54 protein-coding genes are annotated in these 55,175 nt (G+C 69.6%); 31 read left to right on the top strand and 23 right to left on the bottom strand.

Going from position 1 to position 55,175, the window contains the following annotated elements; genetic code table 11:
* Positions 1 to 346 precede the first annotated feature (346 nt).
* A complete protein-coding gene (locus ACFQ9V_RS17540) occupies positions 347 to 766 on the bottom strand; it encodes a hypothetical protein (RefSeq protein ID WP_382460403.1) in 420 nt (139 codons plus the stop codon).
* A 165-nt stretch (positions 767 to 931) separates the two neighbouring features.
* On the opposite strand from ACFQ9V_RS17540, the gene ACFQ9V_RS17535 reads away from it, so the two are divergent.
* On the top strand, positions 932 to 1,690 hold the full coding sequence (locus tag ACFQ9V_RS17535) for a PASTA domain-containing protein (protein ID WP_382460402.1): 759 nt from the start codon (positions 932 to 934) through the stop codon (positions 1,688 to 1,690).
* Positions 1,691 to 1,785: 95 nt separating this feature from the next.
* Here ACFQ9V_RS17535 and ACFQ9V_RS17530 read toward each other — a convergent pair whose 3' ends face one another.
* Together ACFQ9V_RS17530 and ACFQ9V_RS17525 are read right to left on the bottom strand one after the other, a co-directional pair.
* Positions 1,786 to 2,451, bottom strand: a complete 666-nt coding sequence (locus ACFQ9V_RS17530; protein ID WP_382460401.1) for a DUF1269 domain-containing protein — start codon at positions 2,449 to 2,451, stop codon at positions 1,786 to 1,788.
* A gap of 152 nt (positions 2,452 to 2,603) precedes the next feature.
* On the bottom strand, positions 2,604 to 3,044 hold the full coding sequence (locus ACFQ9V_RS17525; protein ID WP_382460400.1) for a CGNR zinc finger domain-containing protein: 441 nt from the start codon (positions 3,042 to 3,044) through the stop codon (positions 2,604 to 2,606).
* 86 nt (positions 3,045 to 3,130) lie between these two features.
* Here ACFQ9V_RS17525 and ACFQ9V_RS17520 point away from each other — a divergent pair, with 86 nt between their 5' ends.
* From ACFQ9V_RS17520 to ACFQ9V_RS17510, 3 genes are read left to right on the top strand one after another with little or no spacing between them, the layout of a single operon-like run.
* Positions 3,131 to 4,003, top strand: a complete 873-nt coding sequence (locus tag ACFQ9V_RS17520) for an alpha/beta fold hydrolase (RefSeq protein ID WP_382460399.1) — start codon at positions 3,131 to 3,133, stop codon at positions 4,001 to 4,003.
* Positions 4,000 to 4,611 carry an NAD(P)H-dependent oxidoreductase gene (locus ACFQ9V_RS17515; protein WP_382460398.1) on the top strand — a complete coding sequence of 204 codons (612 nt, stop codon included), beginning with the start codon at positions 4,000 to 4,002 and terminating at the stop codon, positions 4,609 to 4,611. The genes ACFQ9V_RS17520 and ACFQ9V_RS17515 overlap by 4 nt, the downstream gene beginning before the upstream one ends.
* Positions 4,608 to 5,627, top strand: a complete 1,020-nt coding sequence (locus tag ACFQ9V_RS17510; RefSeq protein WP_382460397.1) for a transporter — start codon at positions 4,608 to 4,610, stop codon at positions 5,625 to 5,627. Before ACFQ9V_RS17515 ends, ACFQ9V_RS17510 begins: the two co-directional genes overlap by 4 nt.
* A gap of 34 nt (positions 5,628 to 5,661) precedes the next feature.
* Here the strand turns inward: ACFQ9V_RS17510 and ACFQ9V_RS17505 are convergent, their stop codons facing one another.
* The 3 genes from ACFQ9V_RS17505 to ACFQ9V_RS17495 all read right to left on the bottom strand — a co-directional run bounded on the left by ACFQ9V_RS17505 (position 5,662) and on the right by ACFQ9V_RS17495 (position 8,465).
* A complete protein-coding gene (locus tag ACFQ9V_RS17505) occupies positions 5,662 to 6,294 on the bottom strand; it encodes an NADPH-dependent F420 reductase (RefSeq protein ID WP_382460396.1) in 633 nt (210 codons plus the stop codon).
* A 14-nt stretch (positions 6,295 to 6,308) separates the two neighbouring features.
* Positions 6,309 to 7,607: an alpha-galactosidase gene (gene melA, locus ACFQ9V_RS17500; RefSeq protein ID WP_382460395.1), complete on the bottom strand. Its 1,299-nt coding sequence runs from the start codon at positions 7,605 to 7,607 to the stop codon at positions 6,309 to 6,311.
* A gap of 99 nt (positions 7,608 to 7,706) precedes the next feature.
* The gene (locus ACFQ9V_RS17495; RefSeq protein WP_382460394.1) at positions 7,707 to 8,465 is read right to left on the bottom strand and encodes a DeoR/GlpR family DNA-binding transcription regulator; all 759 of its coding nucleotides are present in this window, start codon (positions 8,463 to 8,465) and stop codon (positions 7,707 to 7,709) included.
* A gap of 195 nt (positions 8,466 to 8,660) precedes the next feature.
* On the opposite strand from ACFQ9V_RS17495, the gene ACFQ9V_RS17490 reads away from it, so the two are divergent.
* From ACFQ9V_RS17490 to ACFQ9V_RS17445, 10 genes are read left to right on the top strand one after another with little or no spacing between them, the layout of a single operon-like run.
* Positions 8,661 to 9,986, top strand: a complete 1,326-nt coding sequence (locus ACFQ9V_RS17490; RefSeq protein WP_382460393.1) for an ABC transporter substrate-binding protein — start codon at positions 8,661 to 8,663, stop codon at positions 9,984 to 9,986.
* A gap of 43 nt (positions 9,987 to 10,029) precedes the next feature.
* Entirely contained in the window at positions 10,030 to 10,980 is a 951-nt protein-coding gene (locus ACFQ9V_RS17485) for a carbohydrate ABC transporter permease (protein ID WP_382460392.1), read from the top strand.
* Positions 10,980 to 11,813 carry a carbohydrate ABC transporter permease gene (locus ACFQ9V_RS17480; RefSeq protein ID WP_382460391.1) on the top strand — a complete coding sequence of 278 codons (834 nt, stop codon included), beginning with the start codon at positions 10,980 to 10,982 and terminating at the stop codon, positions 11,811 to 11,813. The genes ACFQ9V_RS17485 and ACFQ9V_RS17480 overlap by 1 nt, the downstream gene beginning before the upstream one ends.
* Entirely contained in the window at positions 11,810 to 13,165 is a 1,356-nt protein-coding gene (locus tag ACFQ9V_RS17475) for a hypothetical protein (RefSeq protein WP_382460390.1), read from the top strand. Before ACFQ9V_RS17480 ends, ACFQ9V_RS17475 begins: the two co-directional genes overlap by 4 nt.
* The gene (locus ACFQ9V_RS17470; protein WP_382460389.1) at positions 13,162 to 14,040 is read left to right on the top strand and encodes a class II fructose-bisphosphate aldolase; all 879 of its coding nucleotides are present in this window, start codon (positions 13,162 to 13,164) and stop codon (positions 14,038 to 14,040) included. The genes ACFQ9V_RS17475 and ACFQ9V_RS17470 overlap by 4 nt, the downstream gene beginning before the upstream one ends.
* Positions 14,037 to 15,368 (top strand): D-tagatose-bisphosphate aldolase, class II, non-catalytic subunit, encoded by a 1,332-nt coding sequence (locus tag ACFQ9V_RS17465; protein WP_382460388.1) that lies wholly within the window; start codon positions 14,037 to 14,039, stop codon positions 15,366 to 15,368. The genes ACFQ9V_RS17470 and ACFQ9V_RS17465 overlap by 4 nt, the downstream gene beginning before the upstream one ends.
* The gene (locus ACFQ9V_RS17460; protein ID WP_382460387.1) at positions 15,361 to 16,533 is read left to right on the top strand and encodes an SIS domain-containing protein; all 1,173 of its coding nucleotides are present in this window, start codon (positions 15,361 to 15,363) and stop codon (positions 16,531 to 16,533) included. Before ACFQ9V_RS17465 ends, ACFQ9V_RS17460 begins: the two co-directional genes overlap by 8 nt.
* Positions 16,530 to 17,501, top strand: coding sequence for a BadF/BadG/BcrA/BcrD ATPase family protein (locus ACFQ9V_RS17455; RefSeq protein WP_382460386.1), 972 nt, complete (start codon positions 16,530 to 16,532; stop codon positions 17,499 to 17,501). The genes ACFQ9V_RS17460 and ACFQ9V_RS17455 overlap by 4 nt, the downstream gene beginning before the upstream one ends.
* Before the next feature lie 12 nt (positions 17,502 to 17,513).
* Positions 17,514 to 18,686: a Gfo/Idh/MocA family protein gene (locus ACFQ9V_RS17450; protein WP_382460385.1), complete on the top strand. Its 1,173-nt coding sequence runs from the start codon at positions 17,514 to 17,516 to the stop codon at positions 18,684 to 18,686.
* Entirely contained in the window at positions 18,683 to 19,369 is a 687-nt protein-coding gene (locus ACFQ9V_RS17445) for a hypothetical protein (RefSeq protein ID WP_382460384.1), read from the top strand. Before ACFQ9V_RS17450 ends, ACFQ9V_RS17445 begins: the two co-directional genes overlap by 4 nt.
* Before the next feature lie 35 nt (positions 19,370 to 19,404).
* On the opposite strand, the gene ACFQ9V_RS17440 is transcribed toward ACFQ9V_RS17445, so the two are convergent.
* On the bottom strand, positions 19,405 to 21,480 hold the full coding sequence (locus ACFQ9V_RS17440) for an acyltransferase family protein (RefSeq protein WP_382460383.1): 2,076 nt from the start codon (positions 21,478 to 21,480) through the stop codon (positions 19,405 to 19,407).
* Between the two features lie 249 nt (positions 21,481 to 21,729).
* Positions 21,730 to 22,761 (bottom strand): LacI family DNA-binding transcriptional regulator, encoded by a 1,032-nt coding sequence (locus ACFQ9V_RS17435; protein ID WP_382460382.1) that lies wholly within the window; start codon positions 22,759 to 22,761, stop codon positions 21,730 to 21,732.
* Between the two features lie 378 nt (positions 22,762 to 23,139).
* On the opposite strand from ACFQ9V_RS17435, the gene ACFQ9V_RS17430 reads away from it, so the two are divergent.
* The 4 genes from ACFQ9V_RS17430 to ACFQ9V_RS17415 all read left to right on the top strand — a co-directional run bounded on the left by ACFQ9V_RS17430 (position 23,140) and on the right by ACFQ9V_RS17415 (position 28,198).
* Positions 23,140 to 24,426 (top strand): ABC transporter substrate-binding protein, encoded by a 1,287-nt coding sequence (locus ACFQ9V_RS17430; RefSeq protein WP_382460381.1) that lies wholly within the window; start codon positions 23,140 to 23,142, stop codon positions 24,424 to 24,426.
* A 78-nt stretch (positions 24,427 to 24,504) separates the two neighbouring features.
* The gene (locus ACFQ9V_RS17425; RefSeq protein ID WP_382460380.1) at positions 24,505 to 25,491 is read left to right on the top strand and encodes a carbohydrate ABC transporter permease; all 987 of its coding nucleotides are present in this window, start codon (positions 24,505 to 24,507) and stop codon (positions 25,489 to 25,491) included.
* Positions 25,488 to 26,384, top strand: a complete 897-nt coding sequence (locus tag ACFQ9V_RS17420; RefSeq protein WP_382460379.1) for a carbohydrate ABC transporter permease — start codon at positions 25,488 to 25,490, stop codon at positions 26,382 to 26,384. The genes ACFQ9V_RS17425 and ACFQ9V_RS17420 overlap by 4 nt, the downstream gene beginning before the upstream one ends.
* A complete protein-coding gene (locus tag ACFQ9V_RS17415; RefSeq protein ID WP_382460378.1) occupies positions 26,381 to 28,198 on the top strand; it encodes a glycoside hydrolase family 35 protein in 1,818 nt (605 codons plus the stop codon). Before ACFQ9V_RS17420 ends, ACFQ9V_RS17415 begins: the two co-directional genes overlap by 4 nt.
* A gap of 81 nt (positions 28,199 to 28,279) precedes the next feature.
* On the opposite strand, the gene ACFQ9V_RS17410 is transcribed toward ACFQ9V_RS17415, so the two are convergent.
* A complete protein-coding gene (locus ACFQ9V_RS17410) occupies positions 28,280 to 31,120 on the bottom strand; it encodes a discoidin domain-containing protein (RefSeq protein ID WP_382460377.1) in 2,841 nt (946 codons plus the stop codon).
* A 214-nt stretch (positions 31,121 to 31,334) separates the two neighbouring features.
* Between ACFQ9V_RS17410 and ACFQ9V_RS17405 the strand changes: the two genes are divergently transcribed.
* Complete coding sequence (locus ACFQ9V_RS17405; protein ID WP_382460376.1) at positions 31,335 to 32,408, top strand: alkene reductase; 1,074 nt, start codon at positions 31,335 to 31,337, stop codon at positions 32,406 to 32,408.
* Positions 32,409 to 32,414: 6 nt separating this feature from the next.
* Here ACFQ9V_RS17405 and ACFQ9V_RS17400 read toward each other — a convergent pair whose 3' ends face one another.
* The 4 genes from ACFQ9V_RS17400 to ACFQ9V_RS17385 form a co-directional block, all read right to left on the bottom strand.
* Positions 32,415 to 32,669, bottom strand: a complete 255-nt coding sequence (locus ACFQ9V_RS17400) for a Smr/MutS family protein (protein ID WP_382460375.1) — start codon at positions 32,667 to 32,669, stop codon at positions 32,415 to 32,417.
* Positions 32,670 to 32,705: 36 nt separating this feature from the next.
* On the bottom strand, positions 32,706 to 32,933 hold the full coding sequence (locus ACFQ9V_RS17395) for an RNA-binding S4 domain-containing protein (RefSeq protein WP_382460374.1): 228 nt from the start codon (positions 32,931 to 32,933) through the stop codon (positions 32,706 to 32,708).
* A 47-nt stretch (positions 32,934 to 32,980) separates the two neighbouring features.
* On the bottom strand, positions 32,981 to 33,355 hold the full coding sequence (locus tag ACFQ9V_RS17390; RefSeq protein WP_382460373.1) for a hypothetical protein: 375 nt from the start codon (positions 33,353 to 33,355) through the stop codon (positions 32,981 to 32,983).
* A 198-nt stretch (positions 33,356 to 33,553) separates the two neighbouring features.
* Positions 33,554 to 34,666: a hypothetical protein gene (locus ACFQ9V_RS17385; RefSeq protein ID WP_382460372.1), complete on the bottom strand. Its 1,113-nt coding sequence runs from the start codon at positions 34,664 to 34,666 to the stop codon at positions 33,554 to 33,556.
* A 322-nt stretch (positions 34,667 to 34,988) separates the two neighbouring features.
* Between ACFQ9V_RS17385 and ACFQ9V_RS17380 the strand changes: the two genes are divergently transcribed.
* The gene (locus ACFQ9V_RS17380) at positions 34,989 to 35,198 is read left to right on the top strand and encodes a hypothetical protein (RefSeq protein WP_382460371.1); all 210 of its coding nucleotides are present in this window, start codon (positions 34,989 to 34,991) and stop codon (positions 35,196 to 35,198) included.
* Between the two features lie 44 nt (positions 35,199 to 35,242).
* Here ACFQ9V_RS17380 and ACFQ9V_RS17375 read toward each other — a convergent pair whose 3' ends face one another.
* Together ACFQ9V_RS17375 and ACFQ9V_RS17370 are read right to left on the bottom strand one after the other, a co-directional pair.
* The gene (locus tag ACFQ9V_RS17375; RefSeq protein ID WP_382460370.1) at positions 35,243 to 36,874 is read right to left on the bottom strand and encodes a glucoamylase family protein; all 1,632 of its coding nucleotides are present in this window, start codon (positions 36,872 to 36,874) and stop codon (positions 35,243 to 35,245) included.
* 147 nt (positions 36,875 to 37,021) lie between these two features.
* Positions 37,022 to 37,573, bottom strand: a complete 552-nt coding sequence (locus tag ACFQ9V_RS17370; protein WP_382460369.1) for an RNA polymerase sigma factor — start codon at positions 37,571 to 37,573, stop codon at positions 37,022 to 37,024.
* Positions 37,574 to 37,986: 413 nt separating this feature from the next.
* On the opposite strand from ACFQ9V_RS17370, the gene ACFQ9V_RS17365 reads away from it, so the two are divergent.
* The gene (locus tag ACFQ9V_RS17365) at positions 37,987 to 38,265 is read left to right on the top strand and encodes a hypothetical protein (protein WP_382460368.1); all 279 of its coding nucleotides are present in this window, start codon (positions 37,987 to 37,989) and stop codon (positions 38,263 to 38,265) included.
* On the top strand, positions 38,262 to 38,489 hold the full coding sequence (locus ACFQ9V_RS17360) for a hypothetical protein (RefSeq protein WP_382460367.1): 228 nt from the start codon (positions 38,262 to 38,264) through the stop codon (positions 38,487 to 38,489). The genes ACFQ9V_RS17365 and ACFQ9V_RS17360 overlap by 4 nt, the downstream gene beginning before the upstream one ends.
* A 142-nt stretch (positions 38,490 to 38,631) precedes the next feature.
* Here ACFQ9V_RS17360 and ACFQ9V_RS17355 read toward each other — a convergent pair whose 3' ends face one another.
* Positions 38,632 to 39,654 carry a LacI family DNA-binding transcriptional regulator gene (locus ACFQ9V_RS17355; RefSeq protein WP_382460366.1) on the bottom strand — a complete coding sequence of 341 codons (1,023 nt, stop codon included), beginning with the start codon at positions 39,652 to 39,654 and terminating at the stop codon, positions 38,632 to 38,634.
* Positions 39,655 to 39,754: 100 nt separating this feature from the next.
* On the opposite strand from ACFQ9V_RS17355, the gene ACFQ9V_RS17350 reads away from it, so the two are divergent.
* From ACFQ9V_RS17350 to ACFQ9V_RS17340, 3 genes are read left to right on the top strand one after another with little or no spacing between them, the layout of a single operon-like run.
* The gene (locus ACFQ9V_RS17350; protein WP_382460365.1) at positions 39,755 to 40,705 is read left to right on the top strand and encodes a nucleoside hydrolase; all 951 of its coding nucleotides are present in this window, start codon (positions 39,755 to 39,757) and stop codon (positions 40,703 to 40,705) included.
* Positions 40,702 to 42,135: an MFS transporter gene (locus ACFQ9V_RS17345; RefSeq protein WP_382460364.1), complete on the top strand. Its 1,434-nt coding sequence runs from the start codon at positions 40,702 to 40,704 to the stop codon at positions 42,133 to 42,135. Before ACFQ9V_RS17350 ends, ACFQ9V_RS17345 begins: the two co-directional genes overlap by 4 nt.
* The gene (locus ACFQ9V_RS17340; protein WP_382460363.1) at positions 42,132 to 43,067 is read left to right on the top strand and encodes a ribokinase; all 936 of its coding nucleotides are present in this window, start codon (positions 42,132 to 42,134) and stop codon (positions 43,065 to 43,067) included. Before ACFQ9V_RS17345 ends, ACFQ9V_RS17340 begins: the two co-directional genes overlap by 4 nt.
* A gap of 84 nt (positions 43,068 to 43,151) precedes the next feature.
* Here the strand turns inward: ACFQ9V_RS17340 and ACFQ9V_RS17335 are convergent, their stop codons facing one another.
* Positions 43,152 to 43,772, bottom strand: a complete 621-nt coding sequence (locus ACFQ9V_RS17335) for a trimeric intracellular cation channel family protein (RefSeq protein ID WP_382460362.1) — start codon at positions 43,770 to 43,772, stop codon at positions 43,152 to 43,154.
* Between the two features lie 75 nt (positions 43,773 to 43,847).
* Between ACFQ9V_RS17335 and ACFQ9V_RS17330 the strand changes: the two genes are divergently transcribed.
* Complete coding sequence (locus ACFQ9V_RS17330) at positions 43,848 to 44,792, top strand: nucleoside hydrolase (protein ID WP_382460361.1); 945 nt, start codon at positions 43,848 to 43,850, stop codon at positions 44,790 to 44,792.
* A gap of 13 nt (positions 44,793 to 44,805) precedes the next feature.
* On the opposite strand, the gene ACFQ9V_RS17325 is transcribed toward ACFQ9V_RS17330, so the two are convergent.
* Positions 44,806 to 45,378, bottom strand: a complete 573-nt coding sequence (locus tag ACFQ9V_RS17325; RefSeq protein WP_382460360.1) for a TetR/AcrR family transcriptional regulator — start codon at positions 45,376 to 45,378, stop codon at positions 44,806 to 44,808.
* 90 nt (positions 45,379 to 45,468) lie between these two features.
* On the opposite strand from ACFQ9V_RS17325, the gene ACFQ9V_RS17320 reads away from it, so the two are divergent.
* A complete protein-coding gene (locus tag ACFQ9V_RS17320) occupies positions 45,469 to 45,903 on the top strand; it encodes a hypothetical protein (protein WP_382460359.1) in 435 nt (144 codons plus the stop codon).
* Between the two features lie 52 nt (positions 45,904 to 45,955).
* Here the strand turns inward: ACFQ9V_RS17320 and ACFQ9V_RS17315 are convergent, their stop codons facing one another.
* Positions 45,956 to 46,399: a VOC family protein gene (locus tag ACFQ9V_RS17315; protein ID WP_382460358.1), complete on the bottom strand. Its 444-nt coding sequence runs from the start codon at positions 46,397 to 46,399 to the stop codon at positions 45,956 to 45,958.
* Positions 46,400 to 46,705: 306 nt separating this feature from the next.
* Here ACFQ9V_RS17315 and ACFQ9V_RS17310 point away from each other — a divergent pair, with 306 nt between their 5' ends.
* Positions 46,706 to 47,098 carry an SHOCT domain-containing protein gene (locus tag ACFQ9V_RS17310; RefSeq protein ID WP_382460357.1) on the top strand — a complete coding sequence of 131 codons (393 nt, stop codon included), beginning with the start codon at positions 46,706 to 46,708 and terminating at the stop codon, positions 47,096 to 47,098.
* A 139-nt stretch (positions 47,099 to 47,237) separates the two neighbouring features.
* On the opposite strand, the gene ACFQ9V_RS17305 is transcribed toward ACFQ9V_RS17310, so the two are convergent.
* Complete coding sequence (locus tag ACFQ9V_RS17305; protein WP_382460356.1) at positions 47,238 to 48,197, bottom strand: diacylglycerol/lipid kinase family protein; 960 nt, start codon at positions 48,195 to 48,197, stop codon at positions 47,238 to 47,240.
* Between the two features lie 93 nt (positions 48,198 to 48,290).
* Here ACFQ9V_RS17305 and ACFQ9V_RS17300 point away from each other — a divergent pair, with 93 nt between their 5' ends.
* On the top strand, positions 48,291 to 48,971 hold the full coding sequence (locus tag ACFQ9V_RS17300) for a GNAT family N-acetyltransferase (protein ID WP_382460355.1): 681 nt from the start codon (positions 48,291 to 48,293) through the stop codon (positions 48,969 to 48,971).
* A 4-nt stretch (positions 48,972 to 48,975) separates the two neighbouring features.
* Positions 48,976 to 49,575: an N-acetyltransferase gene (locus ACFQ9V_RS17295; RefSeq protein WP_382460354.1), complete on the top strand. Its 600-nt coding sequence runs from the start codon at positions 48,976 to 48,978 to the stop codon at positions 49,573 to 49,575.
* A gap of 338 nt (positions 49,576 to 49,913) precedes the next feature.
* Here ACFQ9V_RS17295 and ACFQ9V_RS17290 read toward each other — a convergent pair whose 3' ends face one another.
* From ACFQ9V_RS17290 to ACFQ9V_RS17280, 3 genes are all read right to left on the bottom strand, one after another.
* Positions 49,914 to 51,101, bottom strand: coding sequence for an alkaline phosphatase family protein (locus tag ACFQ9V_RS17290; RefSeq protein WP_382460353.1), 1,188 nt, complete (start codon positions 51,099 to 51,101; stop codon positions 49,914 to 49,916).
* Between the two features lie 129 nt (positions 51,102 to 51,230).
* Positions 51,231 to 52,178, bottom strand: coding sequence for an alkaline phosphatase family protein (locus ACFQ9V_RS17285; RefSeq protein ID WP_382460352.1), 948 nt, complete (start codon positions 52,176 to 52,178; stop codon positions 51,231 to 51,233).
* Between the two features lie 55 nt (positions 52,179 to 52,233).
* Complete coding sequence (locus ACFQ9V_RS17280; protein WP_382460351.1) at positions 52,234 to 53,322, bottom strand: LacI family DNA-binding transcriptional regulator; 1,089 nt, start codon at positions 53,320 to 53,322, stop codon at positions 52,234 to 52,236.
* Positions 53,323 to 53,487: 165 nt separating this feature from the next.
* Between ACFQ9V_RS17280 and ACFQ9V_RS17275 the strand changes: the two genes are divergently transcribed.
* Entirely contained in the window at positions 53,488 to 55,143 is a 1,656-nt protein-coding gene (locus ACFQ9V_RS17275) for an ABC transporter substrate-binding protein (protein ID WP_382460350.1), read from the top strand.
* Positions 55,144 to 55,175: the final 32 nt, after the last annotated feature.

Genomic DNA, 55,175 nt, shown 5'->3' with positions numbered 1-55,175 from the left:
ATCGACCACACGGAGCCCTCGCAGGCCAAACCCCCTACGAGCGACTCAAGCAGAAAACACAGGACCCGCTGTCATAGGCCTCCGTCAGTTGCACACATCACATTGGGCGCGGGTTCTTTCGTTTGCCCACGTTTTGCCCACAACCGTACGTGACTCTAAGTGACTCTACGTGATCATGCGTGACCCAAATCAATCGACTGACCAGCGATTTAACCCGCGTGCCCTGAGATTTCAAGGGTGGGGATCGGGTTCAAATCCCACCGGTACCACCACGTGCAAGCCCCCGCGATCCCCGTGTTTACAAGGGATGCGGGGGTTTTCGCTTTCCCGGAACGCGCTCGAAGCGCTATGCGCCGCTGGCCCTCGACGTCTGCCTGACCCACTCCGAGATCTGTTTCTCTCCCGCCGGAGGCGCGTCGGTGAAGCCGTTCAGCTGGACTTCGAACTCTGCGTGATCCGGCAGCGTCGTCTTCACCCACGTTCCACCGGAGCATGCCGCCCCGGAGCCTTCTTTCGTCCCGTCGGTGTACGCCAGGCAGAACTGAAGATCGCCGGTCGTCGCCTTCACCAAATAGAAGCTGTGACCGTCGGCTTGACCCTGGTACCGGGACGTGGACGTGTCGCCGCTGATCGGGATGTCGGAGAACACGGCAGGAAGCTCGTCCCCGGCCTTTCGTTCTCCGTCGAACGGCGACGGCGGGGAGACGCAACCGCTCAACGTGAACACAGCCAATGCGAGCACACCAACTGCCGCGAACCGCTTCATCCGTTCCCCCTTCGCAGGATCGTAACAGCCGGGATGTCAGTGACACAGATCTCCGTTTCTCCGAGCCTCCTGGGCATCCCTCCCGAATACTGCGCGCGAGGCGTACTGTCTCCGCGGACGGCTGGCGATACGCCCGTCGCGTCGATCATCGGCAGAGAAGAGAGAATGGTGGGCAGGCACATCGCGCGGGGCGGCGGACTGCGCCGAGTCGGCGATGTGGTCGTCGGACACCCCTTCCGGGCCGGCGCGGTCGTGACCGGCGCGCTGGTGGCGGCGCTGGTCGTCACGCCCCTGGTGACGGCGGACCTGGTGCCGGCGCCCGCCCGATCACAGTCGTCAGCGCCTGGTGCGACTGCCGTCGTCGCCCTGTCCGTGCCGAACGTGATCGGCCTCTCGGAGCCCCGCGCCACGGATACCTTGCGTGCGCGCGGGTTCTCGACACAGTCCCGCACCGAGCCGGGAGCGTCCGCGACGGGCGGGACGGACTACGTCGTGACGCGGCAGTCTCCGGGCGCGGGATCGCATGTGGCGAAGGGAACGACGATCGCCCTGACCGTCGCCCCGGCAGGGACCATTGTCTCGACGCCTCCCCAGAATGCGAGCGCCCCGACGGGCCCGGGAACCGTCTCGGCGCCGGCCGCGTCGGGTATCACGCCCGCGACGGGCGGAGCCGGGGGCACCGGCGGGGCCGGAAATGCAGGCGGAGCCGGAGGTACCGGCGGGGCCGGTAGTGGTGGCGCCGCGCCTGCCTCACCGGCGCCGGCACCCGCTACGCAGCCGCCGGCGGTCCCGCAGCCGGCGCCGCCGGTCACACCACCGCCGGTCGTCCACGCGCCGACGCCGCCGTTGCCTTCCTTGCCGCTTCCGAAGCTTCCGGTCTTGCCTCTCGGTGTCGTCACCGGCTTCCTCCGCGGGATCGTCTAGTCGCCGCGTCGAACTGATCTGACCGCTGCTCATCAGAACGGCACGGCGGGAACCGTGCCGTTCTGGGAGCCCGAATGCGGCTCCGCGCTGCCGGTCTACTTCTTGTCGGGGGAGTCGCTCTCTGTGGCAGACGGTGCATCGGCCGCGGCACCGGCGTCGGCCGCGGCACCGGCGTCGGCCGCGCTGTCCCCATCTTTGCCCGCTGCCTTGATGTCCGCCGCGGCGGCGTCGTCGACGGCTTTCTCCACGATGCGGTCGGCCTTCTCGAGCGCCTTGCGGATCTTCACCTCGCCGGGGTCGGAGACGAGTGCGATGATGCCGGAGTGGCCGGGCTGGATCGCATCCTCGAGCTCCTTCGCCAGCTCCTTCTTGTGGTGACGCTCACGCAGCTTGCCGAAGAGGCCGCCGCCTGCGCCCACGACGAGGGCGCTGCCGATGATCGAAGGCGGGAACAGGACACCCAGGACGGCGCCGCCGACAGCGCCCCACGCGAGGCCCTCGCGGGTGCTGTGGTCGGTGGCCTTGTGCACTTCGAGCTTGCCGTCCACGTTCCGTCTGACGACGACGACTCCGTCGATCTTGACCGTCGCGCCGTCCTCGACCGTCTTGAGTGCTTCGTACGCCTCCAGTGCGACGTCGGTGTCCGCGAAATCGGCGGCGATCAGCGTGTAGGCGCCGTCGCTGATGCCCGCAGCCTGCACGCTGACGGCCCCGTCGTCCGCGCCGGTGTCGTCGGCGGGAGTGGATGTTGCATCGGTCATGTCGGGTCTCCTTAAAGGGCGGTATCTGCCGTTCGGCCGCCAGTATAGGAGGGCGCTTCGGTCGCGGCTATGCCTGATCCAGGGCCTTCAGCGGTGCCGTCGCAGGTGAACCGGCTCAGCTCGGCGGGGCGCAGGTCGCGGCGGCCGGGAGGCTACAGCGAGGCCCCCGAGTGGCGCGCCTGGAAGCGGCGGGCCTTCATGCGGTTTCCGCACGAGGCCATCGAGCACCACCTGGCCGTGTTGGGCTTGCTGTGGTCGATCAGGAACTTGTTGCACTCGGGGTTGCCGCACGGGCGCAGCCGGCCCGGCATCTCCGTGGTCACTCGCGACCATTCGAGAACGATCTCGGCCAGGGGCATGCGGTCGGCCGGTCCGGTGAGGGTCCAGTGGACTCCCTCCGCGTCGATCGATGGACGCTTGCTGAAGCCCGTGAGGTAGGGCGCCAGGACGGACGGCTCCGCCTCTTCGAGAATGACGCGTCGAAGGTCCTCACGCAGTCGGCGGAGGCCCACGTCGGTCAGCGTCTCGGTGACGACGCCGTCGATGACGGGGGCGCTGTTCAGCAGCATCAAGAACTCATCTTCGCGAATCACCTAACCACTATACCGCAGTTGACAAGTTAGTCTCAACGCCGTAACCTGACGCACGAAACCAACTAAATAATCTTTAGGAGTTAGTCATGGTTCGCACGCATCACCGTTACGCCGAGGTCGAGGGGCGCACCGTCTTCTATCGCGAGGCCGGTGACCCTGGGCTCCCCGCATTCGTGCTCTTGCATGGAGCCCCCGCCTCGTCGTACATGTTCCGCGAACTCATTCCCCTGCTCGCCGAGCGCTTCCACGTCATCGCTCCCGACTACATCGGCTTCGGGCTGTCCGATGCTCCGGGCGTCGCCGAGTTCAGCTACACCTTCGACCGCCTCACCGACATCACCGAGGGCCTCTTGTCGACGCTCGGCGTGAGCAGCTTCGCGCTGTACGTGCAGGACTACGGAGCCCCGGTCGGCTGGAGGCTCTTCCTGCGCGACCCCGAGCGCATCACTGCGATCGTCTCCCAGAACGGCAACGGCTACGAGGAGGGGTTCGTCGACAGCTTCTGGGCGCCGCTCTGGCGCTACGCGGCCGACCGGAACCCGGCCGATGAGGCTCTTCTGCGCGACTCGCTGACCCTGGAGAAGATCCACTGGCAGTACACTCACGGCCTGGCCGACCCGAGCGTCGTGGCGCCCGATTCGTGGCTCCACGATGTCGCCCAGGTCAACCGCCCCGGAAACGCCGAGGTGCAGCTCGCGCTCTACGCCGACTACCCCACCAACCGCGATCTCTACCCGCTCCTGCACGAAGCGTTGCGCGCGAGCGCGGTGCCGCTCCTGGCCGTGTGGGGTGGGAACGACGAGATCTTCGGTCCCGCGGGCGCCCGCGCGTTCACCACCGATCTGCCGGATGCGCGCGTCGAGCTGCTCGACGGCGGCCACTTCCTCCTCGAGTCGCACCTCGAACAGGTCGCCGCTCACATTCTGAGCTTCGTCGACAGTCGGGCGGTGAACGCGTGAGCGATCGACACGAATCGACCAGGAGGACTGCCCTGATCGTCGGGCACCCCGACCTGGCCGCCTCACGTCTCAGCGCTGCCCTGACGGCGGAGGCTGCGGACATCCCCTCCGTGGACGTCCGCATCCTGGCCGACCTCTATCCCGGAGGCGTCGCCGAGGCCATCGCCGAGCAGGCCGCCCTCTCGCGGGTGGACGACGTGGTCCTTCTCTATCCCACGTACTGGTACTCGATGCCCGGGCTGCTGAAGAATTGGCTGGACACCGTCATGATGCGCGGCTGGGCCTACGGCACGGGCGCACCTGGCGCGTTGGCGGGGAAGACGCTGCGCGTCGTCACGACGACCGGAGGGAGTGAGACCGGATACCGTCCGGGAGAGTTGCACAGCTACGAATACGACACCATCCTCGCCCCGCTCCGGGCCACGGCGCACCGGCTCGGGATGCGCTCGCGTGCTCCGTTGGTCGTCCACGGAGTGCGCGACATCGACGACGAGATGCTCACCGAACTGAGTCACCACTTCGGCGAGGTCCTCAGCGGTCGGGCCGAACCTGACGTGAGACCCGCGAACGAGGCAGCCGTCGAGCTCGAGACGATGGTGCTCCGATGAGCTCCGCACAGCGCATCCCGCTCAACACCCTGGCGATCGCTTTCGGCCTCGCCGGGCTGGCCGCGGTCTGGACGGTCGCCGGCCAGCTCCTTGGCGTGCCGGAATTCATCGGGCAGGGGCTCTGGGTGGTGGCCGCGATCGCCTGGATCTGGCTGATCGTCGCGCACCTGCGGCGCGGAGCGCGCAGCGACGAGTCGCTGGGCCAGCAACTGCAGCATCCTGCGCAGGGCCCCATCGCGGCGTTAGTGCCCGTGGTCGGGATGCTGCTCGGAGCCGACCTGTACCGGTTCGTTCCGCTCGCCGGCGAGATCCTCGTGATCGCCTCGATCGCGGTCGCAGCGATCTTCGCCGGGTGGATACTGGCCTACTGGCACCGCGGAAGCCTCCCGCCGGAGGCCTTCCACGGCGGCTACCTGCTGCCCACTGTGGCGGCCGGACTCATCGCGGCCACCACGTCGTCCAAGATCGGTTTGCCCGCCCTGGCGATCGGGGCGTTCGCCGTCGGAGTGTTCTTCTGGATCGTCGTCTCCACCGTGCTGCTCGCCCGGCTGGCGTTCTTCGCGCCGCTGCCGGACGCGCTCACCCCGACATGCGCCATCCTGCTCGCCCCTCCCGCCGTCGCCGGCACGGCGTGGTTCACCATCAACGGCGAGCACGCGGACGTCGTCTCGATGGCACTGCTCGGTCTGCTCGTTCTGATGGCACTCCAGCAGGTGGCCCTCATTCCGCGGTACCGACGCCTCACCTTCACCCTGGGATTCTGGTCGTTCACATTCCCGGTCGCGGCCGCGGGCGGATACGGGGCGGAGTGGGCGGCGGTCGCTGCCTTCCCCGGCTGGCAACTCGTCGCGTGGCTGCTGGTGGCTCTCGTCACGGGCGTCATCCTCGCCGTGGCGGCGCGCTCCGTCGTGCTCGTCACGAGCGTGCGTCGCGGCGCCCGTCGAGCTGAAATCGCCTTGCGCCATGCCGACAACGCGGTGGAGACCGGAGCGCTTCACGCAGGAAGAACACCATGACGACGTCTCCGATAGTCGAACGGTGCAGCCGCCCTCACTCCTCGCCCTGGACCACGATCCGGAACCCGACCACGCGCGCGAACCCGCGCTCCACGAGGTCGACCTCGAACCCGGCCAGTGCCTCCAGGTGACGGGAGACCCGGAGCGGCCCCACGTCGACCGGCTCCGCGTCGAGCTGCCGGACCAGACCGGCGACCACTTCCTTGGCGATCCGGTCGTCGGAGGCCAGGAACACCTGGACCGGGCCCGACGGCTCGTGCGAGCTTTCGGTGAGCCGCTCGGCGTAGACGGTGTTGAACGCCTTGACGACCCTGGCTCCGGGCGCAGCGGCGGCCACGCGCTCGCCGAGGGAGGCGGTGCCCGCGTACCTGCTCTCGTAGGCGGGCGGGTCGATCGGGTTGTTGAGGTCGATCACGACGACACCGTCGAGCGCGTCGGCGAGGGACGCCACGATCGGAAACACTTCGGTGTCGTGGAGGGCGATCACGACGACGTCGGACCGGGCTGCCTCCTCGTAGTCCGTCCCTCCGGCCGCGCCGAGGCGCTCGCTGAGCCGCCGCGCGCGGTCCGGGTCCCTGGAGCCGATGACCACGTCGTGCCCGGCGCGCGTCCACCCGGCGCCGAGAGCCGCGGTCATCGACCCGGTGCCCAGGATGCCGATTCTCACGCGTGCACTCTCCTTCAGGACAGGCGGAGAGCCTCGGGGATGAGGTCGCCGTGCGCCACCAGCAGCTCGTCGCACATGCTCCGGATGTCGTCGAGCCCGAGCGTCGCCGCGGTGTTGGGGTCGAGCATCGCGGCGTGGTAGACGTGCTCGCGGTCGCCCTCGAGCACAGCCTTGACGGTCAGCTCGACGACGTTGAGGAAGGTGCGGTTCAGCGCGACCAGCTGAGGCGGCAGGGCGCCGACGGCCTGCGGGTGCAGGCCGTCGGCGTCGACGATCGCGGGGACCTCCACGCAGCACTCGGCAGGGAGGTCGTCGATCAGTCCGTCGTTCATCACGTTCACGTACAGGCCGGCCGGAGCGCCGGTGACGTGCGCCCGGATGAACTCGGACGCCATCTCCGAGGTCGGCTGCAGGTCGAGGGCGCCCTCCGCCTGCAGCGTCGCGAGCGTCTCGTCGAACTCCTCGATGTTCTGCTCGGAGCGGGTGAGGTATTCGCCGACCGGGATGCGGAAGCGCTCGATGTCCTGGTCGCGGCGCATCAGCCACGGCACGTACTCCGCGCTGTGCTCGCTCGACTCGGTCGGGAAGTAGCCGAAGCGCCGGAAGAGCTCCACCCGGACGCGACGCTGAAGCTCCGGGTCGCCGTCGACCACCTCGCGCAGCCGCGGGTAGAGGTCCTGTCCGTCGCGCTCGAAGCGGAGGACGAACGCCTGGTGGTTGAAGCCGGCGGTCTCGAAGACGATCTCGTCCTCCGGCACCCCGACGAGCTCGGCGAGCTGGCGGTGGGTGTCGCGGACGGAGTGGCAGAGGCCGACGACGCGCGAGAACGCGGTGCCGGCGGTGACGGCCCAGGGCAGCATGGCCATCGGGTTGCTGTAGTTGAGCAGGTACGCGTCCGGGGCGACCTCCGCGAGGTCGTCCCCGATGCCGGTGAGCACGGGGATGGTGCGCAGCCCGCGGAAGATGCCGCCGATGCCGATGGTGTCGCCGATGGTCTGGCGGAGGCCGTAGCGCGCCGGGATGTCGAAGTCCGTGCGGGTGGCGCGGTAGCCGCCGACCTGGATCTCGTTGACGACGTAGTCGGCGTCGGCCACGGCGGTGCGGCGGTCGAGGCTGGAGGTGACACGCGCGTCCGCGCCGAGCTGGGCGCTGATGCGCTTCGCCAGGGCGTCGGCGTAGCCGAGCCGTTCAGCGTCGATGTCGTGGAGGGACAGCTCGAACTGGCCCTGCAACTCGGGGAAGCTGCAGAGATCGGTGACGACGTTACGCGTGAACTCGACGCTTCCCGCGCCGATGAAGGCTACTTTGACCATTCGGCCAATATTGCACGAACTGCGCATTTCGCACAATTCATGCGCACGAATACCGCGCAGAACTGCGCGTTTCTGAAGTTCGGACAGACTGGCCCGCATTCAGGCGCAGATCACGCGGCAGCCGAGGCGCTGGATCGCGTCGACGGCGGACTGCGGCGCCCTGGTGTCCGTGATCAGCACGTCCACCTCCGACATCGAGCACACGCTCGCCAGCGCGACGCGGCCGATCTTCGTGGCGTCCGCGAGCACGACGGTCATGCGCGAGCGGTTGCACATCACGCCGTTGACGCGTGCGCCGATCGGGTCGTAATTGGTGCAGCCGGCCTGGGTGTCGACGCCGTCGACGCCGAGGAACGACACGTCGATGTTGTACTCCATGAGGAACGACTCCGCGCTCGGGCCGACGACCTCCTGGCTGCTGCTGCGCACCTCCCCGCCCGCCGCGAACACGCGCAGACCCGGGTTGCTCACCAGGCTGCTCGCGATGTTCAAGGCGTTCGTGACGACGGTGAGCCCGCGGCGTCCCATCAGCTGCCGGGCGAACTCGTTGGTCGTGGTCCCCCCGGTCAGGCCGACGACGCGCGCCCCGTCGAGGAAGGTGAGGGCGCTGCGGGCGATGCGCTGCTTCTCCGCCGAGTCCTGGGAGGTCTTGAAGCCGAGCGGGAGGTCGTTGAAGGCCACGTGGGTCGTCGCCCCGCCGCGTGTGCGGCTCACCAGCTGCTGCTCCTCGAGGTATTCGAGGTCGCGCCGGATGGTCGCCTCCGAGACGTCGAACTGCACAGCGAGGTCGGGCACCTCCATCGAGACGTTGTCGACGATGGAGGACACGATGTGGTGGAGTCTCTCTTTGCGCTGCACACTCGAACTATATCGAATGAGCAAGAACGATGTGCGCAAAATCACTTTTAATCGCGATTCTTGTTCATTTGGGCAAATCAGCCGATTTTTTGCACGAGTTTTTTGCAATTGCGCGCATCGCGTGTAATGGTTGCCCGAATCGCGTGTCGCTCAGCACCGCCGCTGACACGCTCCCATCGCCCTAGGAGGAGCACCATGACGCTCAAGCCCAGACGCCACACACGAAACGCAGTCCTCGCCGGCGCCGTCGCCCTCGGACTCGCGTTGACCGGATGCACCGGCGGCACTGCCGGTGGATCGCCCCAGACCAAGGGCGCGACCATCACCGTCGCGTGGATGAACCCGGCGCCGCCCAAGGCCGCGCTCGACGCCTTCACCAAGAGCACTGGCATCACGGTCAAGTGGACCAGCATCGACTGGGACAGCCTGCAGACCAAGATCGCCGCCGCCGCGACCTCGAAGACGTACTTCGCCGACGTCACCGACGTCGACTGGTCCCGCGTCGGTCAGCTGAGCAAGCTCGACTGGTTCTACCCGATCGACAACTACATCGACACGAAGAAGCTGAAGGCCGACATGCCTCAGCTCAGTTCGTTCCAGTCGGGCGGCAAGGTCATCGGCCTCCCGTTCGACTCCTCCTACATGGTGACCACGGTCAACAAGGAGCAGTTCGCGCAGGCGGGCATCACGACGATGCCGACCACGATGAGCGAGTACACCGACGACCTCAAGCAGATCAAGGCGAAGGGCGTCTCGAGCACGCCGCTCAACATCCCGTTCGCCGCCGCCGAAGGACTCTCGACCTACTGGTACGAGGCGACTGAGGCGTTCGGGGGCACCGTCCTCGACTCCCAGGGCAAGCCGCAGTTCACGAGCCCCGGCTCCGGCGGCTACAAGGCGGCGCAGTGGATGGTCGACAGCCTGAAGAACGGACTGGTCCCTGACGGCAACATCAACGTCACCGACTCGCAGGGCATGCAGAACCTGATGGCCAAGGGCGTGGTGTCCTCCACGTTCTCGGACTACTCGGGCAACGTGGGCAGCCTGTACGACGTGCCGGCCACGTCCACCGTCACCGGCAAGACGGTGTACATCCCGACCCCGGGTGTGGACGGCGTCACCAGCAACCTCGGAAACCCCGACGGCATCGGCATCCCCAAGGCGGCCAAGTACCCTGCGGCGGCGGCCAAGTTCATCGAGTGGATCACGGCCTCGCAGAACCAGGCCGACTTCGCCGGCGCGAGCGGCCCGTCCAAGGTGATGCCCAACTACCCGACGCCGTCGCGGCTCTCGGCCATGAAGATCCTCACCCAGAACGGTCAGCTCGCGCAGGGCGCCGTGCTCAGCGACCTCCTCGCGAAGTCCAAGCCGGTGTTCGCCGCCGGAGCGCCGTCCTGGTACCCGGAGTTCTCGCGCTCGGCGAGCACCAACCTGCACGCCGCCGCGGTCGGCAGCATGAGCGTGGAGGCGGCCATCAAGGCGATCGCGGCACAGGCCACGAAGCTGTCGAACGGTTCGTGAGAGAAGGCACCATGAAAGCACCGATCATGAGCGACGAGCGCCGATGAGCGTCGACGTCGCATCCCCCAGCCGGCCGGGCACCACCCGGCCGGCGCCGGGGCCGGGCGGAGGGCGCTCCCGGCTCGTCCGCCGGCTCGACTTCCTGCCCTACGTCCTGGTGGCGCCGCTGGCGGTGTTCATCATCGGCCTGGCGCTCGTGCCCGCGGGCATCACCCTGGTCGAGGCGTTCTTCAAGATCCAGCCGCTGAACCCGCCGGACCGCTTCACCGGGCTGGGCAACTTCTTCGCCCTGTTCTCCGACCCGGGGATCATCGCGAGCATGGGCAACACCGTGCTCTACGTGATCATCGGCGTCGCACTCTCGACGGTGCTCGGCATCGTCTTCGCGGTGACGCTGCAGAAGCCGTTCCGCGGCCGTTCCGTGCTCGTCGCGATCCTGATCCTGCCCTGGGCTCTGCCCGGCGTGGTGGAGGGCATCGTCTGGACCGGTATCTGGGACAGCAACAACGGGCTCCTGAACAGCGTGCTGTCGTCGCTGCACCTGATCGACCACTACCAGGTGTTCCTCGGCCAGAACCAGTTCGTCACGATCCTGGCGATCGAGCTGGTGCAGGTCTGGCAGATCACGCCGCTGTCGGCGCTCCTGGTGCTCGCCTCGCTGCAGAACATCCCCGGTGAGCTCTACGAGGCAGCGTCGCTCGACGGCGCCACCGGCTGGAAGATGTTCACGCGGATCACGCTGCCGCTGGCCCGGCCGGGCATCGCCATCGCCATGGTGCAGGCCGTGATCGCGACGCTCAACGTGTTCGACCAGCCGTACGTGCTCAACGGCGCGGCGGCCACCGGTTCGTCGGTCACGATGCAGACCTACTTCATCAGCTTCCAGAACCTCGACTTCGGTCAGGGCTATGCGCTGTCCCTGCTCATCACGCTGGCCACGCTGATCGTCTCGCTCGGCGTCGTGAGGCTCGTCTACCGTCCCGTGGAGTTCTGATGCGCCGACGCTCAATCGCACGCCCGCTCGGCGTCGCCTTCATCCTGGTCTGGACCCTGCTGCCGCTGTACTGGGTGCTCAACACGAGCCTGCAGACCGACGCGCAGATCAGCGCGAAGCCGGCCAACTACCTCCCGCCGACGCCGTCGATCCAGAACTACATCACCTTGCTCGGCGGCAGCGGCGACCTGTCGGACTCCATCCGCCAGTCGATGCTGAACATCTTCATCGAGTGCACGGCGGCGACCATCGTGACGGTCGTGCTGGCCACGCTCGCGGCCTACGCCTTCGCCCGCATGAAGTTCCGCGGACGCACCGTGCTGTTCTACGCGGTGCTCGCGACCATGGCCTTCCCGGCCTACGCGACCCTGATCCCGCTGTACCAGATGATGACCGGCCTCGGCCTGGTCAACACCTACACGGGGATCGTGCTGGTCTACGTCTCCGGCTTCCTGCCGCTCGCGACCTGGATCCTCTACAACTACATGAGCAGCCTGCCGATCGCGCTCGAGGAGGCCGGCCAGGTCGACGGCGCGAGCCGGATGCGGGTTCTCTGGCACGTGGTGCTTCCGCTGGCCCGGCCCGGCATCGTGTCGGTCGCCATCATCACCTTCCTGTCGGCGTGGGCGCAGTTCCTCTTTCCCCTCGTGCTCTCCAGCGACCTCTCCACCCAGCCGCTGACGGTCGTCATCGCAGCGCTGCAGGGGCGCCACACCGTGCCCTACTCGCTGATGAGCGCGGCCGGCGTCATCGCCGTGGCGGTGCCCGCCGCCATCGCCGTGCTGCTCAACCGGTACATCGTGAGCGGACTCCTCACCGGGAGCGTCAAATGAGCACGGAGCGACCACGGGAGGCGTTCGTCCTCATCGGCGCAGGGAGCACCGTGTTCACGCCGGGACTGCTCAGCGACCTCGCGAGCTCGCGCACGTTCGACGACGTCGAGGTGCGTCTGGTCGACGTGGTTCCGGAGGCCGCCGAGACGATGGCCCGCCTGGGTCGCCGCATCGCGGAGGCGGCCGGCTCGACCATGCGGGTGGAGGCCGCGACCGACCGCCGCGAGGCGCTGAAGGACGCGCGCTTCGTCGCGACGACCATCGCCGTCGGCTCGGCCGACGGGTGGCGAGCGGACCTCGACATCCCCGAGGCGCACGGCATCCACCAGACCGTCGGCGACAGCGTCGGCCCCGGCGGCGTGCTGCGCGCGCTGCGCCACGTGCCTGAGCTGGTCGCGATCGCGACCGACATCGCCGACGTGGCCCCAGCGGCGCAACTCATCAACTACAGCAACCCGCTCACGGCCAACGTGCGCGCCGTCAGCAAGCACACCGCCGTCAACGCGGTCGGGCTCTGCCACGGCACCATGCACACCCGGGCGGCGCTCGCCGCCGACCTCGCCGGTCTCGGCATCGACCCGGACACGGTGAGCGCCCGCTTCGCGGGGCTGAACCACCTCGGCTGGCTGCTCGACATCCGCTCGGGGTCGCGCGACCTGTACCCGCAGCTCCGGGAGCTGGTGGAGGCGCGCGCCGGCGGCCGCGAGGCCCCGGCCTCCCGCCGCGAAGGCGTGCAGTCCGCCGTCTCGGCCGACCTGATGAGCACCTTCGGCCTGTACCCCGCGCCGGGCGACCGGCACGTGTCCGAGTTCTTCCCCGGCTATCTGGCCTTCAGCCAGGACGGCGAGCTCGGTTGGGGTCTGCAGGGCGGTCAGGATATGACAAGGGAGTACATCGACGAGAAGGGCCGGCTCTGGGACTCGCTGCGGGCCCAGGCCGACGGCAGCGAGCCGCTCGCGCCCTCCCGCAACCAGGAGGCGGAGCGCCTGGTGGCGATCGCCGAGGCCCTTCGCACGGGGAGCGAGCACGTCGAGCTCGCGGTGAACGTGCCGAACCGCGGCGCGATCGGGAACCTTCCCCCCGAGGCGGTCGTCGAGGTGCCCGCCGTCGTCGGCGCGCACGGCATCCAGCCGGTCTCGGTCGGACGCCTCCCCGAGGCGATCGCCGCGGTGCTCACCGCTCGGGCGCACCAGCAGGAGCTGACCGTCGAAGCCGCCGTCACCGGCGCGCGGGACGTCGCGCTGCAGGCGCTGACGCTCGACCCGCTGGTGCCCGACGCCGGGACCGCCCGCCGGATCCTCGACGACGCGGTCGCCGCCGATCCGTCGCACTACGATCGGTTCGCCGCATGAGCCGGGCGACCACCCGCGAGCTCGTCGACGACGCGGTCTCCCGCAGCGGCGCAGTGCTCGCGTTCAACGTGATCACGCTCGAGCACGCGGAGGGCATCGTCACGGGGGCGGAGGCGGCAGGCGCCCCGGTGCTCCTGCAGTTCAGCGAGAACGCGATTCGATTCCACGGCGGCCGGTTCGCCCCGCTGCTGGCAGCGTGCGACCGGCTGGCGGACGAGAGCGCCGTTCCGGTGAGCCTCCACCTCGACCACATCCAGGATGCCGAGCTCGCCGAGCAGCTCATCCTGCGAGCGGGGGATGTCGGTGCGACCTCCATCATGGTCGACGAGGCCCACCACGACTACGCGCAGAACGTCGCACGCACGCGCGCCTCGACCGAGCACGCGCACAGGCGCGGGCTGTGGGTGGAGGCCGAGCTCGGCGCGATCGGCGGCAAGGACGGCGCTCACGCGCGCGGCGTGAGGACCGACCCAGCCGAGGCCGCCTCGTTCGTGGCGGCGACCGGGGTCGACGCGCTCGCCGTGGCGGTCGGCTCGTCGCACGCGATGACGACGGCCGATGCCCAGCTGGACCTCGGGCTCATCTCCGAGCTGGCACGGGCGGTGCCGGTGCCGCTGGTGCTGCACGGCTCCTCCGGCGTCCCCGTGGAGATGCTCGCCGAGGCGATCTCTGCCGGCATCCGCAAGATCAATGTCGGTACAGCGCTGAACGTGGCTTTCACCGGCCGGGTCCGCTCGTTCCTCGACGCGGACTCCGCCGCGACCGACCCGCGCCGCTACCTGGCGCACGGCCGCGACGGCATCGCCGAGACCGTTGCCGCGCTCTGCGAACAGCTGATCGCGCCGATTCCGACCACCTTCGAGGGAGCACGATGACAGACCACCTGTGGGAGACGATCCGGCGGCACAAAGCCGGAGAACCGGCCGGCATCTACTCGATCTGCTCCGCGCATCCCGTCGTGCTGGAGGCGGCGATCGCCCAGGCCGCGGCCGACTCCAGCTATGTGCTGATCGAGGCGACCTCCAACCAGGTCGACCAGTTCGGCGGCTACACCGGGATGCGCCCCGCCGACTTCCGCGAGCTCGTCCACTCGATCGCCGACCAGCAGGGCTTCCCGCGCGAGCGCATCGTGCTCGGCGGCGACCACCTCGGACCCAACCGGTGGCAGAAGCTGCCCGCCGAGCAGGCCATGGCGAACGCCGACGCGCTCGTCGCCGCCTACGTCGAGGCCGGGTACACCAAGATCCACCTCGACTGCAGCATGTCGTGTGCGGGCGACCCGGTGCCGCTCGGCGACGACCTCGTCGCGTCCCGCAGCGCCCGGCTGCTCCGTGTCGCGGAGGACACGGCACGCAGCATCGGCCAGGAGGGCCGGCAACTCTACGTGATCGGCACCGAGGTGCCCGTCCCCGGCGGCGCGCACGAGACGCTCGGCGAGCTCACCCCGACCTCGCCGGAGGCCGCGCGCGAGACGCTCCGTCGCCACCGCGAGGCGTTCGAGGCGGTCGGCGTGCTCGACGTGTGGCCGCGGATCGTTGCGTTGGTCGTGCAGCCCGGGGTCGAGTTCGACCACCTCCAGGTCATCGACTACCGGCGCTCCCGCACCGAGGCGTTGCGCGGGGTCCTCGCCGACGAGCCGGGGATGGTCTTCGAGGCGCACTCGACCGACTACCAGCTGGAGTCACGGCTCAGCGAGCTGGTGGAGGACCACTGGGCGATCCTCAAGGTCGGCCCCGGTCTCACGTTCGCGATGAGGGAGGCGCTGTTCGCGCTCGCCGCCATCGAGGACGAGCTGGTCCCGTCCGCGGAGCGCTCGCACCTCGTCGAGGTGATCGAGCGGCGGATGCTCGCCGAGCCCGGCTACTGGCAGGGCTACTACGAGGGCGACGCCGACGAGCAGCGCATCGCCCGCCGCTACAGCTACAGCGACCGTCTGCGGTACTACTGGCCCGATCCCGAGATCGAGGAGGCCGAGGCGACGCTCTACGCGAACCTCTCCCGCCGGGCCGTGCCGCTCCCGCTGATCGGGCAGTTCCTGCCGGACCAGTACGTCCGGGTGCGCGCGGGCGAGCTCGAGCCGACGCCGCGCGCGCTGGTGCTCGACAAGATCCGCGACGCCCTCCGCCCGTATGCGGCCGCCACCATTCCCGTGCTCCGCACTCTGTCAACAACCGCAACGAACCAGGGGGAACTCCTTGTCTGAAACACGCTCTCTCACCACCGAACGCGTCGAGCGCGAAGGCGCACGGTTCACCATCGGCGAGATCAGCCACCAGCCCGAGGTGTGGCGCCAGGCCGCGGCGAACATCGCGGCCGACCGCAGCCGGCTGGACGAGTTCCTCGCGCCGCTGCTGGCGCGGCCCGACCTGCGCGTCGTCCTGACCGGCGCCGGCACGTCGGCGTTCGTCGGGGGCGTCGCGGCTCCCGAGCTGTCCCGCCTCCTCTCGCGGCGCATCGACGCGGTCGCGACGACGGACCTCGTGTCGAACCCGCGGGAGTTCCTTGCCGAGGACGTCCCCACCCTCCTGGTCTCGTTCGCCCGTTCGGGCAACAGCCCCGAGAGCGTCGCCGCGACCCGCCTGGCGGACGAGTGCCTCACCGACGTGAGCCACCTGATCGTCACCTGCGACCCCGAGGGACGGCTCAACCAGGAGCACCAGGGCCGCGAGCACTCGTACGTGCTGCTCATGCCGGCCGGGGCGAACGACCAGGGCTTCGCCATGACCTCCAGCTTCACCTCGATGCTGCTCTCCGTGCTGCTGGTGCTCGGCGGCGGCGACGCGCAGACGGTGCGGCCGCTGATCGGAGCGGCCGAGGGTGTGGTCGACGCAGGCTGGGACGCCATCGGCGACCTCGCCACGCTCGACTGCAACCGCGTCGTCTACCTGGGCAGCGGACCGCTGACGGCGCTCGCCCGGGAGTCGGCGCTCAAGCTACTGGAACTGACGGCCGGGCAGGTGATCAGCTACTACGACTCGGCGCTGGGCTTCCGGCACGGACCGAAGTCGGTGCTGGACGAGCGGACCCTCGTCGTCGTCTTCATCTCCTCCGACGAGTACACGCGCAAGTACGACCTCGACATCATCGCCGAGCTCCGCACCGCGCTCGACCCGGCGCGCGTCGTCGCGGTCGGCCCGGACGGCGTCGTCGCCGACGGCGACCGGCTGGTCGCGTTCGAGGGGCTCGACGGGCTGAACGACGCGTTCCTGGCGAGCGTGTACGTCGTCGTCGCGCAGATCCTGGGCCTGTCGTTCGCCCTCCGGGTCGGCACCACTCCCGACAACCCGTTCCCGGACGGCAACGTCAACCGCGTGGTGAAGGGCGTGCGGCTGCACCCGCTCGGCGAGGGCGGAAGCGGGGCCGCGTGAGCCGCTTCCTCGGCATCGACGGAGGCGGCACCAAGACCGCCTTCGTCCTGCTCGACTCCGCCGGCACCGTGGTCGCCCGCTCCCAGCAGCCGAGCAGCGACTACTACCGACTCGGGGTGGAGGCCGTGACGCGCACGCTTCAGGAGGGCGTCGACGACATCTGCAGGCAGGCCGGCATCGCCGCCGATCAGCTCGACTTCACCGTCGTGGGGATGCCGGGCTACGGGGAGGTCAGTGCCGACGTGCCGGTGCTCGACGGAGTCCCGCTGTCGGTGCTCGCCAGCGACCGCTACCTGTGCGTCAACGACATGGTGTGCGGCTGGGCCGGATCGCTGTGCGCGAGCGACGGCATCAACGTCGTCGGCGGCACCGGGTCGATGACCTACGGCGAGCGGAACGGCGCCGCCGTGCGCGTCGGCGGTTGGGGCGAGCTGTTCGGGGACGAAGGGTCGGGCTACTGGATCGCGACGCGCGGTCTCAACGCCTTCACGCGGATGAGCGACGGCCGCCTCCCGCGCGGGCCGCTGCACGAGCTGCTCCGGCAGCGGCTCGGCGTGCGGAACGACCTGGACACGATCGGCCTGGTGCTCACCGACTGGCAGAAGGAGCGCACCAGGATCGCCGCGCTGTCGACCACGGTCGCCGAGGCCGCCGCTGCCGGCGACGCCGTCGCCGCGCGCATCCTCGAGGACGCGGGCGCGGAGTTCGCCGAGCTGGTCGACAGCACCCGTCTCGCGCTCGGGTACCAGGACGGGGAGACGGTCGCCGTCTCCTACTCGGGAGGCGTGTTCCGCTCGGAGGCGGTGCTCGCGGCGTTCGGCCGTTCGCTCGACGGGCTGCACGACGGCTACGACCTCCGCGTCCCGATCTTCGAGCCGGACGTCGGCGCCGCGCTCTACGCCGCGAAGGTGTCGGGGAGCCCGCTGAGCGACGACGCGCTCGGCCGGATCCCGACCTCGACCTCCTGAAGGGATGAACACGTGACCGACCTGAGAATCGGCGTGATCGGCTACGGCAACCGCGGCGAGGTGGGCCGTGAGGCGCACCGCCCGGGCTCCGGCTCGGTCGTCGCCGCCGTGTGCGAACGCGATGCGGGTGCTCGCACCCGTGCCCGCGAGGACTTCCCGGATGCGCTGGTGACCGACAGCCTCGACGAGCTCCTGGGCCTCGGGCTGGACGCGGTCATGGTGCTGACGCCGGACGACCGGCATGCCGAGGTCGCGATCCCCGCGCTGGAGGCGGGGCTGACGGTCTTCTGCGAGAAGCCGCTGGCGATCTCCATCGACGACTGCGACCGCATCCTGGAGACCGCGCACCGGACCGGTTCGCGCCTGTACGTGGGGCACAACATGCGCCACATGCCGGTGATCACGCTGATGCGCCGGCTGATCCTGGAGGGCCGCATCGGCGAGGTCAAGGCTGTCTGGTGCCGGCACTTCGTCGGCAACGGCGGCGACTACTACTTCAAGGACTGGCACGCCGACCGGTCGAAATCGCTGGGTCTCCTCCTGCAGAAGGGCGCCCACGACCTCGACGTGATCCACTGGCTGGCCGGCGGCTTCTCGAGCCGGGTGCAGGCGATCGGCGCGCTCGCCGTGTACGGCGATTTGGATGACCGCAGGGACCGGTCAGGCGAGCGGGTGGACGACTGGTTCAGCCTCGACAACTGGCCGCCCACCTCGGCGGAGGGCCTCAACCCGGTGATCGACGTCGAGGACATCTCGCAGGTCAACCTCGTGCTCGACAATGGAGCCCTCGCCTCCTATCAGCAGTGCCACTTCACCCCGGACTACTGGCGCAACTACACCGTCATCGGAACCGAGGGTCGCATCGAGAACTTCGGCGACACGACCGGTTCGGAGGTGCGGCTGTGGAATCGGCGGCACGATGGCGCGGCGCCGGCCGACGAGACCTTCGTCGTCGATGGCGGGATCGACGGTCATGGAGGCGCGGACGCGCTCATGATCTCGGAGTTCCTCGACTTCGCGCGCCGGGGAGGCGTCACCGACACGTCGCCGGTGGCCGCGAGGAACGCGGTGGCTGCGGGCGTGACGGCAACGGCCTCCCTGCGGGGCGACGGCCGCACCCTCGCGGTGCCCGCGCTGGGGGACGAACTGGTCGCCTACTTCGACGCGGGGCAGCCGGCGCGATGAGCGGGGCACCGGCGGCTGACACGACGGCAGCGCTGCGGTCGATGCTGGCCTCCGGGCGCTCGCAGCCGGTCCCCGGTGTCGAGAGGGACGAGCTCGTCGAGGCGATGATGGAGCTGCACGACGAGGCCGTCGCCGCGCTCGTGACGCGAGGCTTCCCCGCATCGGTCGGCGAGGCGACGCTGGCGGACATTCCGCGCAAGGTCGAGACCTACGGCGACCTGGCCGACGACGACTGGCTGCTCACCGTGTTCAGCGGCGAGGTGGTGACCCTGGGCCGGCTGCAGTTCGAACGAGGAGCCGAGCCGCAGGGACGAAACCTGCACATCCCGGAAAACGGACCGCTGGACCCCGAGGCAGTGGACGAGTCGCTCGCGTGGGCGGCGCGCACGTTCGACGACGGCGCTCCACTCATCTGCGAGAGCTGGATCTTCGACGACCGGCTCGGCGGGCTGTCCGCCTCCAGCAACCTTCGGCGCTTCGTCGAGCGCTTCGACCGGACCCAGGCTGCGCCGAGCCTCGACGGTGCGCGCGATCTCGCCAAGTTCGTCTTCCGCTCGACGCCGGAGCGCGTCGTGGCCGAGCCGCTGCGGGCGCAGGCGTCGTCGGTCGAGCGCATCGCGTACGCGGCACTTGCGGGCGACGGGGTGTGGAGCAAGGGGTTCGGTCGGCTGCTGTCGGCGTAGGGGTCACTCGGGCGTTGGGGCGGGAGCCCTGACGTTCACATCCCCGCGCTGAGCGGCCTCGCGTTCCGGAGCGCCCGGACCAGCCAGGGGCCGAGGGACGCCGAGTAGGTGTTGCTGAGGTGAGAGGTGTCGAAGTAGACCGAGACGCCTCCGATCGCGTAGTAGCAGGTTCCGGAGTGGCAGAACCTGTCGGCGGTGGGCACGTAACGGAGGGTGTTGCCGTACCCGCGAGCGAGGAGCGACTTCTCGACGGCGTTCGTCGCGAGCGCGTGGGTCGCCGGGTTCGTGCAGTTGCCGGCGTGGGCGTTGAGGCAGGCCGGTCCGTCGCGTTGGAGGGCCGGGGTGGCGCCGGTGAGCGGGAGGTCCTGCAGCATGGCGACAGGGCGCTTCAGTTTCGCCAGTCCGTCGAGGGTCGCCGCGTAGCCGTCGGCCTGGTGGCTGGAGCCTCCCGGAAAGGTGTAGTGGGTCGACATGTTGGCGAGGACGACCTGGTCGGCCCTGGGTGCGACGCTCCTGAGCACCCACTGGTTGCGCTCGAGGCAGTTCGCCTGTTGCGCGGGATCGATGGCGTGCTCGGTGGTCGCGATCGGTGCTACCTGCGTCGAGGGGCAGGCGTATCTCATCGCGACGATGACTTTGAAGTGCCCGAGCTTGCCCGCCGTGTCGAAGGCGGGCGCCCAGGCTCCCGAGTGCGAGTCGCCCCACAGCAGGACGGTGGAGCTCGCCGTGGTGTCTCCGTAGACGCACAGGCTGTGCGAGGCCGCACCTTCGCTGTTGGCGCAGTCGTCCTTCCACGGCAACGGCTCGTCCTTCGACGCTCCGGCGATCAGGGAGGCGTTCGCGCTGCCCCAGGGGTTGCCGCACGCGGGGTGGTCGAGTGCCGCCGCGCCGAGGCAGGAGGTGGAGGACGCAGCAGTCGACTCCAACGCCTCCACGGATTGCGCCATCGCCGCCGCTGACGTGTCCATGACCATCACGCTGGGGGTGATGATCAGGGCGAGCGCCGCGACTCCCACCGCGAAGCTGCGCAGGGGCCGGCTCGCGAGGAACGCGTTGCGGCGCACCGAGTTCTCGATCCATTCGTAGGATCCCCACGCCAGGAGGAGGGTCAGGGCGACGATCGCCAGCTTCAGCACGCTCCCGAGCTGGACGCTGAGGATCGCCGGAAGCAGCACGATCAGGGGCCAGTGCCAGAGGTAGATCGAATAGGACGTGTCGCCGAGCCACTGGATGGGGCGGAACCGTGTGACGCGGTCGACGCTGAGGCGGGATCCGCTGCCGCCGCCGCCGACGATGACGAGCGCAGCACCCACCACCGGCACCAGAGCGAGCTCGCCGGGGTATGGCATGGCCGCCGACAGGGCGAACGATCCGACGGCGATCACGGCCACTCCGACCCACGGGAGGATGAGGCGGAGCCGGGGCGGCCGGACCGTCACGAAGGCGAGGATGCCGCCCGCGGCGAGCTGCCAGATCCGTGTCGGCGTGACGAAGTACGCGGCGGCGGGGTCGTTGATCGTCTCGTACATGGACCAGGCGAGGCTCAACACGATGACCGCGCCGATGACGACGGGCACGACCGCTCTCCGGGAGCGCAGCCTCACCGCGATCACCGTGGCGATGAGGATGAGGAGGGGCCAGAAGATGTAGAACTGCTCCTCCACGGACAGCGACCAGAAATGCTGCACAGCCGACGGGGCGTTGTCGGAGGCGAGGTAGTCCACGGAGTCGCCGGCGAGCACCCAGTTCTCGACGAAGAGGGCACTGGCGATCACCTGTCTGGCGGTGTTGAGCCACGTGGTGACCGGGAGGAACGCGACGGTGGCGGCCAGAACGAACGCAAGCACCGTGGCAGCCGCGGGCGCAAGGCGGCGGATCCGGCGAGCGTAGAAGCCGGCGAGGAAGCGCAGCGGCCGCTCCTGGCCGACGCTGCGCAGGAGGTGGCTCGTGATGAGGAACCCGGAGATGACGAAGAACACGTCCACGCCGATGAACCCGCCGGGGAGCTTGTCGGGCCACAGGTGGTAGAGGACCACGATGCCGACCGCGAGCGCCCGCATCGCCTGGATGTCGGCGCGTTTGGTCGTGCTCATCCGTGGTGCGAGCTGCATGATCTCTCCGTCGGGATCGGGCGATGCAAGAACTGACTTCGGGTGTCGGATCCTGGCGGGCACACAGGTGTCGTCGGTGTTCGGGCATGCGTCATCGCAACGCGGGCTGCGTGCGGTGGTGCGTGAAAGACCTGCTGAGCGCTCGTAAATCTGAGAACAACTCAGCGATGGGGAGGGTGGCCCGTTCTGTCTGCTCAATCAAGGTGCTCGGGCGAAATAGCCCCCGAAGTGGGGTGGTTCTGGGGCGAGTCAGCCGCCCACAGGTCCCGTCGACGACCGGACGATCAAGTGCGGTTCGACGGACGCCGGTGCCAGCGTGACCTCCGGGTCGGCCATGTAACGGAGCAAGTGCTGGACGGCGAGTTCGCCCATCTCAGCGAAGGGCTGCGCCACCGTCGTGAGCGAAGGCGAGCAGTACTCGGCGAGGGCGATGTCATCGACACCGACGACGGAGATGTCCTCGGGGATGCGGCGGCCGAGTTCATGGAATGCCCGGATCACCCCGAACGCCATCTCATCACTCGCCACGAACACCGCCGTCACCTCGGGGATGCGGCCGAGGATGAGGCCGTTCCGGTATCCCGACGCCGGCGACCAGTCTCCCTCCAGCGCGGGAGGCGGCGTGATTCCGGCATCTTCGAGCGTTCGGCGCCAGCCTTCCGCGCGACTGAGCGCGTCGAGCCATCCGGAGGGGCCGGATACGTGCCAGACCGTCTTGTGACCGAGCTCGAGGAGATGCTGCGTCGCTATCCGCGCAGCCTGCGATTGGTCGATGGCGACGATCTCCGTCGCGGATGTACGTGACCCGTCGATCGTGATCGTCGGCGTCGCCTTGGTGATCTCCTCGATCGCCTTCGTCGAGTGGACCAGCGGCAGTGCGAGGATGATTCCCTCCACGCCTTGATCAGCCAATCGCGACATCGCCTCTTCGATGGAGGATGCGTCGAGCGACGGGCTCGTCGCCGCACTCACCGAATAGCCGGCCGCGCGGGCCGCCTGCTCGATGCCGACGGCGATGGCGGTGCGCGAGTAGAAACTGGTCTGCAGCTGCACCACGCCGATGGTGCGACTCCGGCCCGACGACAGGACCCGTGCGGCATTGTTCTTGCGATAACCGAGCTGTTCGACCGCCGCGAGGACTTTCGCCCGCGTCTTCTGCTGCACATTCGGATGGCCGCTGAGTACGCGAGAGACGGTCTGCGCGGATACACCGGCGACCCTCGCGACGTCGGTCATCCCGGGCGGCCGCTGCGTGGAGCTTCGGGGCGCAGTCGTGGTCATCCGTCAATGATACCGACGACAAATGCCCTGCGGGCCTGCCTTGCGGCGAGTCCCGCGCTGTGGGAAAGCCCGGATGATAGCGATAACCTTGAGGTTCAGGCCGATTTCGTCCGGTGCGCCGGTGGTTTGAGCAGCCGGGCCCGGCGATCGCCGCCCTGAGCCTGGCGTTGGCCTGACCGATTGGCATCGATATCTATTGCCTCGAACCCCATCGAGCCGTTCCGGGAGAAGATGATTGAGATTCCGGCCCACGCAGACGGACTAGATCAACTTGTTATCGGTATCATTTTGTGCGATAGTCGTCCGACAAGAGGCGTAGCGGATGCGTGGCTGTCCACGTCGGCCGGAGCGCGAAGTCCTGTGATCAAAGGAGAGGCAGTGAAGAAATCAGCTTTTCGCCTGGCTGGTGTGGCCGGAGCGGTCGCGCTGGGTCTGGTGCTGGCAGGGTGTTCGTCCAGCGGGACGGGCGCCGAGAAGTCGACCGTCACGTTCTGGGGCTGGGCCCCCGGATACGCCGATGCGGTGAAGGCTTTCAACGCGTCGCACACGGATGTGAGCGTCACGTATCAAGAGGTGCAGCCGGGGGCCAAGGGCGGCTACCAGAAGATGCTCAATGCGGTCACTGCGAAGAACGCGCCGTGTCTCGCCCAGGTCGGCTACGAGACGTTGCCGAGCTTCGCCGCGCAGGGTGCGCTCGACGACGTCTCCCAGTACGCGAACGGGGACAAGGGGAAGTATCAGCCCGCGGCCTGGAAGTCCGTCTCGATCGGCGACGCGGTCTACGGGGCGCCCGTCGACACCGGCCCGATGGCGCTGTTCTACAACAAGCAGCTTTTCGACTCGCTCGGGCTCGCCGCACCGACCACCTGGGATGAGTACCAGGCGGACGCGGTGAAGATCCACGCGTCCGACCCGAACAAGTTCATTTCGTCCCCCTACATGGACTACGACTACGCGGGCCTCGCCTGGCAGCCTGGTGCGACGTGGTTCGGTGTGAGCGGCGACTCCTGGAAGGTGACGATGGCGTCCGCCGAGAACAAGAAGGTCGCCGACTACTGGCAGGGCCTGGTGAAGGACGGGGTCATCAGCAGCGCTCCGATGTACGACCAGGCCTGGTACACGGGCCTCGGCAACGGCGACATCGCCACCGTTGTGGGCGCGGTGTGGCAGGCCGGAGTCATCAAGGGAGGTGCGGCGGACGGTTCCGGCAAGTGGGCGGTCGCGCCGATGCCGCAGTGGAAGGCCGGTGAGGATCAGGTCGGAAACGCCGGCGGCTCCGCGACGGCGGTGCTGAAGGGCTGCAGCGACCCGAAGGGCGCCTGGGAGTTCGCCAACTGGATGAGCACCGACAAGACGACCTTCAACACCCTCGTGCAGAAGGCGGGTCTCTACCCGGCCGCCACGGCCTTGACGAGTCTTCCCGCGCTCACCTCGGGCGACCCCTACTTCGGCGGTCAGAAGATCTACGACGTCTTCAGCGCTGCGGCGGCCACGGTGAACCCGTCGTGGACCTGGGGTCCGGTCATGACGAAGACGGCGGCCGACCTCAACGACGGCCTCGGCAAGGCGTGGTCGGGGCAGGGCACCATCGCCGATGCCCTGCAGACCGCGCAGGACAAGACAGTGGCAGAGCTCAAGACGCAGGGGCTGAAGGTCAGCCAGTAGGTACGGCACGACAGGTGCGGCGGGTGCGCGATTCCAGATCGGCGCCCGCCGCATCAGCAAGACGGAAGGAAAGGTTTCGTGAGCGATCTGGCTCTTGCCCGTAAGCCCTCATCGTCGGCGGCCGCGAAGCCGGCGCGGATACGAGGGCGAGGGACGCTCGGCTGGCGGGCGCCCCTGCTGTTTCTCGGCCCGTTCTTCCTGCTCTTCGCGGCGATGTACGTCGCACCGATCGTCTACGCCGCGATCGCCAGCCTGTTCGTCGTCAAGCGTTCCGGGCTGGGGCTCGCCGCACCGACTCAGGTCTTCGCTCCGTCGGCGAACTACGCGCGAGCCTTCTCCGACCCCGACTTCGTCCACTCGCTCGGTCGGGTCGCCTTGTTCGGCGTCGTCCAGGTGCCCGTGATGCTCGGGCTCGCCCTCGCGCTCGCCCTCCTCATCGACTCGAAGTCCGCCCGTGGCAAAGGGTTCTTCCGGCTGTCCAACTTCCTTCCGTATGCGATCCCGGGTGTGAGCGCCGCACTGGTCTGGTCGTTCATGTACTCGACGCAGTCGAGTCCGATCAACCACCTCTTGAAGCCGCTCGGCCTCCAGGTGCCCTTCTTCGCCGACGGGACGGTGCTGTGGTCCGTGGCCAACATCGTCACGTGGAGCTGGACCGGGTACAACATGATCATCATCTACGCGGCTCTGCAGTCCATCCCCGCGGAAGTGCTGGAGGCGGCGAAGATCGACGGCGCATCCCCGCTGCGGATCGCCTGGAGCGTCAAGATCCCGATAGTGAGAAGCGCCATCATCCTCACGGCTGTGTTCTCCATCATCGGATCCGCCCAGCTCTTCAACGAGCCGACCGTGTTGCAGCCGATCTCCGGAGGGGCGATCTCGTCGACGTTCACCCCGATCATGTCCGCCCAGGCGGCTGTCTCGGCGGGCGACTATCCCTACGCGGCCGCGCAGTCGGTCATCCTCGCGGTGCTCGTCGGCATGATCTCCTTCGTCTTCTTCCGGCTGACGAACCGTCCAGAGCGCGAGCGACCACGAGTGGCACAGAGGAAGGCACGCGCATGACCGCGACCATTGACAAGATCTCGCCGGCGCGCCCGCGGAGTCGTGCGGTGAGACCGCGCCGCGACACGAGCCCGCTGAGCCGTTCGGTCGTGATGGTCCTGCTCTCCCTCTCGAGCATCTACTTCCTGTTCCCGCTGTGGTGGCTCGTCGTATCGGCGACCAAACCGTTCGGACAGCAGTTCAGCGGCAGCGGCCTCTGGTTCGACGGGTTCGGCCTGTTCGACAACCTCGCACGGCTCACCGCGCAGAACGGCGGCATCTTCTGGCAGTGGATGCTGAACAGCCTCCTCTACTGCGGCGTCGGCGCGCTCGTCGGCACGCTGCTGTCCGCGATGGCCGGGTATGCGCTGGCCAAGTACGAGTTCCGGGGCCGCGGCGCGTTGTTCGGCGCGATCCTCGCGGCCGTGCTGGTGCCGAAGATCCTCTTCACGCTGCCCCTCTATCTGATGTTCTCGGGCGTCGGACTCATCAACAATCCGCTCGCCGTGCTGCTGCCCAGCGTCGTCAGCCCGTTCGGGGTCTACCTGTCCCGGGTGTTCGCGGCGCAGTCGGTGCCCGATGAAGTCGTCGAGGCGGGTCGCCTGGACGGCGCGAGCGAGTTCCGCATCTTCCGCTCGATCTCCACGAAGATGATGCTGCCGGCTCTGGTCACGATCTTCCTGTTCCAGTTCGTGGACATCTGGAACAACTACCTCCTGCCGGCCATGGTGCTCAGCGACGATCACCTGCAGCCGGTCACGGTCGGGCTGGCGGGCTGGAACGCCAGCCATGTCGCCGTTCCGCCGCCGCTGGTCGTGATCGGCTCGCTCGTCTCGATCGTCCCGCTGGTCGTCGCCTTCCTCGCCCTGCAGCGGTTCTGGCGCGCCGGGATGACGGCGGGAGCCGTCAAGTGACGGTGGCGACGAGCGCCGCCATCCTGAACTACTCGAACGGAGCCCTGCTGCGCGACGGGGTCGAGCACCGGGTGCTCTCCGGTTCGCTGCACTACTTCCGGGTTCACCCCGCACTGTGGCGCGATCGCCTCGAACGGCTCGCGGCGCTCGGGCTCAACACCGTCGACACGTACGTCGCCTGGAACTTTCATCAGCGACGGGCGGAGCAGCCGGCGGACTTCAGCGCTTGGCGGGATCTGGAGCGATTCGTGCGGCTGGCCGGCGAGCTCGGACTCGACGTCATCCTGCGACCCGGGCCGTACATCTGTGCCGAGTGGGACAACGGAGGATTCCCCGCGTGGCTCACAGCTCGCGTGGGAACAGGGCTGCGCTCGTCCGATCCGCTCTTCCTTGACGCTGTCGCGGAATGGTTCGACGACCTCATTCCGCGCCTCGTCCCGCTCCAGGCCTCGCACGGGGGACCGATCGTCGCGATGCAGGTCGAGAACGAGTACGGCAGCTACGGCGACGACGGCGGGTATCTGACCTGGTTGCGGGACGCTCTCGTCGAGCGCGGTGTCACCGAGTTGCTCTACACCGCGGACGGACCGACCGACCTCATGCTCGATGGCGGAACCCTCCCCGGTGTTCTCGCCACGGCGACGTTCGGCTCGCGCGCCAGTCAGGCGATCGGCCTGCTCCGGTCCCGGCGGGACGGAGAACCCTTCATCTGCGCCGAGTACTGGAACGGCTGGTTCGATCACTGGGGAGAGCGGCATCATGTGCGCTCCGTCCCGAGTGCCGATGCCACCCTCGCGGAGATCCTCGAACTCGGTGGCTCGGTGAGCCTCTACATGGCGCATGGCGGAACCAACTTCGGCTTGTGGGCGGGCGCGAACCACGACGGTGCGCTGCAGCCGACCATCACCAGCTACGACTCCGACGCGCCGGTCGCCGAGCACGGCGCCATCACGCCCAAGTTCATGGCGTTGCGTGAGCGCCTGACCGAATTCACCGGCGTTCTTCCGCCGGCGCCGCCTGCCGGCCCGTCCGTGCTCGCGCCGCGAGCGGTCGCCGTGGAACACGGCGGAGCGCTGCTGGAGTCCCTCGGGTCCGCGGCGGCCGGCATCCCTTCGACGCGTCCGATGAGTTTCGAGCAACTCGGACTGCCGTCCGGGCTCGTCCTCTACAGCGCCCGGCCGCGGTTGCCGCGGGGGAGCACGACCCTGACGATCACGGGGCTGCATGACCGCGCCCAGGTCTTCGTCGACGGGGTGCCGACGGGAGTGATCTCGGAGGAGACCGGATCCCTCGAGCTCTCGGGAGTGGGTGCGCCCGTGGAACTGCAGATTCTCGTGGAGAACCAGGGACGCATCAACTACGGGCCGTTGCTCGGACAGGGCAAAGGAATTCTCGGCGGTGTGCAGATCGGGCGTCGGCTCGTCCACGGCTGGACGATGCGCGCGCTGCCGCTGGACGAGTGGTCGCCCGCACTGCTGAGGCAGCTGTCCTCCACTCCGGAGTCCGTCGGCGCGAGGTCTTCCGGTTCGGCAGGTTTTGCCACAGCTCGCGTCGAGATCACCGAGCCCGCCGACACCTTCCTCGCGCTCCCCGGCTTCCGCAAGGGCTTCGTCTGGGTCAACGGCTTTCTCCTGGGCAGGTATTGGGACGTGGGGCCGCAACTCACGCTCTACGTTCCCGCCCCGCTGCTGACCTCCGGAGTCAACACGATCACCGTGCTGGAGCTGGAGCAGTCCGGGGACCGCATCGAATTCCGTGGTGCACCGGAACTCGGACCCGCAGAGGAGTACGTCGAGACCTTCGACGACGAGTAAGCGGCGCTCCGAGAACGCCGCCGGACATGCGACTGGCCCCGGGCTGCTGACAGCGAGCCCGGGGCCAGTCCTTCGTTGTCCCTAGTGCGTGGACGGGTTGGTGGTCCCGCCGCCTGCGTATTCGGTGAGGACCAGAGTCTGGTCGGAGGCCGACGACAGCCCCTTCGCTGCGGCCTGGTCCCAGGAGCGCTGCGGGGTGGTCTGCACGCTCGAGTTGTCGAATCCGAGCACCAGACCGCTGTAGCGGTTCACGAGGCGCACGCCGCCCGTGGCGTCGCCCGTCGTCGCCGAGGTGTTCGGCACGACGAACCACTGCTGTCCGACATCCGGAGCGCCCTTCGGCGAGAGCGCGAGCTTCGCACCCCAGGCGCGGCCGGCCGTGGACGACGAGTCGACGCCGAGGAGATCGCCGGCGTGGTCGGCCAGGGTGTAGGCGCCATCACCCGTGGGGGCGAACGTCCACGTCCCCGACGCCTGATTGACAGCTGCGGCGCTTCTCAGCTTCCCGCTCTTCCCGTCGACGCCCAGCAGCCGTCCGTCGCCGTTCGCGATGGTGTACTGCTTGGCGGTGTCGACGGCGGCGGCCGGCTTGTCGACGTCGATCGTGACGTTCGCGTACTGCGCCGCGGAACCGTTCATGCAGCCGAACGAGCAGTACGAACGGAACGACTTGCCGACGACGGCCGAACCGGTCTTGTTGGCCGGGTCGATGAACCAGCGGTACCAGGACGCGGTCGTGTAGCTCTTTCCGGTATCGCCGAGCTTGAACCACTGCTGGGTCGCGAGGCTCTTCGTCGCGTAGAACTCCTGAGGCGCGGCGCCCGATTGGTCCGGGTTCTGCGGCTCGCCGATGTAGAGGCCGAGATAGGCGTCGTAGGTGACGTCCATGACGAACAGCGGCGATGTCGGGGGCATCTGGCCGTTCTTGATCTGCTGCTGGGCGCTTCCCGGGGTCGTCGGGTTGTACTCCTTGTCCGGCGCGGTATAGCCCGTGGTGCTGCTGGCCGTGACCGGAGTCATGTTGCTCTCCTTGCCGCCGACCCCCGGCTGCGTCCAGGCGCCGTCGTACCACTTCTGCCAGGATCCCGTGGCCATCTTGCCGGAGATCGGAGCGCGGGCGACATGCTCGTAGAACGCGACCCACCCTCCGCCCTTGTTGACCACGCGGGATCCGTAGAAGGAGTAGAAGTATCCCGAGGCGTAGTCGACATACAGTCGCGGGTCGCCGTCACCGTAGTAGTACGTCTGCTGCGGGAACGCGGCGGTGTCTCCGCGCACAGTGCTGTACGGCGAGGTGATCGCGTGCCCGGGGATGCTCCAGGTCTTGCCCTGGTCCTTCGACACCGCATAGTCGATCGAGTCGTAGTGGAGACCGTCGGCGAACGGCTCCGGCGTGAACTCGTTGTGGACCAGTCCGTACCAGTCCCCGGTGTCCGGATCGACCCAGACCTGGGTCAGGTCGCAGTAGTTCGCCTCGGAGTGGCTGGTCGACCCGGGAGCGACCGTCGCCTCCTTGCCGGTCGGGCTGTTGTCGCAGAGCGCTGTCGTGTCCGGGTTGGTTCCTGCGCTGTTGATCGCCTGGTCGGCGGTGGCATCGTCGATGTTCGTCCCGGTGTAGAACGACCACGCTCGCGGGTCCGTCTTGGAGTAGAGCGAGTGCGCCTCCTCGAAGTGGTAGGTCCCGTCCTTGTCCAGGTAGCTGCTCGCCGAGGTGTCGTCGGGATAGTTCCAGTCGTTCGAATCGATCGAGGTCGTCTTCACCGTGTACGGCGAGGGAGGTCCCGGCGGAGTGGCCGGCGCCGGTGTGGTGTCCGAATCGGTCGAGTAGGCGACGAGCTCTGACGCCGAGGCGTTGCGCGAACCGTTGATCGAGTCCTCGGCATCGAACCGGACGTAGCGTGCCGTGACCGGGTTCGCGAAGGTGACGTACTGGAGCTGGGTGTCGCTCGTGGGTTGCGCGAAGGTGGCTGTCCCGGCGAGCGTCCATCCCGCCGCGTTGGGATCCTGCGCGGTCGTCGCGTCGTTCGTGGTGTAGACCTTCACGTCCTTGACAGGACCGTTGCTCTGCACCTTCACCGAGTATCCGAGCCCGGTGAGGGTGAAGGATCCTCCCACGTCGAAGGTGACCCAGTGCGGGAAGTCCGGCTGCGGGCTCGCGTTCCACAGGCTGGCCCACTGGGTCGCGTAGTTCTGGTCGAACGCGGACGCGGCGGAGCCGTCACCGCTGTCGGCCGCTTGAGAGTCTTCCCCGACCACGCTGTACTGCGAGTTCGTGATGGCTTTGCCGGCCGGCTGTCCGGCGATGCTGTCCGTGCTGTAGACGACGAGCTCCGAGGCCGATGCGTTGTCGGACCCGTTGATGGAGTCGAGCACGCGGAACTGGACGTAGCGGGCGGTGACCGGCTGGGCGAACGTCACGTACTGGATCTGAGTGGCGCTCGTGGGTTGCTGGAAGGTCGCCGTTCCCGACGGAGTCCAGCCCGTGCTCGTCCCGTCCTTGGCGACGGCGGGGTCGTTCGTGGTCAGGACCTCGACGTCCTTCGCCGGACCGTTGCCCTGCACCTTGACCGAATAGCCGAGACCGGTCAGCGTGTGCTCGGCCCCGATGTCGAACGTCAGGTAGTGCGGCATCGGGTCGGGGGAGCCACCGTTGTAGTTCGACGCCCACTGAGTCGAGTAGTCGCCGTCGAAAGCACCGGCGGCGGTTCCGTCGAGAGACGGGGGAGCGGGATACGGCGCCGACTCCGAGTCGAAGCCCAGCAGGGTGTATTGCGAGCTCGGCACCGCGCTGCCGGGAGGAGCCGCAGTGTCGGCGCTCGCCGGTGCGGAGGGCACGGCGGTGGCCGCGAGCAAAGCGAGGACGACGGCGCCGAGAACGGCGGCTCGCGATCTCCGATGGTTGGGGGGTTTGGTTGCGCTCATGGGCCTACCTTCTCTACGTCATCGGGGGAGGGACAGGTGTGTCACGATACGCGAATGATCAGCGATAACGCTAGTTAATTCAAGGAAGCAGCGACCTTTTTGTTATCGCTAACTAAACACCGATGGAATAGAGCAGGCGCGAGCTCTGTTCGGCTCAGAGGCTGCGCCCGACCGCGCAGCCGCTCCGCGTCCGCACACAGAAAGGCATGCCTCGATGGATCTGTTCTCCCCCGTTTCGCTCGGCGACCTCCACCTTCCCAACCGCGTCGTGATGGCGCCGCTCACCCGCACGCGTTCGGGTGAGGCCGGCATCCCGGGGCCGCTGGTGGCGGAACACTACGCGCAGCGGGCGAGCGTGGGCCTGATCATCACCGAGGGGACCTACCCGAGCCACGAGTCGCGGGCGTACCCTGGCCAGCCCGGCATCGTCACGGACGAGCAGATCGCCGGCTGGCGCGCCGTCGCCGACGCCGTGCACGCCAAGGGCGGCCGCATCGTCATGCAGCTCATGCACAGCGGCCGTGTCTCGCACCCGCTGATCAACGGGACGGACCGCGTCGTCGCGCCGAGCGCCGTCGCGATCGACGGTGAGACGCGCACGACGACCGGGAAGGTCGCCTACCCGGTGCCGCACGCGCTCACCACCGAGGAGCTCGCGACGGTCCGCGACGAGTTCGTCACCGCGGCCAGGAACGCCATCGCCGCCGGCCTCGACGGGGTGGAGGTGCACGGCGCCAACGGCTACCTGCTGCACCAGTTCCTCTCGCCGGTCTCCAACGTCCGCGACGACCAGTACGGCGGGTCCCCAGAGGCGCGGGCGCGCTTCGTGGTCGAGGTGACCTCGGCGATCGCGGAGGCCGTGGGCGCCGGGCGGGTGGGCATCCGGCTGTCGCCGATGCACAACATCCAGGACGTCTTCGAGACCGACCTGGGCGACGCCACCGCCACCTACGAGGCCGTGGTCGACGGGCTCGCGCCGCTCGGCCTCGCCTACGTGAGCGTTCTGCACAGTGAGCCAACGGGCGCTCTCGTGCAGGACCTCCGCGAGCGCTTCGGCGGCCCGTTCATCGTCAACAGCGGGTTCAGCTCGGTCACCTCGCGCGACGAGGCGATCGCGCTGGTCGAGGACTCGCACGCGGACGCCGTGGCCGTCGGCCGGCTCGCTATCGCCAACCCCGACCTAGTCGAGCGGTGGAAGGGCGAGCACCCCGAGAACCAGCCCAACGCGGCGACGTTCTACGGGGCCGGAGCCGAGGGCTACACGGACTACCCGCGCCTGAGCGCGTAGGCGGCGCTACTTCCAGCGGAAGTGCACGAACACCCGGCCGAAGTTCTTCGAGTCCTTCTCGACCCGGTGGTACTGGGCCTTGACCTCCGGCTGGTCGAGGAAGCGCAGCACGCGCTTCTTCAGCGCGCCGGAGCCCTTCCCCGGGATGATCTCGACCAGCGGGGCCTTCTTCGCGATGGCCTCGGCGATGATCCCGCGCAGTGCGCGATCGATGTCGCCGCCGCGGTTGTAGATGTCGTGCAGGTCGAGCGTCAGCTTCATCTGCTCATCCTGCACCCGTGCGGGCTGTGTCCGTGCTCACGGGCAGACGCGGACGAGGTGACCCTCGAAGCCGACGATGTCGCCGACCTGGAGCTGCCGTCCGCGCCTCCGGTCGACCTCGCCGTTCACGGTCACGTAGCCGTCGATGATGGCCTCCTTCACGTTCCCGCCGGAGTCGAGGAGGCCGGCGAACTTCAGGAACTGCCCGAGGCGGATCATGTCGCCGCCGATCGAGATGTCGTCTGCGCGAGGCTGGTTCGTCATCCTCAGTAGAGTAGCGCCCCCCGCTACTCCCCGGAGAGTAGCCGCACCTACTCCACCGGCCGGATGACAGCGTTCGCGGGCCGGAAGAGGATGGGCCGGAACGTTGCGATCCGTCCAGTGAAAGGGACTCCCATGTCCGCTGTGCCCACCTCTCCCGCGCCTGCCGCGGACCTCGTCCGCCGATCCCGGGAGGCGTTGAGCGCCCTCGCCGTCCAATTCCTGCTCGGGATGGGCGCGAACCTCCTCGGCAGCCCGGAGGAGAACGTCGGCGCCGCGCGCGTCGTCGCGGGCATCGTCCTCGGCCTCCACGCGCTCGTCGGGATCGGGGTCATCGCCGTGTCGGTGCGGGTCTGGCTGACCGCCCGCCGTGAGCGCGTCGCCCAGCGGGTCGCGCTCGCGGCGTTCGTCGTGATCGTGCTCACCTTCCTCGTCGGGGTCGGCACGATGATGTCGGGCAGTGCGTGGCTGTCGTTCCTGATGTCGGCCGGCTTCGTCGCGGCCGCGGTGCTGTACGTCGTGGTCGCGCCCGGGCGCCGGCTCAGCGGGTGTCGGTCGTGCGCTGAGGAGACTCACTCCTCCTGGCCGGAGCGGTGTCCCGACCAGGAGGAGCGCAGGTGCGACTACTGGTCGCCCTGGTCGCCCTGGTCGCCCTGGTCTTCGCCGTGCGCGGCGCTGGTGAACAGCAGGCCCTTCGGCGTGACCGAGCCGAGGCCCGGGATCGCGGTGAGCGAGCCGTCGGTCAGGCCGAGGCGCGCGAGCGAGGTCGGGCCGCTGTCCGGGGTGATGGTGGAGACGGCCTCGCCCGGCGTGAACGGTCCCGTGATCTCGTCGACGGCGTTGTGCGTCGGGTCGGTGGCCCACAGGGTGCGGCGCGACGCGGTCGCGAAGGCCGTGTCGTCGAGCGGCTGGGCGACCGAGAGCACCTGGATGCCGTGGCCGGCCGCGCCCTCCCGCACGGACGGGTTCAGGAACAGCAGCTGCTGGTCGCCCTGCGAGTCGAGCATGAACGAGCCGCCGAAGCGGGCGCTGGAGCGGGGCACGATCGTGTTGGAGTCCGGGTCGGTGAGGGCGAGCTGGACCGGCTTCCCGGCCGTGGCCGCGTTGGCGCTTGTGGCGACGCTGTTGTCGAACAGCACGGGGCTGAGCACCGCGTTCCCGCCCTTCAGCGCCACCCGGTAGGCGGCGGGCCCGTTCGGGACGGTGGGGTTGGAGGCGCTCACGATGATGGAGCCGTGCGAGACCGAGATCGCGTCCGTCCCGCCGCCGTGCGTGAGGCCCTGGTAGCTGTAGCGGGTCGCGGCGGTGGAGCGCGCGGGGTCCAGGGTGAGGAAGCTGGAGTTGCCGTCCTCGTTGGCCGTCAGCAGCAGCCGGTGGTGCTCGGGGTCGGCGGTGAGGCCGTCCACCTTGCCGGTGACCGACCACGACCGGCCCGCGACGCCGGCGAGGCTGTACTGCTGAATCGTGGAGGCGGTCGCCCCGGACGGAGCGGCCTCCCCCATCGGACCGACACCGTTCTGGAAGGTGACGTAGATCGAGTCGCCGAGGCGCGTGATGTCGTCCGGGCCGGTCTCGGCGCCGACGGCGGGGAACGAGCGGACCGAGAACGACGAGTGCGCCGGCGCGGGCGACGGGGAGGCTGCGGCGGGCAGCGCGGCGCCGGCGACGGCGGTGGTCGCGGCGATTCCGGCGACGAGGAGGCAGGCGCGAGTGCGCGAGAGCGCGGGGAACGACATGGGGATTCCTTTCGAGGGCATGACGGTGTCCGGGGGAGACGCCTCCACGGTAGGCAGGGTGTCCCCCTCTCACGGGCCCCCATCGGGTGAACAGGTGGGAAACGCGGCTGAGGAAGCTCAGAGGAATGGGGGTGTGGTGGGCGGGCGGCGTGACGGATTGTGGCGCGGCGAATGCGTGGTTATCCTGTGAAATCTCAGGTGTTATACCTGTGGTGTCATTTCTCGATGATGAGATAGGAGAACGTTTCTCAATGAAAGACCACGACCGGCGTCGAGGTGGCCTTCGCCGGGTTCATCTGCTGGGCGCAGTAATGGACCCGTCGTGAAGACAGTGGAGCGAGTGGTCGCGTTCACGACCGGGGCCATCGCGGGTGCGGTCGTCGCGCTGCTCGTCACGGGGCTCATCCTCGGCGGCCCGCTTTACGGATCGAGCTGGCCCATCGCGCTGGGAAGCGTCGGCATCGGCGCGGCGCTCCTCTGGTGGAGGGTTCGGTCGCACGCCGAAGCCGAATCCGGCGGGCACGACACCTAAGCGCAGATGTGCCCCTGGCGCCGAGCACCAGGGGCACATTCCGGTTACTTCAGCGTCATCGTCTCCATTCCCAGATACGTCTTCGCCGCCCACGACGCGGGGTCGTTCGCGAAGTGCTGGCGGATGGCGCCGTTCTGGAGGGCGTTGTCGAGCGACATCATGATCATCGACTGGTCGAGCACGAGGCGGCGGTGGCCGATCGAGCCGGTGGCCGGGTTGACCGCGTCGTAGAAGCCGCCGTCCTGCGTGTAGATGCCCGGGTAGAGCGTGCGCAGCTTCTGGATGTTCGCGTACGCGTCCTGCGGGATCACGCCGAGCGCCGTGAAGGAGGCGTGCGGGGTGACGACGTCCTCCGTCGAGCAGCCCGGGCACTGGGCGAGCGCCTGGCCGGCCGGGAACTTCTGGCCGGTGGCGCCGTAGATGCCGTAGCCGCCGGTGTCGTCAGCGGTGCTCGACGGCGACATGCCCCAGACCGGGTAGCCGAGGGTCTGAGTGGCGTACTTCTCCTGCACCTGCGCCGTGCGGACGTCCGCGAGGCCGAAGCCGTTCTGGCCCCAGGTGGTCTCCGGGACGATCTCGTTCGCGAGCATCGCCTCGAACATGCCGCCGCCCCAGGTCGGGAGGAAGGTCATCGAGGTGCCGGGGTAGGTGTAGTGGCCCTCCCAGACGTTGAAGACCTTGCCGCTCTGCGGGTCGGTGTACTTCTGCCAGGCTCCGCCGACGGGCCACTGGCCCTGCCACGAGAAGTCGGGGTCGGTGCTGCACTGCTTCGGCGGGAGGGTGCGCCAGGTGCGCCACCAGACGTCGCCCGGCATCTGGTGGAGGCCCATCCCGATGTACATCGCGATGCGCGGGTCGCTGTAGATCGCGCCGTTGTGGTAGCCGGCCGGGCCCTGTCCGGCGTAGTAGCCGCCGTACATCTGACCGGTCGGCTGATTGCCGGCGATGGCCGGGTTGGTGTTGCAGGCGGTCTGCGCCCGGTTGTCGTAGAAGATCGAGAAGTCCATCGGGGAGATGAGCGCGTCGATCTGCTTACGCAGCTCGGGGAGGGCTTGGCGCGCGACCATCAGGCCGGACGCGTACCAGCCGTTGTCGACCGCCGAGAGGAACGAGCAGTTGTCCTGCTGCGGGGTCGTCTCGGTGGAGCAGTCGGCGGCGCCCGGGTTGAGGATGGTGTGTCCGTTCGTGGTGTCGTACCACTGGAACAGGAAGCCGTGCGAGCGCTTCAGGGTGGCCACGGTGTCGAGCGTGGAGGAGATCAGCGCGCGCTCCTGCGGCCGCTTGATGATGCCGAGGTCACCGGCGGAGACGACGGCCTCCAGGTAGGTGCCGATGTTCGCGGCGGAGGTGTACTGCCCCCTGGTGGCGCCCGGCCCGAGGTTGTCGAGCGGGAGGTGGGTGGTGGGGTCGGTGTCGTTCTGGAAGAACGTCCAGGTGTCTTTCGCGACCTGGAGGAGGCTCGCCTTCTGGGCCGGGGTGAGCGCCGCCTGAGCGCTCATTCCCTGCATGCCCTGGGCGGCTGCGCTCGGTGTGCCGGGGCTCGGTGTGCCGGGCGCCGTCGTCGCGAACGCGGTCTGCGCGGTCGCGAGCGACGCGACGGCGAGGACCGCAGCTGCACCGGCCCGCACGATCGCGGTGGCGCGGCGCGAACGCCGCGGCGGATGGGATCTGGTCATGGGACGGTCTCCGTTTCGTGTCATCGTCGACAACTGCTCGCACGGGAACGCACTCCCGCAGAGCGATCACCCCGCGAACCGTATGCGCATACATTCGATCGCGCAAGACCCTGGGACGAGGAGATCCGGAAGGGCCGCCCCGGCCGCTCAGGCGGCGAGCTGGGCGACCCACGCGCGGCGCAGGCCCTCGCGCGCCCGGTAGGTCAGGGCGGCGGCCGCGTTCGGAGAGATGCCCAGCATGCGGGCGACCTCCTTCGGAGTGAGCTGCTCCACCTCGCTGTACCAGAGGGCGCTGCGCCACCGCTCCGGCAGCGAGCCGAGCGCAGCGGCGACGCGCGAGCGCTCCCAGACCACGTCCTGGTGGTCGTCGGTCCACGGCTCCTCGCGGTACTCGCCCGGGTCCTCGACGGCGACCTCGTGCCGGGCGGAACCCCACCCGGCGGCCGCGTTCCGGATCGTGGTGTACAGGTAGGCGCGGAAGCCGCGGACCGGGCCGTTGCCGTTCCGGAGCGCCCGGAAGATCCGGGCGAACGCCTCCGCCACGAGGTCGTCGGCGTCGAAGGCGGAGGTCACGGAGGCCGCGAACCGGCGCCCGGCGGCGGAGTGGCGGCGCCAGAGCTCGGCGAACGCTGCGTTGTCGCCTTCCCGGCTGCGGGCGACGAGCTCGTCGTCGACGGTGGTGTCTGCGTACGGGCGCATGGCGGTTCCTTCCGGGGACGGCCGCGCACGCCAAAGGGAGGCCGCCCCGACGATTCGGGAGAGGGCCGCCCTCCGCTGCGGAGGGGTCCGGATCGGGTGCCGGATCGGGTGCTCCGCGGGGCGGGCGGCTTCGGGATGGAAAGAACCTAATTTCCGTGCGGGTGCGCTCGAAAGCCGATCCGGGACAGCGGAATGGCCGGTTTCGGACACGGCGATCCACGGCGATGCGGATCGCTAGACCGTCTAGCTACATGAACTTCTAGATGTTCGATTGCCACGCCGCTATCAGGGCGAAGGATGCGAATCAAGCCCCCAGGCAAAACTTGCTGAGACGGGTGAATAGCTAGAAGCTCTAGGTAATTCATCACTCACTGCACCAGACTCACTGCACCAGTCCGGCCGAAGGGAATGCCATGACGATCGCGGTTAAGGCGGCACGACCGCTTCCGCACCGCTCCGGCCAGAGCGAGCACCTCGCGTGGCACCAGCCGGTGCCGGGGCTCTGGGTCGGCGAGACCCCGTCCGCCTACCTCGGCATGATCGAGCAGACGGACTCCGGCTTCATCGCCTCGGCCGGCGACGGCCGGACGCTCGGCGCGTTCACCGTTCTCGCCGAGGCCAAGCTCGCTGTCTACGCGAACTGGTTCCGGCCGCAGAAGACGGGGCTCTTCGGCTGGCTGCGCCGCGCATGACCGACGATGCAGACGAGGTCGTGACCGACTGGAGCGAGCTGCTCCCGAAACGCGCCTACGTCCTCCGTTCGCCCTCCGGCGACGACCTGCTCTCCACCTACGGCGGTCCGGGCGAGCAGTCGGGCTCCGCCGTGTTCTTCGCGCACTCCCCGGAGGACGACGGCGAGCTCACCATCGCCCCGGGCGACGGCTGGACGGTGCTGCGCAGCGTTCAGGAGGCCTAGGACCACCCCGTGAGCGCGGTGGCGGAGGGCAAGGCCCAGCTCCGGAAGGCCGCCCGCACGGCGCGCCTGGTTCGCGCGGTTCTGAGCGGCCTGGCGCGGTTCTGAGCCGCCATCAGCCGCCGAAGCTCTGGCCGGCGTGCGGTCAGCCGGTCGACGCGCGCACGACGAGCTCGGCCGGGAGCTCGTGGATCTCCGGTGCGTCGCCGCCCTCGATGAGCGACAGCAGGAGGCGCGCCGCGACCGAGCCGAGCAGGTCGCCCGGCAGGGCGACGCTGGTCAGCGCAGGGGCCGTGACGGACGAGGCGGGGAGGTCGTCGAAGCCCGCGACCGCGATGTCCTCCGGGACACGCAGGCCCGCCCGCGCGCACGCGGCGAGAATGCCGTGGGCGAGGGTGTCGGAGGCCGCGATCACCGCGGTGGCGCCGGCGGCCCGCCAGCCGGGGAGGGCGGCCTCGGTCGCGGCCATCGCCTCGGCGATGTCCGGGCGGCTGCGGACCTGCGGCGTGGTGAGCAGCGTCATCCCGCGCCGCGTGGCCTCCTCCTCCAGCAGGGTGCGGCGCAGCTCGTAGGTCGCGGCCGGGGTGGAGCCGTCCAGGTAGCCGATCGTGGTGTGGCCGCGGTCGGCGAGGTGCGCGATCAGCGCGCGGACGCCGGAGGCGAGGTCGTAGTTGACCGTCGGCGCGCGGTCCTGGAGGCCGGGCGCGTCCAGTAGGACGAGCGGCACCCCCGCGGGGGCGTCGTCCAGGAACGCCACCGTCGGAGCCGACACGAGCAGGCCCGCCGGTCGCAGCGCGGCGAGCCGGTGGACGTCGGCGACGGTCGGCTGCTCGCCGGTCGGCGACGCGAAGAGCAGGAGCTGGAAGCGCGCGCCGAGGGTCTCCTGCACCGCGTTGATCACCCGGCCGAAGAACGGGTTCGGGAGGTCGGGGGCGAGCATCACGACCACGTCGCTCGTGCCGCGGGCCAGCGCGCTCGCGGTGCTGTCGACCACGTAGCCGAGCTCCCGGACGGCGGCGCGGACGCGCTCCGCGTTCTCGTCGGAGATGCGGCCGCGGTGCTTGCCGTTGACCACGAGGGACACGGCCGCGATGCTCGTGCCCGCGCGCTCCGCGACCATCGCCGCGGTCACCCGCTTGCGCGGCGGGGGAGGGGGCGGCGTCGACACCCGCCCATGATACCGAGGGCGGCTCCGGTTGCGCGTCAAGCGCTTTAGGTTTATCGTGTCAAACGTTTTACGTTCCCCGAAGAAGCGGAGGCTCCACCCGATGGAGAAGATCATCCTCGACTGCGATCCCGGTCACGACGACGCGATCGCGCTCATGCTCGCCCACGGAAACCCGGAGATCGAGCTGCTCGCCGTGACGACCGTCGCCGGCAACCAGACCCTCGACAAGGTCACCCGCAACGCGCTGTCCGTCGCGCGCGTCGCCGGGATCGTCGGCGTCCCGTTCGCGGCAGGCGCCGACCGACCGCTGGTGCGGCCGGTCGAGGTCGCGCCGTCCATCCACGGCGAGTCCGGCCTCGACGGGCCCGTCCTCCCCGAGCCGCTGATCGAGCTCGACGCGCGGCACGCGGTCGACCTCATCGTGGAGACGGTGATGGCGCACGAGCCGGGCACCGTCACGCTCGTCCCGACCGGCGCGCTGACCAACATCGCGCTCGCCGTCCGTCGCGAGCCGCGGATCGTGGAGCGCGTCAAGCAGGTCGTCCTCATGGGCGGCGGCGTCCACGTCGGCAACTGGAGCCCGGTCGCCGAGTTCAACATCGTGATCGACCCGGAGGCCGCGGACATCGTCTTCAGCGCCGGCTGGAAGGTCGTGATGGTCGGCCTCGACCTGACGCACCAGGCGCTCGCGACACCGGAGGTCCGCGAGAGCATCGCCGCCGTCGGCACCGCCCCCGCGCGCTTCGTCGGCGAGCTGCTCGACTTCTTCGGCCGCACCTACTCGGAGGCGCAGGGCTTCGACAGCCCGCCCGTCCACGACCCGTGCGCGGTCGCTTACGTGATCGACCCCACGATCGTGCGCGCAGAGCGGATGCCCATCGCGATCGAGACCCAGGGGCGCCTGACCACCGGGATGACCGTGGCCGACCGCCGCGGGCCGGTGCCGGACGACTGCGTGACCTGGGCCGCCCTGGAGCTCGACCGCGACCGGTTCTGGGGTCTGGTCGTGGACGCGCTGGAGCGCATCGGCGACCCGGAGGCCGTCGCGTGACCGCCCCCGTCGTCACCTCCGCCCCGACCGGCCGCCCGGTCCGCATCGCCGCCCTCACCGCGGCCCTGCTCGCCGCCTGCGTCGCGTTCCAGCTCAACGCGAGCATGCTCAGCCCCGTCCTCGTGACGATGGCGCGCGAGCTGCACAGCGACGACGCCACCATCGGCCTGTCGCAGACCCTGTTCTTCACGGTCGCCGCGGTGTTCTCGCTGTTCCTGCCGCGGCTCAGCGACATCGTCGGCCGCAAGCGCGTCCTGCTCGGGATGCTCGCGGTCATGTTCGCCGGAAGTGTGATCGCCGCGCTCGCCGTCAACGTGGAGATGCTCTTCGTCGGCCGCATCGTGCAGGGCGTCGCCGGGCCGGTCGTCCCGATCTGCCTGCTCATGCTGCGTTCGGAGATCTCCGACCCGCGCCGCTACGGCGCCGCGATGGGCCTCCTCACCGCCGTCAACGGCGGCATCGCCGGCATCGACGCGATCGCGGGCGGCTGGCTCGCGACGGCCTTCGGCTTCCGTTCGGTCTTCTGGGTGATCGCCGCCGTCACGGTCGTCGCCGTGGTCATGCTCGCCGCGTGGGGCGTCGATTCCCGGCCGTCCGCTGGCGTGCGGATGGACTGGTGGGGCGTGCTCCCGCTGGCCCTCTCGCTCGCTGCGCTGCTGACCGGCCTCAACGAGGCGGGCAAGCTCGGCGCCGCGAACTGGCCGCTCGTCATCGGGGCGCTGCTGGTCGCCGGGCTCGCGTTCGCCGCGTTCTGGGCCATCGAGAACCGCCGGAGCGAGCCGCTCATCCCGACCCCGCTGCTCAAGCCGCGGTCCACCTGGGCGCTGCTGCTCACCACGCTGCTGACGATGACCGGCGTCTTCGCCGTCGTCAACGGCCTGGTGACCTCCATCGCGCAGAACCCGGACGCCGGGTTCGGGATGGCGCCCGACCTCGCCTCGCTCGCCTTCCTCACGCCGTACGCGCTGGTCGGCTGGGTGGTCGGCCCGCTCGCCGGGCGACTCGCCCCGACGCTCGGCTACCGCCGCATCCTCCGGATCGGCCTCGCCGGCAGCGTGATCGGGACGCTGATCATGGCGTTCGTGGGCGTGCACTCGCTCCCCGTGCTGATCGCCGCCACCGTGCTGCTCGGTATCACGTACGCGGGCATCGCGAACATCATGCTGAACGGCCTGGGCATCGTGCTCTCGCCCGCAGCGAACCCCGGCTTCCTGCCCGGACTGAACGCGGGCGCGTTCAACCTCGGCGCCGGGCTGAGCTTCGCGCTGCTGCCCGCGATCCAGATCGCGGCAGGCGCGACGGGACACTCGACGACCGGATACTCTGCGGGGATGATCCTCGGAGCTGTCATCACGGCCGCTGCGCTCGCCGTGTCGTTCCTGATCCCGCGCCCCGCCTCGGCCGAGGTGGCGCAGGAGGCCCGGCGATGAGCACCGGCAGGATCGTCGTCGTCGGGTCGCTGAACGCCGACCTGGTCGTGCGCACCGAGCGCTTCCCCCGCGCGGGCGAGACCGTCTCCGGAGGCGACCTGCTGGTCGGCGCAGGCGGCAAGGGCGCCAACCAGGCCGTCGCCGCCGGCCGGATCGGCGGCGACGTCGCGATGGTCGGCGCGGTCGGCGCGGACGCGAACGGCGAGCTGCTGCGCTCGGCGGTGGCCGCAGCGGGCGTGGACACCTCCCACGTGACCGTCCGGGACGGCGTGGCGACCGGCACGGCGCTCATCACCGTGGCCGCGGACGGCGAGAACACGATCGTGGTCTCCGCCGGCGCCAACGGCTCGCTCGCTCCCGGCGACCTCGCGGACAGCGTCTTCGACGGCGCGGCCGTGCTCGGCCTCTGCCTGGAGGTGCCGGCCGCGACCGTGCGGGCGGCCGCCGAGCGCGCCCGCGCAGCCGGCGCGACGGTCGTGCTCAACCCGTCGCCGTTCGGGGAGGCGGCGCGCGACCTCGTCCCGCTCGCCGATGTCCTGCTCGTCAACGAGGGCGAGGCGGAGGCGCTGCTCGGCCTGGCGGAGGGCGCGGTCGCGTCCGCCCCGGCCGCCGTGCGCGACGGGTTCGCCGCGCTCGGGATCGCCCGCGCCGTCGTCACCCGCGGGGCCGACGGCTGCCTCATCGTGGACGGCGACGCGGAGCCCGCGCACGTGGCCGCGGTGCGGGTCACGGCGGTCGACACGACGGGCGCGGGCGACGCCTTCATGGGGTCGCTGCTCGTCCGGCTGGCGGAGGGCGACGCGCTGGTGGACGCCGCACGGTTCGCGGTCGGTGTCGGCGGCTACGCGGCCGCGCATCCCGGCGCCCAGGCGTCGTACCCGGATCCCGCCCAGCTCGCGTCGTTCCTGGCGCAGCGCCCCGCCGACGCCTGACCCGCGCGGCGCCGAAGGGCACGCAAACGCCCCTAAAACGCCGTTTTAGGGGCGCTTACGTGCCCCTCGACGGAGGGCTGAGTCTCAGACCGTGTGGCGCGACACCGCGGCGAGCGGCACGTGCCAGCGGAACCGCAGCGACAGCATCCGGAAGGCGAACACCAGTGCGGCGGCCGCGGTCTCTGTCCACGGGTTGTACCCGCCCACGCTCCACACCACCGCGATGACCGCCGCCCCGAGCATCGCCGGAACGGCGTAGAGGTCGTGCGGGTCGAAGAGCTGCGGGTCGCGGTTGGCGACGACGTCGCGGAGGAGCCCGCCGCCGACCGCGGTGGTCACGCCGAGCACCGCCGCGGCGACCGGATTGGCGCCGCGCTCGAGCGCGATGACGGTTCCGGTGACGCAGAACAGCGCCAGGCCGCCGCCGTCGAACACCAGCAGGGTGCGCGGGAACCGCGCCACCGAGCCGGACAGGAAGTAGACGAGGATGGCGGCCACGACTGGCGGAGCCAGGTAGACCGGGTTGGCGAACGCGTTCGGGGTCACGCCGAGGATGACGTCCCGGATCACGCCGCCGCCGAGCCCGGTCAGCGATCCGAGCAGCAGCGAGCCGACGACGTCGAACCCGCGACGCGCGGCCAGGAGGCTGCCGGAGATGGCGAAGAAGAACGTGCCGAGGAGGTCCAGGACGATGGGCACCGACATCAGGCCACCCTCTCACGGAACGCGGCGCCGGGCGTCGGCGAGCGGCGCAAGCCCCGGACAGGGGAGAATCCTGTCATGCCCTTCCCTCTCTACTTCGACTGCGACACCGGCGTGGACGACGCCGTCGCCCTCGCGTATCTGCTGAGCTCCCCGGAGGTCGCGCTCGCCGGCATCGGCACGGTCAGCGGCAACGTCAGCGCGGCGCAGGCGGCCGACAACACGCTGCGCCTGCTGGCGCTGGCCGAGCGGGACGTGCCGGTGGCGGTCGGCGAGCACCACCCGATCGCCGGGACGTTCCACGGCGGTGCGCCGCACGTGCACGGCGCCAACGGCCTCGGCGGCGTCGACCTCCCGGCCGCTGCCGCCGCCCCCGTCGCCGAGGACGCGGCCGACATGCTGCTGCGCCTGTCGCACGAGCACGACGGCGTACTCGAGATCCTCGCCGTCGGGCCGCTCACCAACCTCGCCCGCGCCCTGGAGCGCGACCCCGCGCTGCCCGGCCGGATCGCGAAGGTCACGATCATGGGCGGCGCCGCGCTCGTCCCCGGCAACATCACGCCGGTCGCCGAGGCGAACATCGGCAACGACGCGGAGGCGGCGCGGGCGGTGATCGCCGCGGAGTGGCCGATCGTCCTGGTGCCGCTGGACTCCACGATGGACAACGTGCTCGAGGAGGCCGACCGGGTCCGCCTGGTGGAGGAGGGCGGCCCGCTGGCCAGTGCGGTCGGGCGGATGCTCGACCACTACTTCGACTTCTACGTCACCGAGTACGGCCGCCGCAGCAGCGCCCTGCACGACCCGCTGGCGGCGGCCCTCGCCGTCGGCGGCGTCCGCGCTGTGGTCGCGCCGGCCGTCCCGGTGGAGGTCGACGCGACGAGCGGGCCCGGCCGCGGCCAGACGATCTGCGACCTGCGCGGGCAGCGTCCTGGACCCGTCGACAGGCCAGGCGCGCACGTGCGCGTCGTGCTGCGGACCGAGCCGGACCTAGCCCCTCACCTCCTGGAGCGGGTGCTCGGCTGATCCTGGCTCCGGGTCAGTCGCCGCCCGGTTCGCTGAGCGCCCGCACGTGCGCGATCAACTGCCCCGCCACCGCCTCGAACGGCTCGATGCTGGACTGCGCGCGGCTGAGGATGACGCCGCCCTCGCTGCCCGCGACGAGCGTCACGGCCGCGCCGCCCGCAGCGTCGGCCGGCACTCCGCCCAGGGTCAGCAGCTCCGCGAGGAGGTCGGCCCAGCCGCGGAACACCGCGCCGGACTGCTCGAGCAGGTCGTCGGAGTCCGCGGCCACCGCGACGGCGACCGCCGAGCAGCCGATCGTGAAGTGCGAGGCCAGCAGGAGCCGTCGCCACGCCCCCAGGAACGTCGCGGCGACCTCCACGGCGGGCAGGCCGCGGGCCGACTCGATGACCGCGATCGACCTCGCGCGCTGGAGGTCGAGCGCCTGCGCGACCAGGCTCGCCTTGCCGCCGGGGAAGTGGTGGTAGATCGACCCGCGCGGCGCGCCGGTGAGGGCGAGCACCTCGGAGAACGACGTCTCCTGGAGGCCCTTCTCGGCCAGCAGCCTGGCCGCGCCCTCGATCATGCGCGCCTTCGCGTCCGAGACCATCCGTGGACCTTTCTGTCGAGAACCCTTGACTATGACGCTCATCATAATCCACACTGGACCCGCAGCCCCGGAACCGAGGAGATGAGTCCCATGCCCATGATCGACGTCTACGCGACCGCCGGCACCTTCGCCGACCCGCACACGCTCGCCAGGACCCTCGCCGACACCCTCAAGGTGATCGAGCAGGTGCCCGACATCCCGATGTTCCGCAAGAACACCGCCGCCTTCGTCCACGAGCTCCCGGACGGAGCGCTCTCCAATGTCGACGGGGACTCGAACTACGTGCGCGTCCAGGTGCTGACCAACGCCGGGGCGCTCGACCGGCCGAAGCAGCTCGCGGTGGTCGAGCAGTTCGCCGCGATCGTCGCGGAGGCCGCGGGCGACCCCACCCTGACGGAGCGCACCTGGGTCCTCCTCACCGAGGCGGTCGAAGGCGGCTGGGGCCTCGCCGGCCACGCCAACACCAACGAGGAGCTCATCCAGGCCGCCCGAGCCCAGATCGCCGCCCTCCAAGCAGGCAACTGACCGGCGAGATGTGACTAATCGCGGGAATCCACCGGCCGATTCCCGCGATTACTCACGTCTCGGTTCGTGTGAGGTCCTGGGCGAGCATGACGAGGATGCCGCTGGGGCCACGGAGGTAGGTCAGCTTGTAGATGTCGCCGTAGTTGGCCACGCCGCGGAGCGGGTGGCACCCGTGCCGGGCCGCGACCTCGAGAGCCTGCTGGATGTCGTCGACCTGGAACGCGATGCGGTGCATGCCGATCTCATTCGGGAGGGTCGGCTCGGTCTCGATCGCGTCGGGGTGGAGGTACTCGAACAGCTCCAGGCGGCCCTGGCCGTCCGGGGTCTGCAACATCGCGATGTTCGCGTGGTTTCCGTCGAGCCCCACGGCGGTGTCCGTCCACTCGCCGCTGACCGTGTCGCGGCCGACGACCTCCAGTCCGAGGTCGGTGAAGAAGGCGATCGTGGCCTCCAGGTCGCGGACGGCGATGCCGACGTTGTCGAGTGTGATGGGCATGCGTCGCATGGTACCCACCACTGCTCGGACGAGCGTTCGCGCGCGACCCCGGTACGTCCGCGGAAACCCCCGTAACAGCGGGAATCCGGCGGCCGCGCGCGAACTCAGGTCAGGCATCGTCGCTCGACTCGTTGGCTCGCGGTGGTGCCTTCGGCTGCATGATGCCTCCAAAAAGTGCACTTGGCAACAGCGGGTTTTCGGCGGGCCTCCGCGGCCGGATTTGACCTCTTGCCGAGCCGGGGCGCGGCGTCGTACCGTTCGGCCACACGAGGCGATCATCGTTCTCGTCAACCGATCGGAGTCGCCGTGACTTTCTGGGATTTCCTCGTCTGGTCGTTCTGGTTCTACCTGGTGTTCGTGTGCATCACGATCTTCATCCGGGTGTTCATCGACCTCTTCCGCGACCCAGAGCTCAACGGCTGGGCCAAGGCGCTCTGGTGCGTCTTCCTGGTGGTGGTGCCGTTCCTGGCCGCCTTCATCTACCTGATCGCCCGTGGCGGTCGCATGGCACAGCGCAGCGCGGCGGGCTCGATGCAGGCCCAAGCCGAATCGGCGGACTACATCCGTTCCGTGGCGGGGACGGGGACGACCTCCCCCGCCGCGGAGATCGAGTCGGGCAAGCAGCTCCTCGACGCCGGCACGATCACGCCGGCCGAGTTCGAGGCGCTCAAGGCCAAGGCGCTCAGCGGAGCTGCCTAGTCCGAACGCAGCAGGGCCCGGACGCACCAGAGCCCGACCGATCGCTCGGCCGGGCTCTGGCGTGTTTTCCCCATACCCGTAGCTACGGGGACCATCAGCATACGTCCGTCCGCCGCCCGCGTCACCGGGCGGGCGCCGCTCACTCGCGGGGAACGCGCACCCGCAGCGCGCCGGGATCGACCCGGACGCGCATCGAGGTCACCTCCCCGAAGAGGTCGCCGTCCAACTCGACCTGCTCCGGGCGGCTGGAGCTCAGCACGAGCTCCTTGCCCTTGAGGTAGTTCATCGCGTGCACCTCGCGGTCGTCGCGCATGAAGCGGCGGCCGACGCTGGTGCGGCGCAGCACGCCGTTCTCCCAGAAGATCTTGACGACGATGCGGGCCCAGCCCAGGATGCTCTCCGGCCGGAGCACCACGATATCGAGGATGCCGTCGTCCACCGCCGCGTCCGGGAGCAGCATGATGTCCGCCTGCAGCGACCCGCAGTTGCCGACCATGAGAGTGTGCGCGCGCACGGTGTGCGTGTGGCCGCCGTCGAGCTGGTACCGCAGCCGGAGCTCGTTCTTGTCGCGCAGCACCCGGCCCATCGCCTCCACGTACGCGACCCATCCCGCCTTGGCCTTGAGGTCGTCGTCGGTCGCCGCGATCATCTTGGCGTCGATCCCGAGCCCGGCCATGACCAGGAAGGCGCGGCTCTCGGTGCCGTCGCGGCCGTCGCGCAGCTCGGCGAGACCGACGTCGATCGCCCGGTCGGCGCCGTCGAACGCGGTGTCGAGGGCGTGCTCGACGTCGTCCAGGGTCAGCGAGAGGTTGCGGGCGAGGAGGTTGCCGGTGCCGGAGGGCAACAGCGCCAGGGCGGTGTCGCCGCCGCGCAGCTCCTCGGCGACCGTGCGCACGGTGCCGTCGCCGCCTGCCGCGATCACCACGTCCACACCCTGTTCCAGCGCCTGGCGGGTCTGGCCCGTGCCCGGGTCGTCTTCGGTCGTCTCCAGCCAGAGGGTGTCCTCCCAGCCGTGGCGGCGCTCGGCGGCCGCGAGGGCCTCCCGCAGCCGTTCCGGGTCGGTCTTCACCGGGTTGACCACGATCGCGGCCCTGCTCATCCGTCTCCCTTTCGCGTCGTGCTCGGGCGGCGCGACGCTGACCCAGACAGTACGCCTCCGTGGGCAGGCGTGTGCGAGGCTGAGGGGATGCACGTGCTCGACGACCCCGCCTGGAACGCCCTCACCGGTCCGCACGCCGCCCTCGCGCTCGGGGACGACCGCGCCCGCCGCTACCCGGCGGAGATGTCGCCGTTCGCGTCCGTCGCCGACCGGGGCAGCGTCGCGGACTGGGGCCGCCTGGCCGCGCTCGTCGGGCCGGGCGCGACGCTGGGCGTGTTCGCCGACACGGCGCCGGAGGGGTGGGAGGCCGTCGCCGGGTACGACTGCTACCAGTATGTGTTCGAGGGCGCTCACCTCCCCGCGCCGCCCGCGCTCGGCGACGACGCGCGCCTCGTCCCGCTCGGGGAGGGCGACGTGGCGGAGGCGCTCGACCTGGTCGAGCGCACCAGGCCCGGCCCGTTCCTCCCGCGCACGATCGACTTCGGCGGCTACCACGGCGTCCGCGTCGGCGACCGCCTCGCCGCGATGGCCGGCCAGCGGATGCGCCCCGACGGCTGGTGCGAGGTCAGCGCGGTCTGCTCCGACCCGGAGTGGCGCGGCCGCGGCTTCGCGGTCCAGGTCATGCTCGCCGTCATGCGCGGCATCCTCGACCGCGGCGAGCGGCCGTTCCTGCACGTCGAGACCGTGAACGAGCGGGCGGTCGCGGTGTACGAGCGGCTGGGCTTCACCCGGCGCAAGCGGATGACCGTGCTGGTCTGCCGGACGGCGGGCTGACCGCGTGCGGCTGACCGACCCGGCCGTGCCGATCCCGTCCGGCCTGCGGACGGCGGAGCTCGTCCTGCGCCCGATCACCGCGGACGACGCGCCTGACGACCACGCGGCCCTGATGGAGACGCGCGACGAGCTGCGGCTCTGGGAACAGTCCTCCTGGCCGGCCGACGACTTCACCGTCGCGGCGAACCGCGAGGACCTGGCCGGCCTGGAGCAGCGGCACCGCGAGCACAAGGCCTTCACCTACACCGTGCGCGACCCGGGCGACACCGAGTGCCTGGGCTGCGTGTACGTGTTCGACACGAGCGCGAAGTTCCTGGCGGCCTCGACCGTGACGGCGCTCGGCGACGACGCCTGGGCCTACGTGGAGGCCGTCGTCTTCTTCTGGGTGCGCCGCTCGCGCATGGCGGACGGGCTGGACGCCCGCCTGCTCGCCGCCCTGCGGGCCTGGTTCGCCGACGAGTGGGCGGTCGAGCGGACCGTGTTCGTGACGAACGAGCAGTTCGTCCAGCAGGTGGGGCTGATCGAGGAGGCCGGTCTCGCCCGCCGGTTCGAGTACCTCGAGCCGGGGAAACCGGGGCGGTACCTGGCATACGCGTGGTCGTAAATCCCCGAGCGTGTGAGTGGCGTCGGTTAGCGTTGCGCTGACGCTGGGCGCACGCTGCGCCCGCCGAGTTGCAGGATGGTGGATATCGCGATGGTCAGATACTCGCGTTGGATGATCGTGGCACTCTATTCCGTGGCAGCCGTATTCGGTGCGACCGCGGGGGTTCTCGCCGGCTTCGGAATCGTCACGCCGTCCTGGCTTCTCGTCGGTGGAACAACAGTTCCCGCAGTCAGTGCGACGTATTTGTGGATGTCAGGGAGTCCGAAGGACCGGGGTGAGCGTTGACCTCTGATGCGGCACGCTTGGATCGCCCGCCCCGCACTATGCCCGCTTAAGCCTCACGCCGGCGGCGCGACCGGCGCCTTCGGCGGCTTCGGGTTCACCTTCCCGTCGAGCGGCGCCGGCACCGTGCTGCCGTCGAGCGTCACCAGCGCCGGCAGCGGCTGCCCCAACGGCCCCGGCCACGGCTTGGGCGCCACCGGCGTCGGCCGCGGGCTCGGCGGGGCCGGCTGGGTGATCGTGCTGCCGGGAGCCGGCGGCACCGGCCTCCCGAGCCCCGGCTGCACCAGGTGGGCGAGCGAGGGGGCGTCGTCCACGCGCGGCACCCCGAACGTGCCGAGCCCGAGCAGGTCGCAGATCGTCTTCGGGATGGACGCGTGCGAGTGCCATTCCGGGTCGATCGCCTGGCTGACGGCGCCGCCGAACATGAGCAGCGGGATCCGCGAGCCCCCGATGACCTGGAAGCCGTCCGGGTGGAGCGCGTCCGGCGCCGTCTCGATCGCCGGCGTCGGTACCGAGTCGGCGTAGCCTCCCCAGTCGTCCCAGGTCAGGATGAAGACCGTCTCGTCCCAGCCGCCGCCGTCGATCACGGCTTGGACGCGCTGCCAGACCAGCCCCTGACCCTTGGTCACGTAGTCGGGCGCGGGTGTCGCCGGCGGGTGCTCGTCGTAGCCCGCGGGGGACCAGACGTAGCAGACGTCCGGCAGCGTCCCGCCCTTCGCCATCGGGATGAACTGCGACGGCGGGAACACCTCGCTCGACCCCGGCGCGGTGGACGTGGTCGTGTAGAACTTGACCGGGTAGCCGTCCTGGTCGGGGAACGCTCCCCAGCTCACGCCGGCCTTCTGGGCGACGCTGAAGATCGACGGGAGGTCCCACACCGGGTGGGCGCCCACGAACGGCGGGTTCTTGAGCGTCGGCATCTGCCCGCCGACGGCCAGCATGTGGCCGGGGGTGGAGTTCGACCCGGAGCCGAAGTGGTGGTCGCTGAACACGAAGTTCTTGGCGAGCCAGCTGTAATAGGGGATCACCTGGTCGTTGTCGAGCTGCATCGGCTCGGCGGGATAGTCGCCCATCGCCCAGTGCACCCACGCGTTCCGGTCGTGGGGTTGATCGAAGTCGGGGGCGCTGGTGCGCAGATTCCCGTTGTCGGCGACCTCGGCGCCCCACTCCGCGAGGGAGGGGAAGTAGAAGTCTGTTGTCTTGTTCTCCTGGATAAAGACGATCACGCGCTTCACCGCTGCCATGCGTCCCACCGAAGCACGTTCGACGCCCGACTGCAACGGAGGAGATCGGGCCGGGATGTGGGCCGGACACCTCCCTTGACTGCTGTTTCGGGGTGGGCGCGGGTAGACGTCCTCCTTTAGCTACGGGCCCTACCGCAGCATCCTTGTCATCGGTGCCGCCGCCGCGTCCTGGTTCGTCAGCGGCGGGAGCCCCCAGGCCTCCTCGATCGTGCGCAGCAGCGAATAGTGCGTGAACGGCGTCGCGACGACGGTGTGCGCTCGCGCCGCCGACCCGGCGAACACGCACGCGACGACGTTGTCCGACGCGTCGCCCTCGTCGAACGTCACCACCAGCAGCGAGCGCTGCGTCGTGAACGCCGGGGACGCCAGGATCGGCGGGACGTTCGCGCGGAGCCAGGCGTCGCCCGCCGCGACCGAGCAGTCGTGCATGTCGTCGCAGAGGTTCGGGCTGATGAAGGAGAACGCCGGGAGCGCCGACGCGAGGTCGCCGGCGAAGCGCGAGTACGGGACGTCGTGCGCGGCGCAGTAAGAGGAGGAGTCCGTCACGCCTGGGAAGTACAGGAATGGGTTGTGCTTCACGGCGTACACGCTCGTGTTCGCCGTCGTGCACGGCGACGGCATGCTCTCTGCGTACATCCGCCAGGAGCGGCCGGCGCGATCCAGCTCCTCGGCGAGGTTCGGGCCGGTGACCAGGCACGAGCCGCCGGGAGGGTTGCAGTCGGTCGTGATCCCCGCGGTCGTGCCGCTCGTGAGCGCCAGGTAGTTCGGGAGGCTCGGGTGCGTGATCGCGGAGTACGCGGTGGCGAGCGCCCCGGCCTGCGCGAGCGAGGTCAGGTAGGGGGCTTGCGGATCGCCGATGACGGATCCGGCCGGCTTGTTCTCGTCCACGATGACGACGATGTGCTGGATCGCGGTCGCGACGGCGGCCGGCGGGGTGGAGGGCGCAGGGCGCGTGGAGGACGGGGTCGTGGCGGGCGCGCCCGTCGGCGTCGGCGAGGGCGCGACGCCAGGCGCGCACCCGGCGAGGACGAGCACGCCGGCGAGCGCGCACGCCGCGGCCAGGGCCCTCCCGCTCATGGCAGCACCGTACGCCAGGCGCAGAAGGATCGGGCGACCCGATCCGGACCGCCGTTCAGCCCAGCGGCCCCTCGCAGCTCTCCCGCAGCAGCACCGTCACCGGCAGCTCCGTGCTGACCGGCTCCAGGTCGGGGTCGGTGAGCCGGGCGACCATCGCGCGCACCGCCGCGCGGCCGAGCTCCAGCATCGGCTGCATCACCGTCGTCAGCCGCGGCTCGGAGCTGGCGCCCTCGTCGATGCCGTCGAAGCCGGTGACGATGACGTCCTCCGGGACGCGCACGCCGGCCGTGCGCAGTGCGTCCAAGACGCCGAGGGCCATCTGGTCGTTGGCGCAGACCAGGGCGCGGGGGAGGCGGCCGCGAGCGATCAGGTCCTCGGCGACGGCGCGGGCGCGCTCGCGGGAGAACTCGCCGTGCAGCACCGGGAGCGCGGTCGGGTTGATGCCGCGGCCCTCCAGCGCGTCCGCGAAGCCGCCGTAGCGCTCGGCGTCGTCGGGGGAGTCGAACGGACCGGTGAGGTACACGGGGTCGCGGATGCCGTGGTCGTCGATCAGGTGCTCGGTGAGGGCGCGCATGCCCTCCCGGTTGTGCACGGTGATGTGGTCGAAGTGGTCGCCGCGGCGCTGCCCGGCGAGGTAGACGACCGGGATGGTGTCGCCGATCCGCCTCAGGACGTCGTCCGGTGCGCTCTGCGCGATGACGGCGAGGCCGTCGACCTTCCCTGCGAGATCGTTCAGCGTGAGCTCGAGTCCCTCGGGCGTCCGGCCGCGGCCGACGCAGATCATCAGCGAGAAGCCCTGCCGCCAGGCCTCCAGCTCGCAGCCGCGCAGCACCTCCTCGAAGTACAGGTTGGCCGCGTTGCCGTGGTCGGGCTTGGCGGGGTCGCGCCGGATCTCCACCGTGCCGGTGTCGCTGACCTCCGGGTCGCTGAGGTCCTGGACCGCGTCGACGCCGGGCAGGAACAGCCCGAGCACTCCGGTGCGGCGGGCCGCGAGACCGCGGGCGCTGCCGCTCGGCACGTACCGGAGCTCGCGCACTGCGGCGAGCACCCGCTCCTGAGTGGAAGCGCGTACATCGGAGGGTCGGGTGAGGACGCGGGACACCGTCGCGATGGACACTCCCGCGTGCGCGGCGACATCATACACCGTCGGTTTTCTCGCCACGTTTCCCCCCGAGTTCGTCTGTGAATCCGTTGCCAGGATCTCATTGTGGCACGAGGAAACTTGTTTCGGGTGGGGTTGAAAGACCTTTCGTATGCGCTTACAGTGGCGCACGCACCAAGTCATCGTCGACTGAAGGGACAACCCCCGATGAAAAAGTCCAGAACGCGCCTCCGGCGATCACTCGTCGCCCTCGCCGCCGCAGCATCACTGCTTGCGATGAGCGCCTGCAGCCTCCAGACCTCCGGGTCGAGCAGCAACTCGGGAGCCAGCGGCTCGCTGCTCTTCGGTGCGGACGGCGGAAACCCGACGTTCGTACGCAACTTCAACCCGTTCTCGCCGAACACGCGGACCGGCGCGCACTACATGTACGAGCCCCTCCAGGTGGTCAACTCCATCGACGGCAAGGCCACGCCGTTCCTCGCGACGGGCGACAAGGTCGTCGACCCGAAGACGATCCAGTACACGATCCGCCAGGGCGTGAAGTGGTCGGACGGCACGGCGTTCACCGCGGCGGACGTCGTCTACACCTTCGACCTCATCAAGAAGACCTCCGCGCTCGACCTGCTCGGCCAGTGGCAGAACATCGACACGATCAGCACGTCGGGCAACACGGTGACGTTCCACCTCAAGGCCGCGAACGTCCCGGCCGCCGGCATCATCGACCAGCAGATCATCGTGCCCCAGCACATCTGGAAGTCCGTGAAGGACCCGGTGACCTGGGCCAACGAGAAGCCGGTCGCCACCGGCCCGTACACGGTCGGCACCTTCGCTCCGAACCAGTACACGATGGTGAAGAACAACACGTACTGGCAGGCTGACAAGGTCGCGGCGGAGAAGCTGGTGCTGCCGGCCTCCAACACCGGCCTCCAGCTCGTCAAGGGCGGCTACGACTGGGCCTACTCGTTCATCGACAACGTGGACAAGACCTGGGTCGGCGCGAACAAGCAGCACAACAAGTACTGGTTCCCGCCCGGCGGCACAATCTCGCTGATGCCGAACCTGACCAAGGCCCCGTTCAACAACCTGGACTTCCGGACGGGCCTCAGCTACTCCCTCGACCGCGACAAGATCGCGCAGGACGCCGAGGAGGGCTACGTGAAGGCCGCCGGCCAGAACGGCCTCCTGCTGCCGAACGCGCAGCCGTGGCTGAACTCCTCGCTGCCGAACCAGGGCATGATCTCGCAGGACACCCAGAAGGCTCTCGCGTCGTTCGCCAAGGCGGGCTACACGCAGAAGGGCGGCAAGCTCGTCGACGCCGCCGGTCAGCCGCTCCAGCTCACGATCACCACGCCGAACGGCTACACCGACTGGCTGCGCGGCGTGCAGGCCGTCCAGCAGCAGCTGCAGGCGATCGGGATCACCGTCACGATCGACCAGCCGCAGCCTGCCGCCTACACCCAGGCGCAGAACAACGGCGACTTCCAGCTCCTGATGGGCGCGTTCGGCGGCGCCGGCAGCGTCTACCAGGACTTCAACACCCTGATGAGCAGCAGTTTCGTCAAGCCGGTCGGCACGTCGGCGTCCGGCAACTTCGAGCGGTTCAGCGACCCGCAGGCGGACAGCCTGCTGCAGCAGCTCCGCTCGGCCACCTCGACGAGCGACCAGAAGAAGTACATCGACCAGCTTCAGGAGGTCATGTACAACAAGATGCCCGTCATCAGCATGTTCTACGGCGGCCTGTGGGGCCTGTTCAGCGACAAGAGCTTCACCGGCTGGCCGAGCGAGAGCGACCCGTACGCGACCCCGGCCACCTGGACCGAGAACTCGCTGCTGATCCTCACCCACCTCACGAAGGCGAAGTGATCGCCGGCCGGTCGCGGGCGACGTCCGCGACC

This window comes from Leifsonia sp. NPDC056665 (assembly GCF_042791795.1).
Lineage (GTDB): Bacteria > Actinomycetota > Actinomycetes > Actinomycetales > Microbacteriaceae > Leifsonia.
Note: the sequence above shows the minus strand (reverse complement) of the source record. Positions and strands in the feature narration are given on the sequence as shown.

Excerpts from the sequence above, each read along its gene's own strand:
- ACFQ9V_RS17530 (WP_382460401.1), bottom strand. The coding sequence starts at position 2,451 with ATGACCGATGCAACATCCACTCCCGCCGACGACACCGGCGCGGACGAC.
- ACFQ9V_RS17440 (WP_382460383.1), bottom strand. The coding sequence starts at position 21,480 with ATGCAGCTCGCACCACGGATGAGCACGACCAAACGCGCCGACATCCAG.
- ACFQ9V_RS17490 (WP_382460393.1), top strand. The coding sequence starts at position 8,661 with ATGACGCTCAAGCCCAGACGCCACACACGAAACGCAGTCCTCGCCGGC.
- ACFQ9V_RS17330 (WP_382460361.1), top strand. The coding sequence starts at position 43,848 with ATGCCCTTCCCTCTCTACTTCGACTGCGACACCGGCGTGGACGACGCC.
- ACFQ9V_RS17400 (WP_382460375.1), bottom strand. The coding sequence starts at position 32,669 with ATGAAGCTGACGCTCGACCTGCACGACATCTACAACCGCGGCGGCGAC.
- ACFQ9V_RS17480 (WP_382460391.1), top strand. The coding sequence starts at position 10,980 with ATGCGCCGACGCTCAATCGCACGCCCGCTCGGCGTCGCCTTCATCCTG.
- ACFQ9V_RS17385 (WP_382460372.1), bottom strand. The coding sequence starts at position 34,666 with ATGTCGTTCCCCGCGCTCTCGCGCACTCGCGCCTGCCTCCTCGTCGCC.
- ACFQ9V_RS17320 (WP_382460359.1), top strand. The coding sequence starts at position 45,469 with ATGCCCATGATCGACGTCTACGCGACCGCCGGCACCTTCGCCGACCCG.
- ACFQ9V_RS17420 (WP_382460379.1), top strand. The coding sequence starts at position 25,488 with ATGACCGCGACCATTGACAAGATCTCGCCGGCGCGCCCGCGGAGTCGT.
- ACFQ9V_RS17375 (WP_382460370.1), bottom strand. The coding sequence starts at position 36,874 with ATGACCAGATCCCATCCGCCGCGGCGTTCGCGCCGCGCCACCGCGATC.
- ACFQ9V_RS17315 (WP_382460358.1), bottom strand. The coding sequence starts at position 46,399 with ATGCCCATCACACTCGACAACGTCGGCATCGCCGTCCGCGACCTGGAG.
- ACFQ9V_RS17340 (WP_382460363.1), top strand. The coding sequence starts at position 42,132 with ATGAGCACCGGCAGGATCGTCGTCGTCGGGTCGCTGAACGCCGACCTG.
- ACFQ9V_RS17325 (WP_382460360.1), bottom strand. The coding sequence starts at position 45,378 with ATGGTCTCGGACGCGAAGGCGCGCATGATCGAGGGCGCGGCCAGGCTG.
- ACFQ9V_RS17365 (WP_382460368.1), top strand. The coding sequence starts at position 37,987 with ATGACGATCGCGGTTAAGGCGGCACGACCGCTTCCGCACCGCTCCGGC.
- ACFQ9V_RS17475 (WP_382460390.1), top strand. The coding sequence starts at position 11,810 with ATGAGCACGGAGCGACCACGGGAGGCGTTCGTCCTCATCGGCGCAGGG.
- ACFQ9V_RS17395 (WP_382460374.1), bottom strand. The coding sequence starts at position 32,933 with ATGACGAACCAGCCTCGCGCAGACGACATCTCGATCGGCGGCGACATG.
- ACFQ9V_RS17350 (WP_382460365.1), top strand. The coding sequence starts at position 39,755 with ATGGAGAAGATCATCCTCGACTGCGATCCCGGTCACGACGACGCGATC.
- ACFQ9V_RS17510 (WP_382460397.1), top strand. The coding sequence starts at position 4,608 with ATGAGCTCCGCACAGCGCATCCCGCTCAACACCCTGGCGATCGCTTTC.
- ACFQ9V_RS17465 (WP_382460388.1), top strand. The coding sequence starts at position 14,037 with ATGACAGACCACCTGTGGGAGACGATCCGGCGGCACAAAGCCGGAGAA.
- ACFQ9V_RS17535 (WP_382460402.1), top strand. The coding sequence starts at position 932 with ATGGTGGGCAGGCACATCGCGCGGGGCGGCGGACTGCGCCGAGTCGGC.
- ACFQ9V_RS17335 (WP_382460362.1), bottom strand. The coding sequence starts at position 43,772 with ATGTCGGTGCCCATCGTCCTGGACCTCCTCGGCACGTTCTTCTTCGCC.
- ACFQ9V_RS17370 (WP_382460369.1), bottom strand. The coding sequence starts at position 37,573 with ATGCGCCCGTACGCAGACACCACCGTCGACGACGAGCTCGTCGCCCGC.
- ACFQ9V_RS17305 (WP_382460356.1), bottom strand. The coding sequence starts at position 48,197 with ATGAGCAGGGCCGCGATCGTGGTCAACCCGGTGAAGACCGACCCGGAA.
- melA (WP_382460395.1), bottom strand. The coding sequence starts at position 7,607 with ATGGTCAAAGTAGCCTTCATCGGCGCGGGAAGCGTCGAGTTCACGCGT.
- ACFQ9V_RS17410 (WP_382460377.1), bottom strand. The coding sequence starts at position 31,120 with ATGAGCGCAACCAAACCCCCCAACCATCGGAGATCGCGAGCCGCCGTT.
- ACFQ9V_RS17405 (WP_382460376.1), top strand. The coding sequence starts at position 31,335 with ATGGATCTGTTCTCCCCCGTTTCGCTCGGCGACCTCCACCTTCCCAAC.
- ACFQ9V_RS17360 (WP_382460367.1), top strand. The coding sequence starts at position 38,262 with ATGACCGACGATGCAGACGAGGTCGTGACCGACTGGAGCGAGCTGCTC.
- ACFQ9V_RS17275 (WP_382460350.1), top strand. The coding sequence starts at position 53,488 with ATGAAAAAGTCCAGAACGCGCCTCCGGCGATCACTCGTCGCCCTCGCC.
- ACFQ9V_RS17445 (WP_382460384.1), top strand. The coding sequence starts at position 18,683 with ATGAGCGGGGCACCGGCGGCTGACACGACGGCAGCGCTGCGGTCGATG.
- ACFQ9V_RS17520 (WP_382460399.1), top strand. The coding sequence starts at position 3,131 with ATGGTTCGCACGCATCACCGTTACGCCGAGGTCGAGGGGCGCACCGTC.
- ACFQ9V_RS17540 (WP_382460403.1), bottom strand. The coding sequence starts at position 766 with ATGAAGCGGTTCGCGGCAGTTGGTGTGCTCGCATTGGCTGTGTTCACG.
- ACFQ9V_RS17470 (WP_382460389.1), top strand. The coding sequence starts at position 13,162 with ATGAGCCGGGCGACCACCCGCGAGCTCGTCGACGACGCGGTCTCCCGC.
- ACFQ9V_RS17485 (WP_382460392.1), top strand. The coding sequence starts at position 10,030 with ATGAGCGTCGACGTCGCATCCCCCAGCCGGCCGGGCACCACCCGGCCG.
- ACFQ9V_RS17285 (WP_382460352.1), bottom strand. The coding sequence starts at position 52,178 with ATGAGCGGGAGGGCCCTGGCCGCGGCGTGCGCGCTCGCCGGCGTGCTC.
- ACFQ9V_RS17435 (WP_382460382.1), bottom strand. The coding sequence starts at position 22,761 with ATGACCACGACTGCGCCCCGAAGCTCCACGCAGCGGCCGCCCGGGATG.
- ACFQ9V_RS17290 (WP_382460353.1), bottom strand. The coding sequence starts at position 51,101 with ATGGCAGCGGTGAAGCGCGTGATCGTCTTTATCCAGGAGAACAAGACA.